This window comes from Cellulophaga sp. L1A9, from assembly GCF_009797025.1.
In the GTDB taxonomy this organism is placed as follows: Bacteria; Bacteroidota; Bacteroidia; order Flavobacteriales; family Flavobacteriaceae; genus Cellulophaga.
Genome location: NZ_CP047027.1, coordinates 3,979,329 through 4,036,999, shown reverse-complemented (window position 1 = coordinate 4,036,999; position 57,671 = coordinate 3,979,329). Strand labels below are relative to the sequence as shown.

General features: G+C 33.4%; 49 protein-coding genes and 2 pseudogenes (2 of these 51 cut by a window edge). 19 read left to right on the top strand and 32 right to left on the bottom strand.

Going from position 1 to position 57,671, the window contains the following annotated elements; genetic code table 11:
• Positions 1-524: the 3' portion of a hypothetical protein gene (locus GQR94_RS17755; RefSeq protein WP_158977705.1), read on the top strand. 736 nt of this gene lie to the left of the window's left edge; the window shows 524 of its 1,260 coding nt (coding positions 737-1,260); the start codon falls outside the window, past its left edge; the stop codon is at positions 522-524.
• 57 nt (positions 525-581) lie between these two features.
• Here GQR94_RS17755 and GQR94_RS17750 read toward each other — a convergent pair whose 3' ends face one another.
• The 4 genes from GQR94_RS17750 to GQR94_RS17735 all read right to left on the bottom strand — a co-directional run bounded on the left by GQR94_RS17750 (position 582) and on the right by GQR94_RS17735 (position 6,109).
• The gene (locus GQR94_RS17750; RefSeq protein ID WP_158977702.1) at positions 582-2,039 is read right to left on the bottom strand and encodes an oligosaccharide flippase family protein; all 1,458 of its coding nucleotides are present in this window, start codon (positions 2,037-2,039) and stop codon (positions 582-584) included.
• A complete protein-coding gene (locus tag GQR94_RS17745; RefSeq protein WP_158977699.1) occupies positions 2,039-3,310 on the bottom strand; it encodes a glycosyltransferase family 4 protein in 1,272 nt (423 codons plus the stop codon). Before GQR94_RS17745 ends, GQR94_RS17750 begins: the two co-directional genes overlap by 1 nt.
• A complete protein-coding gene (locus GQR94_RS17740; protein ID WP_158977696.1) occupies positions 3,310-5,742 on the bottom strand; it encodes a YfhO family protein in 2,433 nt (810 codons plus the stop codon). Before GQR94_RS17740 ends, GQR94_RS17745 begins: the two co-directional genes overlap by 1 nt.
• 100 nt (positions 5,743-5,842) lie before the next feature.
• A complete protein-coding gene (locus GQR94_RS17735) occupies positions 5,843-6,109 on the bottom strand; it encodes a DUF4834 family protein (RefSeq protein ID WP_158977693.1) in 267 nt (88 codons plus the stop codon).
• Between the two features lie 112 nt (positions 6,110-6,221).
• Here GQR94_RS17735 and GQR94_RS17730 point away from each other — a divergent pair, with 112 nt between their 5' ends.
• On the top strand, positions 6,222-7,283 hold the full coding sequence (locus GQR94_RS17730; protein ID WP_158977691.1) for a transporter: 1,062 nt from the start codon (positions 6,222-6,224) through the stop codon (positions 7,281-7,283).
• 101 nt (positions 7,284-7,384) lie between these two features.
• Positions 7,385-8,503, top strand: a complete 1,119-nt coding sequence (locus GQR94_RS17725) for a GTP cyclohydrolase (RefSeq protein ID WP_158977688.1) — start codon at positions 7,385-7,387, stop codon at positions 8,501-8,503.
• Positions 8,504-8,585: 82 nt separating this feature from the next.
• Here GQR94_RS17725 and GQR94_RS17720 read toward each other — a convergent pair whose 3' ends face one another.
• The 3 genes from GQR94_RS17720 to GQR94_RS17710 all read right to left on the bottom strand — a co-directional run bounded on the left by GQR94_RS17720 (position 8,586) and on the right by GQR94_RS17710 (position 13,237).
• A complete protein-coding gene (locus GQR94_RS17720; protein WP_158977685.1) occupies positions 8,586-9,845 on the bottom strand; it encodes an aminotransferase class I/II-fold pyridoxal phosphate-dependent enzyme in 1,260 nt (419 codons plus the stop codon).
• A gap of 123 nt (positions 9,846-9,968) precedes the next feature.
• A complete protein-coding gene (locus tag GQR94_RS17715; protein ID WP_158977682.1) occupies positions 9,969-11,009 on the bottom strand; it encodes a PLP-dependent cysteine synthase family protein in 1,041 nt (346 codons plus the stop codon).
• Between the two features lie 89 nt (positions 11,010-11,098).
• On the bottom strand, positions 11,099-13,237 hold the full coding sequence (locus GQR94_RS17710) for a S9 family peptidase (protein WP_158977679.1): 2,139 nt from the start codon (positions 13,235-13,237) through the stop codon (positions 11,099-11,101).
• A 63-nt stretch (positions 13,238-13,300) separates the two neighbouring features.
• Between GQR94_RS17710 and GQR94_RS17705 the strand changes: the two genes are divergently transcribed.
• The gene (locus GQR94_RS17705; RefSeq protein ID WP_158977676.1) at positions 13,301-13,627 is read left to right on the top strand and encodes a YbaB/EbfC family nucleoid-associated protein; all 327 of its coding nucleotides are present in this window, start codon (positions 13,301-13,303) and stop codon (positions 13,625-13,627) included.
• Positions 13,628-13,641: 14 nt separating this feature from the next.
• On the top strand, positions 13,642-14,094 hold the full coding sequence (locus tag GQR94_RS17700) for a thioredoxin family protein (RefSeq protein ID WP_158977673.1): 453 nt from the start codon (positions 13,642-13,644) through the stop codon (positions 14,092-14,094).
• A gap of 426 nt (positions 14,095-14,520) precedes the next feature.
• On the opposite strand, the pseudogene GQR94_RS17695 reads toward GQR94_RS17700, so the two are convergent.
• Positions 14,521-15,619: pseudogene (locus tag GQR94_RS17695) on the bottom strand (OmpA family protein).
• Positions 15,620-15,836: 217 nt separating this feature from the next.
• On the opposite strand from GQR94_RS17695, the gene GQR94_RS17690 reads away from it, so the two are divergent.
• Positions 15,837-16,151: a YegP family protein gene (locus GQR94_RS17690; RefSeq protein ID WP_158977670.1), complete on the top strand. Its 315-nt coding sequence runs from the start codon at positions 15,837-15,839 to the stop codon at positions 16,149-16,151.
• Between the two features lie 7 nt (positions 16,152-16,158).
• On the opposite strand, the gene GQR94_RS17685 is transcribed toward GQR94_RS17690, so the two are convergent.
• A complete protein-coding gene (locus tag GQR94_RS17685) occupies positions 16,159-17,181 on the bottom strand; it encodes a low specificity L-threonine aldolase (protein ID WP_158977667.1) in 1,023 nt (340 codons plus the stop codon).
• An 89-nt stretch (positions 17,182-17,270) separates the two neighbouring features.
• A complete protein-coding gene (locus tag GQR94_RS17680) occupies positions 17,271-19,667 on the bottom strand; it encodes a zinc-dependent metalloprotease (protein WP_158977664.1) in 2,397 nt (798 codons plus the stop codon).
• A gap of 196 nt (positions 19,668-19,863) precedes the next feature.
• Here GQR94_RS17680 and GQR94_RS17675 point away from each other — a divergent pair, with 196 nt between their 5' ends.
• From GQR94_RS17675 to GQR94_RS17645, 7 genes are all read left to right on the top strand, one after another.
• Entirely contained in the window at positions 19,864-21,330 is a 1,467-nt protein-coding gene (locus GQR94_RS17675; RefSeq protein WP_158977662.1) for a circularly permuted type 2 ATP-grasp protein, read from the top strand.
• Positions 21,331-21,333: 3 nt separating this feature from the next.
• Positions 21,334-22,281: an alpha-E domain-containing protein gene (locus tag GQR94_RS17670; protein ID WP_158977659.1), complete on the top strand. Its 948-nt coding sequence runs from the start codon at positions 21,334-21,336 to the stop codon at positions 22,279-22,281.
• Between the two features lie 44 nt (positions 22,282-22,325).
• Positions 22,326-23,180 carry a transglutaminase family protein gene (locus GQR94_RS17665; RefSeq protein ID WP_158977656.1) on the top strand — a complete coding sequence of 285 codons (855 nt, stop codon included), beginning with the start codon at positions 22,326-22,328 and terminating at the stop codon, positions 23,178-23,180.
• Between the two features lie 72 nt (positions 23,181-23,252).
• Positions 23,253-24,351, top strand: a protein-coding gene (gene prfB / locus GQR94_RS17660; RefSeq protein ID WP_158979670.1) for a peptide chain release factor 2 whose coding sequence is annotated in 2 segments (ribosomal slippage) — positions 23,253-23,315 and positions 23,317-24,351 — 1,098 coding nt in all. Because the reading frame shifts where the segments join, the coding sequence is not laid out codon by codon here.
• 30 nt (positions 24,352-24,381) lie between these two features.
• A complete protein-coding gene (gene arsC, locus GQR94_RS17655; RefSeq protein WP_158977653.1) occupies positions 24,382-24,723 on the top strand; it encodes an arsenate reductase (glutaredoxin) in 342 nt (113 codons plus the stop codon).
• Between the two features lie 105 nt (positions 24,724-24,828).
• Complete coding sequence (locus GQR94_RS17650) at positions 24,829-25,299, top strand: hypothetical protein (RefSeq protein WP_158977650.1); 471 nt, start codon at positions 24,829-24,831, stop codon at positions 25,297-25,299.
• Positions 25,300-25,311: 12 nt separating this feature from the next.
• A complete protein-coding gene (locus GQR94_RS17645) occupies positions 25,312-27,789 on the top strand; it encodes a TonB-dependent receptor domain-containing protein (RefSeq protein ID WP_158977647.1) in 2,478 nt (825 codons plus the stop codon).
• 90 nt (positions 27,790-27,879) lie between these two features.
• Here GQR94_RS17645 and GQR94_RS17640 read toward each other — a convergent pair whose 3' ends face one another.
• Positions 27,880-28,062, bottom strand: a complete 183-nt coding sequence (locus GQR94_RS17640; protein ID WP_158977644.1) for a hypothetical protein — start codon at positions 28,060-28,062, stop codon at positions 27,880-27,882.
• A gap of 144 nt (positions 28,063-28,206) precedes the next feature.
• Between GQR94_RS17640 and fumC the strand changes: the two genes are divergently transcribed.
• Positions 28,207-29,604 carry a class II fumarate hydratase gene (gene fumC / locus GQR94_RS17635; RefSeq protein WP_158977641.1) on the top strand — a complete coding sequence of 466 codons (1,398 nt, stop codon included), beginning with the start codon at positions 28,207-28,209 and terminating at the stop codon, positions 29,602-29,604.
• A gap of 489 nt (positions 29,605-30,093) precedes the next feature.
• Here the strand turns inward: fumC and GQR94_RS17630 are convergent, their stop codons facing one another.
• Positions 30,094-30,981 carry a hypothetical protein gene (locus tag GQR94_RS17630; protein WP_158977638.1) on the bottom strand — a complete coding sequence of 296 codons (888 nt, stop codon included), beginning with the start codon at positions 30,979-30,981 and terminating at the stop codon, positions 30,094-30,096.
• A gap of 153 nt (positions 30,982-31,134) precedes the next feature.
• On the opposite strand from GQR94_RS17630, the gene GQR94_RS17625 reads away from it, so the two are divergent.
• Together GQR94_RS17625 and GQR94_RS17620 are read left to right on the top strand one after the other, a co-directional pair.
• Positions 31,135-31,599 carry a GNAT family N-acetyltransferase gene (locus GQR94_RS17625; protein ID WP_158977635.1) on the top strand — a complete coding sequence of 155 codons (465 nt, stop codon included), beginning with the start codon at positions 31,135-31,137 and terminating at the stop codon, positions 31,597-31,599.
• A gap of 9 nt (positions 31,600-31,608) precedes the next feature.
• On the top strand, positions 31,609-32,403 hold the full coding sequence (locus GQR94_RS17620; protein ID WP_199271489.1) for an MBL fold metallo-hydrolase: 795 nt from the start codon (positions 31,609-31,611) through the stop codon (positions 32,401-32,403).
• An 85-nt stretch (positions 32,404-32,488) separates the two neighbouring features.
• On the opposite strand, the gene ettA is transcribed toward GQR94_RS17620, so the two are convergent.
• The 3 genes from ettA to GQR94_RS17605 all read right to left on the bottom strand — a co-directional run bounded on the left by ettA (position 32,489) and on the right by GQR94_RS17605 (position 35,472).
• A complete protein-coding gene (ettA, locus tag GQR94_RS17615) occupies positions 32,489-34,180 on the bottom strand; it encodes an energy-dependent translational throttle protein EttA (protein WP_158977632.1) in 1,692 nt (563 codons plus the stop codon).
• 47 nt (positions 34,181-34,227) lie between these two features.
• Positions 34,228-34,404, bottom strand: a complete 177-nt coding sequence (locus tag GQR94_RS17610) for a CAL67264 family membrane protein (RefSeq protein WP_091624683.1) — start codon at positions 34,402-34,404, stop codon at positions 34,228-34,230.
• Between the two features lie 84 nt (positions 34,405-34,488).
• Positions 34,489-35,472, bottom strand: coding sequence for a Gfo/Idh/MocA family protein (locus GQR94_RS17605; protein ID WP_158977629.1), 984 nt, complete (start codon positions 35,470-35,472; stop codon positions 34,489-34,491).
• A gap of 76 nt (positions 35,473-35,548) precedes the next feature.
• Between GQR94_RS17605 and GQR94_RS17600 the strand changes: the two genes are divergently transcribed.
• The gene (locus GQR94_RS17600; protein ID WP_158977626.1) at positions 35,549-37,177 is read left to right on the top strand and encodes an acyl-CoA carboxylase subunit beta; all 1,629 of its coding nucleotides are present in this window, start codon (positions 35,549-35,551) and stop codon (positions 37,175-37,177) included.
• Here GQR94_RS17600 and GQR94_RS17595 read toward each other — a convergent pair.
• The 5 genes and pseudogenes from GQR94_RS17595 to GQR94_RS17575 all read right to left on the bottom strand — a co-directional run.
• Positions 37,174-37,374 (bottom strand): annotated as a pseudogene (locus GQR94_RS17595) (Xaa-Pro aminopeptidase); the annotation flags it as partial. The gene GQR94_RS17600 and the pseudogene GQR94_RS17595 overlap by 4 nt on opposite strands.
• Entirely contained in the window at positions 37,352-37,501 is a 150-nt protein-coding gene (locus GQR94_RS17590; RefSeq protein WP_158977624.1) for a hypothetical protein, read from the bottom strand. The gene GQR94_RS17590 and the pseudogene GQR94_RS17595, both read right to left, overlap by 23 nt.
• A gap of 281 nt (positions 37,502-37,782) precedes the next feature.
• Positions 37,783-39,888, bottom strand: coding sequence for a TonB-dependent receptor plug domain-containing protein (locus tag GQR94_RS17585; RefSeq protein WP_158977621.1), 2,106 nt, complete (start codon positions 39,886-39,888; stop codon positions 37,783-37,785).
• A 196-nt stretch (positions 39,889-40,084) separates the two neighbouring features.
• Entirely contained in the window at positions 40,085-41,431 is a 1,347-nt protein-coding gene (locus GQR94_RS17580; protein WP_158977618.1) for a M24 family metallopeptidase, read from the bottom strand.
• Between the two features lie 87 nt (positions 41,432-41,518).
• Positions 41,519-43,630, bottom strand: a complete 2,112-nt coding sequence (locus GQR94_RS17575) for a VWA domain-containing protein (protein ID WP_158977615.1) — start codon at positions 43,628-43,630, stop codon at positions 41,519-41,521.
• 325 nt (positions 43,631-43,955) lie between these two features.
• On the opposite strand from GQR94_RS17575, the gene GQR94_RS17570 reads away from it, so the two are divergent.
• Positions 43,956-44,561 (top strand): zinc-ribbon domain-containing protein, encoded by a 606-nt coding sequence (locus tag GQR94_RS17570; protein ID WP_158977611.1) that lies wholly within the window; start codon positions 43,956-43,958, stop codon positions 44,559-44,561.
• 2 nt (positions 44,562-44,563) lie between these two features.
• On the opposite strand, the gene GQR94_RS17565 is transcribed toward GQR94_RS17570, so the two are convergent.
• From GQR94_RS17565 to GQR94_RS17555, 3 genes are read right to left on the bottom strand one after another with little or no spacing between them, the layout of a single operon-like run.
• A complete protein-coding gene (locus tag GQR94_RS17565) occupies positions 44,564-45,637 on the bottom strand; it encodes an AMP-binding protein (RefSeq protein ID WP_158977608.1) in 1,074 nt (357 codons plus the stop codon).
• A complete protein-coding gene (locus tag GQR94_RS17560) occupies positions 45,621-46,580 on the bottom strand; it encodes a CPBP family intramembrane glutamic endopeptidase (protein WP_158977605.1) in 960 nt (319 codons plus the stop codon). Before GQR94_RS17560 ends, GQR94_RS17565 begins: the two co-directional genes overlap by 17 nt.
• Positions 46,571-47,623, bottom strand: coding sequence for an o-succinylbenzoate synthase (locus tag GQR94_RS17555; protein ID WP_158977602.1), 1,053 nt, complete (start codon positions 47,621-47,623; stop codon positions 46,571-46,573). Before GQR94_RS17555 ends, GQR94_RS17560 begins: the two co-directional genes overlap by 10 nt.
• A gap of 48 nt (positions 47,624-47,671) precedes the next feature.
• Between GQR94_RS17555 and GQR94_RS17550 the strand changes: the two genes are divergently transcribed.
• Positions 47,672-48,466 carry an SDR family oxidoreductase gene (locus tag GQR94_RS17550; RefSeq protein WP_158977599.1) on the top strand — a complete coding sequence of 265 codons (795 nt, stop codon included), beginning with the start codon at positions 47,672-47,674 and terminating at the stop codon, positions 48,464-48,466.
• A 2-nt stretch (positions 48,467-48,468) separates the two neighbouring features.
• On the opposite strand, the gene GQR94_RS17545 is transcribed toward GQR94_RS17550, so the two are convergent.
• The 9 genes from GQR94_RS17545 to GQR94_RS17505 form a co-directional block, all read right to left on the bottom strand.
• On the bottom strand, positions 48,469-49,149 hold the full coding sequence (locus GQR94_RS17545) for a metal-dependent hydrolase (protein WP_158977596.1): 681 nt from the start codon (positions 49,147-49,149) through the stop codon (positions 48,469-48,471).
• Positions 49,150-49,176: 27 nt separating this feature from the next.
• Positions 49,177-51,159 carry a sensor histidine kinase gene (locus GQR94_RS17540; protein WP_158977593.1) on the bottom strand — a complete coding sequence of 661 codons (1,983 nt, stop codon included), beginning with the start codon at positions 51,157-51,159 and terminating at the stop codon, positions 49,177-49,179.
• A 439-nt stretch (positions 51,160-51,598) separates the two neighbouring features.
• A complete protein-coding gene (locus GQR94_RS17535) occupies positions 51,599-52,363 on the bottom strand; it encodes a LytTR family DNA-binding domain-containing protein (RefSeq protein ID WP_158977590.1) in 765 nt (254 codons plus the stop codon).
• Between the two features lie 37 nt (positions 52,364-52,400).
• Positions 52,401-53,309, bottom strand: a complete 909-nt coding sequence (gene menA / locus GQR94_RS17530) for a 1,4-dihydroxy-2-naphthoate octaprenyltransferase (protein ID WP_158977587.1) — start codon at positions 53,307-53,309, stop codon at positions 52,401-52,403.
• A gap of 1 nt (position 53,310) precedes the next feature.
• Positions 53,311-53,913 (bottom strand): SPOR domain-containing protein, encoded by a 603-nt coding sequence (locus GQR94_RS17525; RefSeq protein WP_158977584.1) that lies wholly within the window; start codon positions 53,911-53,913, stop codon positions 53,311-53,313.
• Positions 53,914-54,068: 155 nt separating this feature from the next.
• Positions 54,069-54,899 carry a S1 RNA-binding domain-containing protein gene (locus GQR94_RS17520; RefSeq protein ID WP_158977581.1) on the bottom strand — a complete coding sequence of 277 codons (831 nt, stop codon included), beginning with the start codon at positions 54,897-54,899 and terminating at the stop codon, positions 54,069-54,071.
• A gap of 110 nt (positions 54,900-55,009) precedes the next feature.
• On the bottom strand, positions 55,010-55,354 hold the full coding sequence (locus GQR94_RS17515; RefSeq protein WP_158977577.1) for a DUF2853 family protein: 345 nt from the start codon (positions 55,352-55,354) through the stop codon (positions 55,010-55,012).
• 40 nt (positions 55,355-55,394) lie between these two features.
• Positions 55,395-57,149 (bottom strand): 2-succinyl-5-enolpyruvyl-6-hydroxy-3-cyclohexene-1-carboxylate synthase, encoded by a 1,755-nt coding sequence (menD, locus tag GQR94_RS17510; RefSeq protein ID WP_158977574.1) that lies wholly within the window; start codon positions 57,147-57,149, stop codon positions 55,395-55,397.
• Between the two features lie 24 nt (positions 57,150-57,173).
• Positions 57,174-57,671, bottom strand: the 3' end of a protein-coding gene (locus GQR94_RS17505; RefSeq protein WP_158977571.1) for a chorismate-binding protein. The gene runs 609 nt beyond the window's last position; only the last 498 of its 1,107 coding nucleotides appear in the window; its start codon lies beyond the right edge, outside the window; the stop codon is at positions 57,174-57,176.

Below are 57,671 nucleotides of genomic sequence, written 5' to 3'. Positions count from 1 at the left end.
CATCTAAAGGAACGACTAGATCTAATTATAGAACTCCTGCGACAAGAAGTAATACAAGAGGTGTAACGAGCAGAACCAGTACAACTACTAGAAAAGCAAATACAAGAGCTGATTATAGAAGTCCTGCGACAAGAAGTACTAATAGAACTGTAGCATCTAGATCTAATACAAGCACTAGAAAAAGTAATAATACGATCAGAAATGATAGAGGAAATAACACTAAAAGCACTACGAATAGAACGGTAAGTGCAACAAAAAGCCCACGTTCTACAACGGTTAATAGAAGTACTACATATAAAAGACCTTCTAATACCTCTACTAGAACTCAAAAAGCAAATACTTCTTCTAGAAATAGTGGAACAAGTACTAGAAGTTCTTCTTCTTCAAGAGTAACTAAAAGTGCTCCTACAAGACAAAAAACTGTAAGTACAAGAAGTACTTCTACTAGAAAGGCGAGTAGTACGCCTTCTAGAAGTTCAAAATCAACTAGTACTTCTACTAGAAGTACTAGATCAAGAAATTAAAAACAGTTTTTAGGTTGGTTAGTTGTTAACCCCGTAGTGAATTAGTTCACTGCGGGGTTATTTGTTTTTTAAGAACTTATGGAGCACTCCCGAAACGTCTTCCGATAATTTAAAACGATATAAAACCCAAGTATAAAGTACTACGATTAAAATACTTTTTATGATAATACTTAGAATGGGGTGAAAAGGAATTGTTATAAAATAAAAAGCAATTCCTAGCACTATCAATACTAGCAGCACTTTAAACATTGCTATAGAAAAAGGAAGAATTCCGAAGCGAACTTTAACAAAGACTATTTTTAAGGTGTTATAAATAAAAATTGCAGAAAAGGATGCTATTGCCGCCCCTATTAACTCATATTCAGGAATAAGCCACATATTAAATAGTATGGTTATTATCGCCAAGAAGACCCCTAAGATGAGTAGCATTTTATAATAATCAGAGTTGTATAAGATAGCATTATTATTCCCTAAAACTGCATCATACACTTTTGCTAAGCCTATTAAAAGTACAACAGAAAATCCTTTACTATAATCATCCGATAAAAGCGTATAAAGATCTCCTAGATTTAGTATAATCAACAAATAAATTAATCCTGAAATAATGAACAAGGTTAACGCACTTCTATGATAAAGGTTTTTTAAACTATCTGTATCATTTTTAGTCAAAATTTCAGCAGTTAAAGGATATACAATTTGGTGCATTGCTCTTGAAGGCACTGAAATTACTGTAGCAATAAAAATAGCTACACTATAGTAGGCTACATTTTCAATTTTAATATATTGATTAATCATCACCTTGTCAACTTCCAATAATACTACTGCCGCAGAACCTCCTAAAATTATTAAGGCACTATATTGAATAATTGTTTTGGTATTAGCAGGAAATTTGAAACTTATGACTGGCATTTGCAATGAATAGGCATAGAATTTCATGATCAGCATTCTCAAAATGTAAAGAACCACTAAGCTTATTAAAAAAGTATCAATAGAAATCCAATTAAAATAAACCATCACAAGGAGTATAGTAACTCCTAATCGTGTAAACACTTCTTTCAAAAAATTACCAAAAATAGATTTCATATGCACTTTTGCCCAAGCATAGAATATCTCAAAATAAGCCATTGACATTCCTATAATAAAAATGTACCAGACATAGCCTTTTACAATAGGATTTTCTTTTGCTAAAAAGTTACCAATAGCATCATAAGCTACATACGATATTAGTGCAACCGGTAGTATTAAAAATAACGGCAAGACCAACATTAAAGTTAAAAACCCATTTTTATATGTGCTTTCTTTAAAGCCACTAAAGTACTTCACCAAGGTATTTGGGATCCCAAAAGCCAATAGAGGCATTAGTACAGCAGAAGCGGATAGAATAACACCTACTAATCCATAATATTCATCGGTTAGAAAACGGGTATATAAAAACAGTGTATTTACAGCACCTACAGCAAAACCTAAATAGGTTATTATTGTATTATTAAGTGACTGTTTGAGTACGATTCCCATTAGATAATTGCTGCTAATTTTCGGGTAAGTTCCCTCCTGCTATACTTCGCTATATTTGTTGAAGCTATCTTTAAATTTGAAGTTTTATACGCTTCAAACCATTCTAAAAGTAATTCCTTTATCCTAATATCTTCTGTATAATCAAATGTTTTCCCTGCCTTAGTATCTTCTAAAATAGTAGAAACATCCCAGTTTTCAGGTCCAATAGCCAGAATAGGCCTATTTGCAGCTAGGTATTCAAAAAGTTTACCTGGAATAATTCCTTGCGTCTCCTTTGCGTTTATTTCGGTCAACAACAAAATTTGAGATTGTTTTTGCAGTTGTAAAGCAATATCATGAGCAACATAACCTACCAATTCCACATACGGTTTTAAATGATGAGCGTATATCGTATCTAAGACATCTTCACTAACCACACCAATTAATTTAAGTTTAAAAACTTTTTTAAACTCAGCATTTGACGCTATCAATTCAGAAAGAATACGCCATAAATTTTCTGGATTTCTACCAGACAATAAAGATCCTATATGTACTATCGTAAAGGCAGAATCTAACGTATTCCCCTGATTTTCTTGTACATCAAACCCATTGGTAATCACCGTAATCGGTTGCGACGTTAGCGCTTCAAACTCCTTTTTTGTGGTAGGGCTTGTAACAAGTATAGTATCTGCAGTATTCAAAACACGTTTTTCTAAAAATTTATGCCTCTTCTTTGCTGCCGCAGTTAATTTAAGTTTTTTATGATAGCCTATAGAGGTCCATGGATCTCTAAAATCTGCCAACCAAGTAATACCTAGTTTTTCTTTTAAGGCCAAACCAATAAGGTGCACACTATGCGGAGGACCTGTGGTAATGATCGTTTCAATATTTTCTTCTTGAAGTAATTTAGTAATAGCCTTCACGGAAGGTTTTATCCAATATTTACGGGCATCAGGAATAAATAAATTTCCTCTAATCCAAAGTAAAATTTTTTCTAAAGTAGACTGATTTTTAGTTTGAATAATCCCTGAACTTATACGCTTTGTTTTTTTACTCGATAAAAAACTGGCCAATTGATAAGGCTCAAAAATAGTTTGCTTTACTGTTTTTATCCCTTCTGGAATTTCTTTTAAAAAAGCGGTATCTCTAATTGGATAATTTGGATTTTCAGGGATAAATAATACGGGTTCAATATTAAAATCCCTGAGGTATTTTACAAATTTTAACCATCGCTGTACACCTGGGCCTCCTGCTGGTGGCCAGTAGTATGTGATAATTAAAACTTTCTTCATTATTCTTTTTCTTGTTTACGAGTCCTTGAGAAAGTAAACCCAATAGCCGCTAAAATTAATAGTCCTAAAACCCCGGAGCTAAATAACACTATTGTTGACCCTTTTTTAATTACTTCAGGTTCAAACTTAAATACAATAGTATGCTGCCCGGCAGGTACGACCAATCCTCGCAAAGCATAATCAACACACATATGTGGTTTTAACTGTCCGTCGATATAGGCATTCCAACCATTTTCATAATACATTTCTGAAAAAACAGCAAAACCTTTGTTTGCATTATCAGAAACATAAGAGATTTTATTGGGTTGATATGCTGTTAATTGTATTGTAGCCAAGGAATCTTTTTTATACTGAAACTCCGTGATTTTTGGATAGTTCTCGTTATTAATAACGGCTTTATTCTTGGTATCTAAATCTTTCAATGCTAAAATTTCATCGGAGCTTGTACGCTCTTTTTCCAAAGTAGAAATAAACCAAGCATTGCCATTAGCATCTGGGTTTTGAGCAGGAAAGCTCCCCTTTTCATCTTGTTGAATGATATACTTAACGTTAAGCATATTCAACACGTTTAAATTACCGGTATAAATATAAAAATCGAATAAATCCTGAATTTTTGCAGGCTTAGCTGCATGATATCCACCAATAGATTGGTGGTAGTATGATGTACTTGCCCCATTTAAACCTTCTGCTGGATTGTAAACTCTAAACACTCCATCATCTTGTTTTATTAATTTATCTACTTCTGTTTCAGGAAACGGGGTAGTCATTGCACGTTGGCGTACAAAATCATCATCGTTCACATAGCGTTTCGCAACGCCGACTAAATCAAAAAGAATTAATAGCCCAACAAGCAATACAAATACATTCTTGTTTATTTTCTCTTTAATAAAAAACCAAAGTACCGTAGCTGCTAAAAAAACAAATAACAAAGAACGTAACGTATCATTTGTATATACAGCTTCTCTATCTAAACGAATCATGGTCATTAGTTCATTCCCATAATTTTTTTCTAAATACGGATCACTAGCTCCTTCAAAATGGAATAGACTTTTGGTTAACAAGAGTAATATTCCTAAACCAATACTGATACCAAAACTAATTTTTAGTGCCGTAATTTTCCTTGCTTTATCTACTTTACTATCTAAAAGTGAGTTTAATGCTAGTATAGCTAAAATAGGTACACATAATTCAAGGATAACTTGAATAGATGAGACTGCTCTAAACTTATCATATAGCGGAAAGTAATCAATCATAAAATCGGTAAGGAAACTGAAATTCTTTCCCCAAGAAAGGAATAGTGACATAATAACACCGCCCAATAGCCACCATTTTATATTTGATTTCACGAGAAATAAGCCTAAGAAAAACAAAAAGAAAAGTACCGCTCCAATATACGCTGGGGCAGAAGTACCTGGCTGATCACCCCAATATAAAGGCATTCCCTTACTAAACTCTAATGCTTGTGATGGAGAAATATTTCGCTCTACCAAAAAATCATAGGTATTAGATTTTTTCCCTAAATCCTCTGAATTTGAACCACCAAAAAGTCTTGGTACAAAAAGATTTAAAGATTCTGTAATACCGTAACTGTATTGTGTGATATACTCTTTACTTAACCCACCTGTACTTTCTTTTGGTGTGCCATCTGGGTTAATTGTTAAATTACTTTTGCCTCGTGTACTCCAATCAGCATACTCCTTAGTTGCCATTAAACTAGTCGCATTTGTAGCAATACCCAGTAAAACAGCTATCAATAAAACTCCTACTGCCGTAAAAAAGTGTTTTAATTCCTTCTTTAGTATTGCATCTATCAAATAAACAACACCTAATATTAACACTAAGAGCATAAAATAATAGGTCATTTGGTAATGGTTTGCATTTATTTCGAGTGCCATAGCTATGGCCGTTAAAATAAAACCCCAAACATAATTCCTTCGAAAAACCAAAATGATCCCCCCTAGAAGCATGGGCAAGTAAGCAATAGCATGTGCTTTTGCATTATGACCTACTCCTAAAATAATAATTAAATAGGTAGAAAAACCAAAAGCAAGCGCTCCTAAAACGGCCAGTCTATAATCTACTTTTAAGCAACTAAGCAATATATAAAAGCCCAATAAATAAAGAAACAAATAATCTGCAGGACGCGGTAAAAAGCGCAAAGCTAAATCTACTTGTTTTACAAAATTATAAGGATAATGCGCCCCCAGTTGGTAGGTGGGCATTCCGCCAAATGCACTGTTGGTCCAATACGGTTCTTCTCCTGTTTTCTCTTTAAAATCCGTTTGTTCTTTAGCCATACCCGTATACTGGGCAATATCTGACTGAAAAATAACTTTACCCTGTAAGACTGGAGTAAAAAAAGCTACTGCAGCAACAATAAAAATGGCAATAGCAAAAAAGTGAATTAAAAAAGCTCTAAGATTACTTTTCATTTATAATTCTGTTTACAAAGAAATACGCAGCAAATAGTAAAGAATTATAACGCTTTAACTTCTCGTGAGTATCTTGGTTGGTGGTTAAAAAAGAGGGAAATTAATCAATTTCTTCAAAATCTATATATTCTCCGACTTTTTTCGAAGAATTAGATTTTCTAGTAGTGTTTTTATCTATAATCACATCACCTTGTTCTGTGCTTTTTTGTGGTTGCTGTTGGGTGTTAAAACCTTCTAACTTTTCTCTAAAATGTTGTTCCGCTTTTTTACCCGCATAATTCAATATTTTAGGCGCAAATAATTTTATTAATATTTTAAATAAATAATATACTAATAGTATGATTAATATCGTTTTTAAGAAAGCCATATTGTTCAAATAATTAATCTCAAAAATACAATTATCAATCCGCATTATGGCGATGAAAATCTTAAAATATTAATAAAACCGTTGCATTCAGTACGCCACAGAACTATATATCATGAAAAATTTTCTTCTATTAGCTATTTTTCTTTACTCAATAATAGCTTCATCACAATACACCGATGTCATCAATTCTAACCGTCCTGGGCAATCTGTAAGTGCTTATGCGGTAGGTAAAAATGTAATTCAGGCTGAATTTGGGATTGGTTACGAACAACAAGACCATGTATTATTGAATTCAGAATCTAATATTTTAAGCACAGAACTAGCCCTACGGTATGGTCTTTTATTTGAAAAATTAGAGATTACTTATGAAGGTGTTTATCAAAAAGAAAACATTACCTATTCCAATTCTTTTCCGGATCAAACGATAACCGATTTTTCTAGAAATAGATTAGGATTAAAATATTTAATCTACGATCCTTTTAAAAACCCCGAACGCAATAAACCAAATCTTATGAGTTGGAAAGCTAACCATAAGTTTCAATGGCGTAATTTACTTCCTGCAGTATCTCTTTATGCAGGCGCAACATTTAATTTAGGTGATAACCCTTACTATATTGGAGATGGTACCGTTACACCACGTGTAATGCTTGCTACGCAAAGTAAAATTTCTCCAAGAGTTGTTTTTATTACGAACATCGCTTATGATAGAATAGGATCAGAATTCCCTGAATGGAGTTATATTATGTCCTTAACTCACGCTTTTAGAAATCCTAAATGGAGTATTTTCTTAGAACAACAAGGAATTAAGAGCGATCGGTATGCAGATGCATTATACCGAACTGGTATTGCGCATTTATTTACTAAAAATATGCAAGCAGACATTACTTTTGGAGGTAGCTTTAAAGACACGCCTACACGTATGTTTGGTACCCTTGGTCTTTCATATCGCATAGATAAACACCAAGATAAAATTGTTCCAATTGACGAGCAAAAAGGTGGTGAAAATGGACAGATTGGCAAAAAGGACATGAAAAAGAAAGCTAAAAAAGCTAAGAAAGAAGATGGTTCAGGCGCCGAAGATGTAGATTTAGGTCCGACGAAAAAACAATTAAAGAAGCTTAAAAAAGCAGAAAAGAAAAAGAAAAAAGAAGATAACGGTGCTATTGACTTTTAACACCTTAGCTTTTAAAAATTAATTTTACAACACATTAACTTCACAACACGCTTTAAGATGTTGATTAATATTGTTAATATTGATACTATAAAAGAGCACACATGATTACAGTTTCAGAAGTTAAGACAACAGCAGATCTTAAAAAATTTGTAAAATTCCCTTTTACCCTATATAAAGATTCTAAATATTGGGTTCCACCAATCATAGCTGATGAGATGGAAACCTTTAATAAGGATAAAAACCCTGCATTTAAAGATGCAGAAGCTACCTTATTCCTAGCCTATAAGGATAATGAAATCGTAGGGCGTATTGTAGCCATTGTCAATTGGATAGAAATTAAACAACAGAAAGTATCCAAAATGCGTTTTGGATGGTTTGATTTTATTGATGATTTAGCAGTTTCTAAGGCATTAATAGAAAAAGTTCAGGAAATAGGGACTAAAAATAATCTGGAGTACATGGAAGGCCCTGTTGGATTTTCTAACCTAGATAAAGTAGGAGTTCTTACCGAAGGTTTTGACGAAATTGGAACGATGATTACTTGGTACAACCATGCTTATTATGTAAATCATTATGAAAATTTAGGTTTCGCCAAAGAAAAAGAATACATGGAGAACAGGTTTCCTTTCGCCAATGCCGATCCTAAGTTTTATGCGAAAGCAAACGTGTTAATAAAAAAAAGATACAATCTACGCCCTTTAAATTTTACAAAAACTAAAGATGTAATGCCCATGGCTGATAAGATGTTCGATTTATTTAATGAATCTTACGCTTCCCTTTCTTCTTTTGTGCCTATTACCGAAATTCAAAAAGCCTATTTCAAGAAGAAATATATTAGTTTTATTAATCCTGAATATATAAAATTTGTAGTTGACAAAGACGATAAACTTGTAGCGTTTAGCATTGTAATGCCGTCATTTTCTGAGGCTTTACAAAAATCTAAAGGGAAATTATTCCCAACAGGGCTTTTTCATTTATTAAAAGCAAAAAAACAAAGTAAAGAGGTCATCTTTTATTTAATAGGTGTGCATCCTGACTACCAAAACAAAGGAGTTACCGCTATTATATTTAATGAATATTACGAAACTTTTACGGCTAGGGGCATTCTAAGTTGTGTTAGAACTCCTGAATTGGAGGAAAATATAGCCATAAAACAATTATGGAAAAATTTTAATCCTGAAATTTACAAACGAAGAAGAACGTATCGAAAAAATCTATAATCGTTTCAATATAACATAAAAAAAATCCCGAGATGTAAGTTAATTACTCTCGGGATTTTTAATTCTATATGTTTCTTACTTCTTACTCACCCATAGCGGCAGCTACGGCAGCAGAAAGTCTTTTATAAGTTCCATTTTCCAAACGTTCTCTAATCTCTGAGAATGCTTCTAAAGTAACACTAACATCTTCTAAGGTATGTGTTGCTGTTGGAATCATACGAAGTAATATTAATCCTTTTGGTATTACTGGGTATACTACAATAGAACAAAAGATCCCGTGGTTCTCACGTAAATCTTTCACTAAAGCCATTGCCTCAGGGATACTACCATTTAAATATACAGGAGTTACGCAACTTGTTGTCGTTCCAATATCAAAACCACGTTCTTTAAGACCGCCTTGTAATGCATTCACGTTTTCCCACAACTTATTTTTAAGTTCTGGCATTGTACGTAACATATCTAGACGTTTTAATGCTCCTTTTACGTAAATCATAGGTAATGACTTCGCAAACATTTGAGAACGTAAATTGTATTTCAAATAATCTATAATTCCTTTATCCGCAGCTAAAAAAGCACCGATACCGGCCATAGATTTTGCAAAAGTTGCAAAATAAACATCAATTCCGTCTTGAACACCTTGCTCCTCACCTGCTCCAGCACCAGTTTTACCTAAGGTACCAAATCCATGTGCATCATCTACAAGAAGTCTAAAATTGTATTTCTCTTTTAAAGCTACAATTTCTTTTAATCTACCTTGCTCACCACGCATACCAAAAACACCTTCAGTAATTACGAGGATCCCACCACCTGTTTGATCGGCCATTTTAACAGCACGTTCAAGGTTTTTTTCAAGGCTCTCAATATCATTATGTTTAAAAGTAAAACGCTTACCCATGTGTAAACGCACACCATCTATAATACAAGCGTGAGAATCTACATCATAAACAATAATATCATCTTTACCCACCAACGCGTCTATAGCAGACATGATACCTTGGTATCCGAAGTTTAAAAGATAAGCAGTTTCTTTACTTACGAAAGTAGCTAGTTCTTGCTCTAATTGTTCATGAAAATCGGTATGACCACTCATCATACGCGCACCCATAGGGTATGCAGCTCCATATTCTGCTGCTGTTTCTCCGTCAACTTTCTTAATTTCCGGTAAATTAGCAAGACCTAAATAATCATTAATACTCCACGTTAGAACTTCCTTTCCTTGGAATTTCATACGATTAGAAATAGGTCCTTCAAGTTTTGGGAATACAAAATAACCTTCAGCTTGCGATGCCCATTTCCCTAATGGTCCTTTATTCTCGATTATTCTTTCAAATAAATCTCTCATTCTAAATTAAATTGAATTTACCGCAAAAGTAAAGATTTTTAGTATGTTTTCATAAAATATAGATACAAAAAAAAGCAATGATTCAAATGAACCATTGCTTTAAATTAATATTATTAAATTATGTTATTTTATATACTGCACTTCTGGTATCTCTTCCGTAGATTTTGCACTTGTAAAACCTTGATCAGACATCCATTTATCACTGTATACTTTACTCATATATCGAGATCCGTGATCTGGAAAAATAACCACTACATTGCTATTTTCAGTAAACTCACCTTCAGCATCTAATTGCTTGATTGCCTGAAGGGCTGCACCACTAGTATACCCCACAAACATACCTTCTTTTCTAGATATTTCACGAGCAGTATGCGCACTTTCTTCATCCGTAACTTTTATAAACTTATCTATTACATCAAAATCAATAGAGTCCGGAATTAAATTTTTACCTAAGCCTTCAATCCGGTATGGGTAAATTTCTTTACTATCAAATTCTCTAGTTTCGTGGTATTTTTTTAAAACAGAACCATAGGCATCCACTGCTATAATTTTAACATTTGGATTTTGTTCTTTTAAGTATGCTGCTGTTCCAGAAATTGTTCCTCCAGTACCACTACAAGCTACCAAATGAGTAATTTGCCCATTTGTTTGCTTCCAAATTTCGGGGCCGGTAGATCTATAATGTGCTTCTGTATTTAATTTATTAAAATACTGATTGATGTAAATACTATCTTTAGTTTCTTCGTGTAAACGTTTTGCTACTTGATAATAGGATCTGGGATCTTCAGGAGCTACATGTGCAGGACAAACATAAACCTCAGCACCCATAGAGCGCAACATGTCTATTTTATCTAGTGAAGATTTTGAACTAACGGCTAAAATACACTTATACCCTTTAATAATACTAACCATTGCAATACTAAAACCAGTATTACCTGAGGTTGTCTCTATGATTGTACTACCAGGCTTAAGTAAACCTTTATGTTCTGCTTCTTCTATAATGAAGTTTGCAATTCTGTCTTTTGATGAGTGGCCTGGATTGAATGCTTCTACTTTAGCGTAAAAATTACCAGTTAATGATTCTGCTACTCTATTTAATTTAACTAATGGCGTGTTGCCTATTAGTTCCAAAACGTTATTATGAGCGTTTATCTTATTTTCCATTTGTTGGATCTAAGTTATACAACTATTGTCAGGTTGTTTTTTATGATATATACATAACAATAAGATGCAAATTTATTGATTTTTTTTCATTAATCGATTTTCTTTTCCAAATCAATTAAAAAAGCATACTCTTTTGCTACTTCTTTTAAGGCTTCAAACCGTCCAGAAGCACCTCCATGGCCCGCGTCCATATTGATGTCAAATAACAATAAATTCGAATCTTTTTTCAAATCTCTTAATTTGGCTACCCATTTTGCTGGTTCCCAATATTGCACCTGAGAATCGTGTAATCCTGTTGTGATTAATAGGTTTGGATATGCTATTGCTTTTACATTGTCATACGGAGAATATGATTTCATGTAGTCATAGTACTCCTTTTCATTTGGATTCCCCCATTCATCATACTCCCCAGTAGTTAACGGTATAGTATCATCTAACATTGTGGTCACAACATCTACAAAAGGCACGGCTGCAATAACACCATGGTACAAACTAGGTTCCATATTAACAATACCCCCCATAAGTAAGCCTCCAGCAGACCCACCTTCCGCATATAAATGTTCTGGACTTGTATATTTATTTGCAATCAAATATTTAGAACAGTCTATAAAGTCTGTAAAAGAATGCTGTTTTTTCAAGAGTTTACCATCTTCATACCATTGTCTCCCTAAATATTCACTTCCACGTACATGAGCAATGACATATATAAAACCACGATCTAATAAGCTTAAACGAACCGTAGAAAAATTAGGATCTAACGTATAGCCGTAAGATCCATAGCCATATTGTAACAAGGGGCTAGAGCCATCTAGCTTAGTGTCTTTATGGTAAACAACTGACATTGGTATTTTTACGCCGTCTCTCGCTGTTGCCCAAATTCTTTCGGAGGTATAATTCTCTTTATGAAATTTTCCGCCCAATACTTCTTGTTCTTTTTTAATATCCTTTTCCTTAGTACGCATATTAAAATCGATAACCGAACTAGGCGTTGTAAGCGAATTATAGCCGTAACGCATTACTTCTGTATCAAAATCGGGATTAGTACTCACATATGCCGTATAGGTTTCATCATGAAAAGGCAGAAAATAGCTTTCATTAGAATCCCAACGCACAATCTTAATTTTCGCGAGTCCGTTTTCACGTTCAGATATCACATAAAATTCTTTGAAAATCTCAATATCTTCCAGAAGTACGTCACTCCTATGTGCTATAAAATCTTCCCAATATTTTGAGTTGGTTTTATGTTCAGATGTCTTCATTAATTTGAAGTTCGTGGCATCATCTTTATTTGTCAGAATATAAAAATCGTCCTTATAATGGGCCAAAGAATATTCAACGCCACGTTCTCTTTCCGAAAAAATAGTGAAATTACTATCTGGGGCATCAGAATTTATAAATCTATATTCAGTCGTAAGCGTACTTGTTGACCCAATAATAATATATTTTTTCGATTTTGTCTTATATACGAAACAATCGTAAGTTTCATCTTCCTCATGGTACACCATGGTATCATCGGCTGCTGCTGTACCTAAAACGTGCTTATATATTTTATCAGAACGTAAGGTTATTGGATCTTTCTTAGAATAGAAAAATGTTTTGTTATCACCGGCCCAAACTGCTCCTCCGGTAGTTTGCTCAATGATATCATCATAAACTTCTCCGGTAGTTAAGTTTTTAATCTTTAAAGTGTATTCTCTTCTTGAGACATTATCTACCCCAAAAACTGCCAATTCATTATTAGGACTCACAGCAATACCGCCAAGCTTAAAATAATCAAAACCTTCGGCCATTGTATTACAATCGAATAATTCTTTTGATATCGCATTATCCATATCTGCTTTTCTAGAATAAATAGGATATTCTTTTCCTAATTCATAGCGTGTAGAATACCAATAACCATTCTGCCTATAAGGCACCGAAGAATCATCTTCTTTTATTCGAGATTTCATTTCGTCAAACAATGTATTCTGAAATGAAACAGTATGTTGCATCATTTTTTCATAGTATGACTTTTCTTCATTTAAGTAGGCAAGTACCTCCTCATCTTCTCTATCATTTAGCCAATAATAATCATCAATTCGTGTATCTCCGTGAATCTCTAATGATTTCGGCATCTTTTTTGCAACAGGTACTATATTTTGAGACATAATTTTTTTATCACTTTTACAAGAAGCAACAAAACTAAGACTTAAAAGAAAAATAAAAGCTTTTTTTACCGTACATATCATAGTATAGGAAAATTTAACACCACAATTTATTACTTTTGAAGATTAAATACTAATACAAAAACTATGTTTGGAGATATAATGGGCATGATGGGAAAATTAAAAGAAACCCAAGAAAAGATAAAGCTTACTAAAGAAAGAATGAATACTATCCTAATAGATGAGCAATCTTCTGACGGGAAACTAAAAGTTACTTTAAACGCCAATAGAGTTATAAAGGAAATTTCTATTAACGAAGAATTACTAGCCGATAAAGAGCAATTAGAAGATTATCTACTATTAGTACTAAATAAAGCAATTGAAAAAGCTTCTTCTGTAAATGAAGCTGAACTTTCTGCTGTTGCGAAAGACGGAATGCCCAATATTCCTGAAATGGATTCGTTATTTAAATAATTAAACACAAACCAATGAAGAAATTACTAATTGCAATTTTATTTCCTATACTCCTATCTGCACAAGGGGATTTAAAAGAAAAAAAAACAAATTGGCTTACGGATTATAAAACAGCAGTAAAAAAAGCAGAAAAAGAAGATAAGAATATTCTCGTTTTTTTTACCGGCAGTGATTGGTGTCCTCCCTGTATCGCTTTAAAGAAAGATTTTTTTGAAACTCCTTCTTTTGATGAGTATTCTAAAGAATACGTCTTATTATACGTTGATATTCCAAGAAACAGAGATTTATTAAGTGCCAATCAATTAGCACAAAATAAAGAACTAGCCTCTAAATATAATAAGAGAGGAAGTGTTCCCATGTTGAAGGTTATCAATGAAAAGGGAAAAGAATTAGGCGCTTTATCTGGATACAGTATGAATGGAGAAACACAATATCACGCTAAATTTTTAGACAGATACCAAAATTAAAGAATTTATTCTTGTAATTACACTACCTATAAAAGCCGCATTTTAGATTCCTAAAATGCGGCTTTTATGCTTTGTATACTGCCTCATAAATAACTTTTAAGCGCTGCTTTATCTAAAAGAAGATCATGGATCCCATAAAAAACCTAGGACACCTAGTCTAATTCTTATGTAACTTAAAAGTTAGCCTCTACTACACCCAATAAGCTATAGCCCGCTATAAACTTAAATACAAGGCTTCGTTGCCCTATATATCGTGTGTTACATTATACTATCAAAAAAGAAAACACTAAGAGAGAAGCACTTTTTTTTATAGTTAATAGCATTAGCTTACTGCCCTAAAAGAAGAGCGCAATGCTAATAAACTAAAAAAAGCCCTCTGAGAACAGAGGGCTTTTTCGTGACTAACTTACTACTTTACTTATAAACTTAGTTATTGATTAATCTAAACTGAGTTCTTCTATTTGCAGCGTGCTCTCTTGCAGTACAAGAAACACCATCTTTACATCTATTTAATAATTTAGTTTCACCATATCCATTTGCAACTAAAAGACTTGAATTTACTCCTTTAGAGATAAGGTAATCAGCAACAGCTTTTGCTCTTCTTTCAGAAAGATCTTGATTAGAAGAAGAAGCTCCTTGAGAATCTGTATGAGAAGCTAATTCAACTTTTACACCAGGATTTTGAGCTAATACAGGCATCAATCTGTTATCAATAATACTTTTAGCTTCAGAAGTTAACGTAGCACTACCTGAATTCCAGTTTATTGGTAAAGCTTGGTATTCTACTAGAGAACATTCAACTTCTTTCCAGCTAGTTAAACCACCTTTTTGTTTTAATACTTCCTTAGATACTGTTTTTGTTACTGCAGGAATAGTTTCTTCAACAGTATACCGCATCTTTATCTAAGACAGTTTTTGTAATGTTGTATTCAGCAGGAATAATTTCTTCAATTACTTTAGCTTGTTCTATTAAAACTCTTTTAGTATACGTAGCATCTCTAGATCCTATTGGAGTTTTACTAATACTTGCCGCATTAGATAATAATGTAGTAGAAACCGTTGTAAATTCTGCAGGATATCCCTTATAACACCAATATCTACAATCATCTGGATTACCAGAAGAACAATCAGGAGCAGGTGCACCTAGTTCCCACTGTGCATAAGCTGGTTTGATTTCAATTGTTTCAGATCCTGTTGTAAAAGATGCAGGAGAAATACTTAATGTATTACCACCTTGCTTAGAAGTATAACTAATTGTTTCTGTACCCCATTTTTCAGGAACAACTGTTAATTTTTTTCCAGCCGCTTTAATTTCTACGTTTTCAGTTATTGTTTTGAAAGTTGCAGGAACAGTTTTTAAAACTGAATAAGCTGGCTTTAATGTAATTGTTACCGTTTCGTTTACGTAAACATCTGGTGTTGTACAACGTACGTAACATTTACCTGGTTCAGGATTAGATGGCAAATCTTGTGCCATCGAAAAAGATGCAGTAAAAACTGACAATAAAAATAAAATTTTTCTCATTTTAAAATGTGTTTTGTTATGTTAATATTTAGTACTGCAAATGTATTCTCTTTCTTAACTAATCTATTTGTTAAAGAAAACAAAAAGAAATTTATCGTCTAAATACGTTTTTTACCGACGAACAACCTATAAATTATCATACTACCGTAATTTCTTACAAAAATACACTTAGATTTTTCTGTTTTTTTTCGTATTTTGAACAAAAAAAACATGAATCATGGTAAAATATTTCACACATAACACTGGAAATCATGCTTTTAAATTGGAAAATGAGCGCGGAAATACCCTTTTAGAAAGCATACCCTACACAGATAAATTAGAATTAGAAAAGGTTGTTGCTAATTTGAGCACCTTTATAGAAAGGCCATTATTATTTGAACGTAAAACAAATTATAAGGGAGAGTTTTTATTTATGCTTAAGAATAATGAAGGAAAGGTTATAGGAAATTCTAAGCTTTATAATTCTGAAGCAGGGATGGAAAATGGTATTAAGAACCTCAAGAAGATTGTAGTCCCTAATACCAATATTTAATACTAATTTATAATTTCTTTAAAATTGATAAAAATGCCTCATGCATTTCATCCGTATAGTCCAAGTGCGTTACAATTCGTAATTTTCCTTGCCCCATACCTATTATATGTACATCATTAGCAGCTAATTTTTTTAAGAAGTTTTCTGCACTTACTAAAGTTTCATCAATTTCAAATATGATGATGTTCGTTTCTATAGGTTCTACCTTTTTAATAAAGGATAGTTTTTGCAGTACCTCCCCTATTTCTTTTGCTTTCTTATGATCTTCTGCTAATCTTTCTACATGATGCTCTAAAGCATAGGATGCTGCAGCAGCCAAATATCCTGCCTGACGCATACCACCTCCCAAGAGTTTACGAATTCTAATGGCTTTTTGCATTATTTCTTTGTTCCCTACTAAAACAGATCCAACAGGGCAGCCCAAACCTTTACTAAAACAAATGCTTATAGTATCAAAGAGCTGACCATACTGTTGTGGAGTCTCCTTTTTAGCAACCATAGCATTCCATAAACGCGCACCATCCAAATGGTATCCTAAATGATGCGTTTTACACACCGACTGTATCCTTTTCAATTCTTCAAAATCCCAACAAGCGCCCCCTCCTTTATTGGTGGTATTTTCAATACAGACCAAGGTTGTCAAAGGACTGTGATAAAAATCTGGCGGATTTATAGCTTCTTCAACCTGTTTGGCTGTCATCATTCCTCTTTCTCCATCTACTAATTTACAGGACACACCGCTATTAAAACTGATTCCACCACCTTCGTAGTTATATACATGAGCATATTTATCACAAATTAACTGATCTGCTGGTTGTGTATGTAATTTTATAGCTGCTTGGTTTGCCATGGTACCACTAGGAAAAAACAACGCAACATCCTTATTAAATAACTGAGCCACTTTCGCCTCTAAAGCGTTTACAGAGGGATCTTCTTTAAAAACATCATCTCCTACTTCTGCTTCAAACATGGCTTTTAGCATTCCAGACGTTGGCTTTGTTACCGTATCACTAATTAAATTTATTTTCATTGATTATGTTATTGCAGATTGGAGCATTAAACTTATTGCATTCCTATCAATTTCTCGAATTTAAACACTACTTTCTTTGTGTTGCCTCATTAATAACAATCCATCCCAATGGGTGAGCCATCTGGAATTTTTTCTACTGGTATTATTTTAAATGTTTCTGGATGCTCCTGAAACTGTGCTATTCTAGTTGCTATTTCAAAAGAGAAAGCATCCGTATTTTGTAGATATTTACGTTTTAAATCATTCAATTTTAAACGTGCAATAGCATTTACTTGACCGTGAACTTCATCATTAGCCGCTAAGTTCATTAAATAATACAAGACACGATAATTGATTGCTTTTTGAACTTCGGTAAGATATGCATCGTTGAAGGTTTTATTAAAAGTAGCATCAATCACTTGATCTAACACGTCTTCTAACCCTAAGTTTTTATCGTCTAAACTTTTTTGCGCTATTAATTTAGAGGCTCTTTCTGGATGCAAAAGAAATACTAAAGGAACATCGGCAGCAGTTTCCGCAGCAGAAATAGGATCAAAAGCAATACCTGTTTTACTTTTGAAAGATTCTCTTGATCTCGGATTCCCAAAAGCTCTGGGAGGAAATAATCTTAGCTTTTCTTTAGGAATAGCCACTACCTTAGCATCTAAAGTTTTCAGCACACTTTTTAATGCTTCTTTCTGAAGCTTGCTATCTAGGTTCTCTACGACCATTTGCTGATCTCCCTTAATGGCATAATTAAAATCTATCCCTCCAACTAGCTTGGCTGCTGCTTCTACCTGATACCTGTGAAATAAATACAATGGAACGAAAACGTCTTCTAAAGTGGAATATGTTTCTCCTGTTTTTATATTATCCACAGAGAAATTATCAATAGCCAGCGCTCTAACCTTTAAAACGTTTTCTAATTCTTCACTCGCATTAGCACCATTATCCCATAAGTGACTTAATCCATTTGTAATGCCTTTGGGTCTAGAGTCTTGATCCGTAATATACCTAAGACCTTTATCTTGAGCATCTTTAAGGATTTTATTTAATTCTTTATGCTCCTCTTTCTCTTTCGTAAAATCTGAATACGAATAGGCAACTATTACTTTATCCCATGCTCCTATTCCCGTAGCATAAGCTTCTGAAAAATCAATTTTACCACGTTTGATGTTAAATTGAGGATGCGGATAATCCATCACTGAAGCTCTATCATTTGTGCTCGCTGCAAAATTATGGGAGAACCCCAATGTATGGCCAATTTCATGTGCAGACAATTGGCGTATTCTCGCCAAAGCCATTTCAAGCATAGGTTCATAATTATCATCACGTTCTTCAAAAGGCTTATCCATTAATGCTTGGGCAATTAAAAAATCTTGTCGAATACGTAAACTACCTAAACTCACATGGCCTTTAATGATCTCGCCAGTTCTAGGATCCGTTATACTACTGCCATAACTCCACCCTCTTGTAGAGCGATGTACCCATTGGATCACATTATACCGAGAATCTAATGGATCTGCATCTGCAGGTAACATTTTTAATTGAAAAGCATCTTTATAGCCAATTGCTTCAAAAGCCTGATTCCACCATGCACCACCCTCTAACAACGCACTTCTTACCGGCTCAGGAGTGCCGTTATCTAAATAATATACAATAGGCTCAACCGCTTCACTAATGGCTGCATTTGGATCTTTCTTTTCTAAACGATGTCTTCTTATGAATTGTTTTAAGATAGCCTCTTGTACTGGGGTAGCGTAATCATAATAAGAAAAAGGATAAGAACCACTTCTTGGATCATACCCTCGCTTTTTGAAATTAGCATCAGGTAGTTCTATAAAAGAATGATGCTGCGCTACGGTAATTAAATCTGCATTAGGAGCAACGCTTCTTAATTCAGAACCCTTAGCATCTCCTTTAAAGGTTAGGATAACATCTAATTCTATATTCTTAGGGAAGGCCTTGGTGCGCTCTAAATCAATAGCGCTTTTGGATTTATCTAAACTAAAGGATCCTTGTTGCGCACGTTTTAACCTATTTACCACACCATGCGTATCTTGCATGAGGAAGTCAGTTATATCAATAATATATTTTCCATCCTTTTCTTCTTCAATTTTAAATCCAAATAATACAGATTTGGCAAAAGCTTGTGCCACCGATTTTTTCTCTAAAACATTATCCGTTAAAGCTCTATATTTTAAGTTGGGCTGAATTAATAATAATTTATTACCCGCCTTTTTAAAATAAACAACCTGTTCATTTCCTAATTGGCCGCGGTCTAAACCTATGTCATTGCTACCAATACCATTACTTAAGGCATAAACATATAGAAACTCCTTATTTAAGTCTTCTACTTCTAGATATACCTTATCATTTTGGTCATCATAGAAAACATCAAAAAATCCGTTAAATTTCTGAAAGCCCTTACTTTTTTCAGAAAATTGTGCTGTAGTGGTTAGTGCTACAAATAATAGCAAAAGGAAAGGCATCTTTTTTGGTCTCATTTTCAGTGGTTTTAGATTTTAAAATTATAAAAAAACAATGACCTTTTTTAGAAATACACCCCAATAGCTATAAAAAATGAGATTATTAATAATCATTGAGAATTATTATTTAAATATTAAATTATAGTCCGATTATTATTGAATTAATGCCAATAAAGTCTACAAAAAACAGTAAATTAACTCAAACACTATTTATATGACAAATATTGAGAATAAAATCTTTTCATCTTACGAAAAAGATTCTGAGTTGTATGATGAAATTTTTGATGCTGATGGAAAAATCAAAGAAATTTACCAAAAACTCTTTAGCTTATATGGGGAGCAATCAATTGCCGACTATGTAAAACTAAATTCAAAAGCAAAAGCTTCATTTTTTAATCAAGGTATTACCTTTCAAGTCTACGGAGATAAAGAGACAAAAGAGAAAATTTTTCCTTTTGATCTTTTTCCTAGAATTATTGACCCTTCTGAATGGGAGATTATTGAAAAAGGATCCATACAAAGAAGTAAAGCTCTAAACCTTTTTCTTTGGGATATATACCACGATAAAAATATAATTCGTGATGGTATAGTCCCCATGGATTTAATAAGTTCTTCTGTCAATTATTTAGATCAAATGAATGGTATAGATCCTCCTGGTGGTATCTACAATCACATTTCAGGTATTGATGTTATAAAACACAATGATGGCAAATACTATGTATTAGAAGATAATATCCGTTGCCCTTCTGGTGTTAGCTATGTTATATGTAATAGAACTGCTTTAAAACGCGCACTCTTTGGTGTTTTTAATCATTACCAGACCTATTCTGTGACCAATTACGCTGAAAATCTTTTAGATCTCTTAGAAAGCGTTAAACCTCACGGTGTAGACATCCCTAATTGTGTGGTTATTACTCCTGGCATGTATAATTCTGCGTTTTATGAACACTCTTATCTAGCAAAGACCATGGGTGTTGAGCTTGTTGAAGGTCGAGATTTATTTGTTGAGAACGATTTTGTATACATGAAAACGATAAAAGGTCCTGTAAAAGTAGATATCATTTATAGGAGAATAGATGATCAATTTTTAGATCCATTAGAATTTAGGGCGGACTCAGCAATAGGCGTTCCTGGATTATTTGCTGCCTATAAGAAAGGAAATGTTACGCTCGCAAATGCTCCTGGTACCGGAGTTGCAGATGATAAAGCCGTTTATACTTATATGCCTCAGATTATTAAATATTACTTAGACGAGGAACCTATATTAAATAATGTACATACCTATCATTGTTCAAGACCTGAAGAATTAAAGTATGTTTTAGAAAATATAGGGAATTTGGTGATTAAACCTGTCGATGAAGCAGGTGGTTATGGCATATCTATAGGGAATAGACTTAGCAAAGAAGAAATAGAAAGAGTTAAAGCTGAAATCTTAGCGAGTCCCCGAAAGTATGTAGCCCAACCTATAATGTCCTTATCGGTGCATCCTACCTATATTGATGATACCGAAGAATTTGAACAACGCCATGTAGATTTAAGAACCTTTACCGTATTAGGTAAAGACAAAGAATTTGTTCTAAAAGGCGGTTTAACGCGAGTAGCACTTCAAAAAGGAAATTTAATTGTTAATTCATCTCAAGGCGGTGGTTCTAAAGACACTTGGGTACTAAAATCTATTTAATATATGCTAGCAAGAGTCGCAAATAATTTATTCTGGATGGGTCGTTATATTGAACGTTCAGAACATATTGCTCGTTACTTAAATGTAAATTATTTTTCATCTTTAGATGCACCTAATCAACTTTCACAATCAAGACAATTTGTATTGCGGTCCATGCTTTTTATGGTTGGAGACCCTGAAGAAGATGAAAGCAAAATTCTCAATGAACAAAATGTTTTATTTAAAATAGGTTTAGATTATCAAACCCATTACTCCATTATCAATAATATTAAGTCTGCACGTGAAAATGCCAATAGTGCTCGAGATTTAATCTCTACAGAATTGTATGAAGCAATTAATAAATTCTATCATTTTATAGTGAATTACAACTCAGATGTATTCGTAAAGAATGGACTTCATGATTTTACGCTTCACGTTACTGAAATGACTGATATCTTAAGAGGTAAAATTAGAGGCACCCTACTCCATGATCCTGTATATGCAATTATAATGTTGGGAATAAATATGGAACGTGCCACACAAGTAATTAGAATGATAAATTCTAAAAACAGGGATGCTCTAAGTTCTCAAGGGAGTTATGGCGATGCTTTTAGTAAAAGTTTTGAATGGACTACTTTATTAAAATGTGCCGAATCCTATGATATGATGAGAAGGCATTACAAGAAAGCACCCACAAGTGTTTCTACTTTAGAGTTTTTAATTTTAAATCCCAATTGTCCGCGTTCTATAATGAATAGTCTTAATCAAGTTTATCATCATATTAAAGTATTGGACACCACTACTAATTACAACAAAAATTCAACAGCTTTTTTAATAGGAAAAGTAAGGTCAGAAATTCAATACAAACACATTGAAGAAATAGAGTGCAACATTCAAGAGTTTATAGAGAATATTCTAGTTAATTTAACGGAGATAAGTTTAAAAATGGAAAAAGAATTTTTTAACTATTAGACGATTTCTAATACGCTAACTTAGTCACAATTTTTTTTTAAATTATGTCATTAGAATATAGCATTACCTATAACACCAAAAACACCTATGAAAACCTAGTGCATAGTGCCTATTGGCAATTTTTAATTATCCCTGCAACCAATGATAATCAAGAATTAGTTGAAATTAAATTTGAAAACTCATTAGGAACTAATAATGAGTTTTCAATAAATGGCTACGGTTTTGAAACAATACGTATTAGCCCAAAAAAGGAATTTAATGAGATTGAATTTAAAGCACATTTCCAACTACTTAAAAAAGATGTAAACCCGTTTGATTTTGAAATCACTTCCACTATGGAAGCTGATTATAATAAATTAAATTCTCTAGAATTTAAAGTTGATCATCATCAGTTTTTAAAGGATACCCATTTCACTACGTTACCCCAAAGCAATCAAGCTATTTTTTCTTTTGATGCTACTAAATCTATCTTTGAAAATTTGCAAGATTTAAATAAATTTACTCATGAACACCTCTATTTCAAAATAGATGTAACGGATGTTAAGACCACTTTAAAAGATATTATTACAAACAAGCATGGCGTTTGTCAAGATTTCTCACATTTATTTTGTGCTATAGCCAGAGCCAATAAGATCCCTGCACGCTATGTCTCAGGATATCTAGATCAGGGAAATGGTTATTTTGGAGATTCTCAAATGCACGCTTGGACAGAAGCTTATATTCCTACTACCGGCTGGGTAGGCTTTGACCCTACCAACAATTTATTAGTGGGTAACAACCATATCAAGGTATGTCATGGTAAAGATTACCAAGACTGCTCCCCTTTAAAAGGGGTCGTATATACCGAGGGTCAAAATAGAACACAATATTCGGTAGCAGTTAACAGCCAGCAACAGTAAATTATCTTTTTTGTGATTAGAAGAGATTTCAAGTAAAAAGAAACTTATTTTTGCTTCAAATTGAATAGCATGATAATTACTACAGACCTTTATAAAGGTCTTTTAGATCGCCTTGGTGCGTTGAGGAGGTATCTTTGACGTTGATGCCAAACTTATAGAAGTAGAAAATGAACAAGAAAAAACATTAGCACCAGATTTTTGGGACAATCCCCAAAAAGCTCAGGAGCATATGAAGTTCATTCAATCTAAAAAAAAATGGGTAGACGATTATGAAGCATCCGAAACATTAGCAAACGACCTGGAAGTTCTTATCGAATTTCAAAAGGAAGGAGCTATAAGTGAAGAAGAAGTAGAAAAGCATTATACTAAAACATTAGATAGCATAGAGAATCTAGAGTTCAAAAATATGCTTTCTGAAGAAGGTGATGAGCTTCCTGCCATTATACAAATTACAGCTGGAGCCGGTGGTACTGAGAGTTGTGACTGGGCTGCTATGCTCATGCGAATGTATATGATGTGGAGCGAAAAAAAAGGCTTCAAAATAAAAGAACTCAATTATCAAGAAGGTGATGTTACAGGTATAAAAACCGTAACCTTAGAAATTGATGGTGAGTTTTCCTTTGGATGGTTGAAAGGTGAAAATGGAGTCCACCGATTGGTGCGTATTTCTCCTTTTGATAGCAATGCGAAACGTCATACCTCATTTGCATCTGTTTATGTGTATCCATTAGTAGATGATAGCATAGAGATTGCTATTAATCCTGCAGATATAGATATTACAACCGCAAGGTCTTCTGGTGCTGGTGGACAAAATGTGAATAAGGTTGAAACTAAAGTTCAGCTTACCCATAAACCAAGTGGAATTCAAATTTCTTGTTCAGATTCACGCTCTCAGCACGAAAATAGAGCTACGGCATTAAAAATGCTTAAATCACAACTCTATGAGATTGAATTGCGCAAAAAAATGGAAGCCCGTCAAGAAATAGAGTCCTCTAAAATGAAAATTGAATGGGGGTCCCAAATACGGAATTACGTGATGCATCCTTACAAACTAGTAAAAGACGTACGTACAGGTACCGAAACGGGAAATGTTGATGCGGTCATGGATGGTGACATCGATAAGTTCTTAAAAGCTTTTCTTATGATGATGGGTCAGAGAGATGAGGAATAAATTGATCTATAACTTTTAAAATAAATTATTATGATTACAATATATCACAACCCAAGATGCTCAAAATCTAGAGAAGGTTTAGCGGTACTTGAAAAATCAGGTAAGGAGTTTAAAGTCGTTAAATATTTAGAAGAGCTATTCACTGAAAAGCAACTCATTGATATCCTACATCTATTAGGTATATCTGCCATTGATTTAGTCCGGAAAAATGAAAAAATTTGGAAAGATGAATTCAAAGGCAAAGAATTATCAGAAGGAGACATCATAAAAGCAATGGTTGCAAACCCAAAGTTAATTGAACGCCCTATTATAGTAAACGGTAAAAAAGCAGTCATCGGACGCCCGTCTTCCAATATTCTGTCCATTATTTAATATTCTATTCTTTGGCACAAAACTTGGTTAAATCATTTTAACAAACTTTTAACCAAGTTCCTTTAAACCTTATTTTAGTTTTATAATCTTATAATATTATTAACCATGAAAATATTTTTAAAATCATTAATTGCAATTTTAACCTTAGCCCTATCCTCTGTAGAGATACAAGCTCAATATGGTAATGGCTATGGAGGAAGTGGAAATGGTTACGGAAGACAAAGAAGTTCTATTCCACAAGCACAAACCCCGCAAGAAGAGCCAAAAGCACTTACTGCAGAGCAAATTGTAGATAATGAAATGCCCAACATAACAGAAGCAGTAGGCTTAAACCCCTTTGAAGAGGCAATTGTTAGAAGTATTTTAACCAAGAGTGTTCAAAAACGTATTGAATTGCAAATTTTAAAATTGGAGCCTGAGAAAACCAGAGAGGCCATGGAGAAAATTGTCAAGGAGCAAGAAGAAGAATTAAGAGCAGGCTTACCTGAAGATAAGTATGAAGCTTTTGAAAAATTGCAAAAAGACAGATTCAAATCAAAAAAGAAGAAAAAGAAAAAAAAGAAAAACAAAGATTAATTTAAAAACTACATGAAACTACTACTTCCAATTACCCTACTACTAACATTATTTAGCTTAACAGCTCAAAGGCCACAAGAGCAAAACCCCATAAAAATTACAGGAATAGTAGTAGAGCAAGATACTGGGCAACCTTTAGAATATGCAACACTTGTTTTACAAAGTGTAGATGATCCTAGTAAAGTTACAGGTGGCATTACTGATGGATCAGGTAAATACGAAGTAGAAACGCTACCAGGAAAGTACAATATAAGCTTAGAATATATTGGCTATAAAACCTATAGACTACCAAATCAAACACTTACTAAATCTATAAATTTAGGTACCATACAACTTAATCCAGATGTATCCCAACTAGAAGGCATAGAAGTGGTTGGAGAAAAAACGACTGTAGAAGTCCGTTTAGACAAAAAAGTATATAATATTGGAAAAGATCTTACCACGAGTGGAGCCAATATTAGCGATGCATTAAATAATGTACCCTCTGTAACTGTAGATGTTGATGGTGCTATTAGTTTAAGAGGAAATGAGAATGTTAGAATACTAATTAATGGTAAACCTTCTGCCATGGCAGGTTTTGGCTCTACAGATGCCTTACGCCAACTACCCGCAGATGCTATAGAAAAAGTGGAAGTAATTACAAGTCCTTCTGCAAGATATGATGCTGAAGGTACTGCAGGGATCTTAAATATCGTCTTAAAAAAAGAGAAAACCCTTGGTTTTAATGGATCTCTAAATACTACTCTAGGGTATCCTACATCAAGTTCAGTGAACACTAATTTAAATTTACGTACAGATAAGTTTAATATATTCAATACGTTGGGATATTCTTATCGTAGATCTCCGGGAAACGCATTTTTTGACAATAATTATGTATCGAGTAGTTTTGATAGAGTTTTTGAAGATCGAGATATTAACAGAGAAGACAAGTCTTTCAATGCCAACCTAGGTTTAGAATACTTCTTAACTGAAAAATCATCGATTACAGCTAGTGTTTTTGGTCGATTTTCAGATGAATCAGATGTTACCGATACCGAAAGTGATCTTTACAATAGTGGAACAATAACAAAAGAAACACTTCGTGAAGAAAAAGAAGAAGAAGACGATAATAGTTACCAAGTATCTGTAAATTATACCAATGATTTTAATGACAAAGGACACAAATTAACTAGTGATTTTCAATATTCTTATGATATTAAAGATGCATTTACTGATATTACAGAAGTAAATACCTTTCCTGACGATGAGTTAAATGACAGAGAAAATATTTACGAAAAAGAAACACAGAATGAATTTTTATTTCAAGCAGATTATGTGTTACCCATGGGTGATGCGCAGTTTGAAGCAGGATATCGAGGTAATTTTAAACAATCTATAACAGACTATCAATTAGACACTTTAAATTTTGATAATGGATTGTTTGTAACTGATTTGGAGTTAAAAAATAAATTTACCTACGACGAAAATATTAATGCGTTCTACACACAATATGGGAATAAGCATGGTCAATTTTCTTATTTATTAGGCCTTAGATTAGAAAACACTCAATTGAAAGGAGATGTTGAATCTGAGATTGATGCCGCAGCCTTACAAGAATTATTAGGATCTGACGTAGATTTAAATTTTGATAAAAACTATTTAGGCCTTTTCCCTACATTAAACTTAATTTTAGAATTAAGTGATATGGAAAGTATCTCTTTAGGGTATAACAGAAGAATTAACAGACCTAGAGGACGTTACATTAACCCCTTCCCTTCCAGAACAAGTACAACAAATGTTTTTCAAGGAAACCCTGATTTAGACCCCGCGTATGCAAATGCGTATGATGTAGGTTATTTAAAGAGATGGAAAAAAGCAACCTTTACCTCTTCAATCTATTATCAAAAAGAAACAAATTCTTTTGAACGTATACAAGAAGAAACTGGAACCTTTACTTCGGATGGAGTAAATATCATTAGAACTTTACCTATCAATTTATCTTCTAATCAAAGAATAGGAGCTGAAGTAGGACTTTTATATAACCCAACTAAATGGTTGCGTTTAAATGGTAGCTTCAACTTTTTCCAGTTTGAGTCAGAAGGTGTTTTTAATGAAGTAGATTATGGTGCTAAAAACACAAGTTGGTTTTCTAGGTTTAGTACAAAGATTTCATTGCCTGCAAAAATTGATTGGCAAACCAACATTTTTTACAGAGGTCCTTCTGAAAATTCACAAACAGAAAGTAAAAGTATGACCTTTGCTAGTATTGCATTTAGTAAAGATGTTTTTGGGGATAAAGGAACATTATCATTTAATGTAAATGATGTATTTAACTCCGCAAAAAGAAGATCTTTTACAGATACAGATACATTTACATCTGAAAGCGAATTTCAATGGAGGCAAAGACAATTTACACTTGGTTTTATGTATCGATTTAATCAGCCAAAAGGAAAATCTTCAAAACAAAAAGGACAACAAAGAAATGATGATGACGGTGGTGATGAATTCTAGTATTCATTCACATATAGAAACAAAAAAGAAGCCAATTGGCTTCTTTTTTTATATTTAATAGATAACAATTTAGAGAAAAAATAGAATCTCTTATTGCTCTTCTTCTTTTAGCTTTGCTCTTTTAGCATCACGCTTTTCTTTATAAAGCTCTATAAGGTTTCCTCCTAACCAGTAAGGTATTACAAAAGTTAATAGGAAAATCATTATCCAAAAACCTATTGTTAAAATAGTTAAGAACGCTAAAAACCCTAAATATTGGTCAAATTCAAACATGCTATTAATTTTTATTACTACAAAGATACTTTGAAATTGATGAATAGTACAAATGAATTTTAAAAAAAAATAGAATTATTTTAAAGAGACGCCAAAAAAAAATCACAATACAATATCTTTGTAGTGTACATTAATAAATTTCTTATGAGTTATAGAATAGAAAAAGATACGATGGGCAATGTAGAAGTTCCTTCGGATAAATACTGGGGCGCCCAAACAGAACGCTCAAGAAACAATTTTAAAATAGGCCCTAAAGGCTCTATGCCTTTAGATATTGTATACGGATTTGCTTATTTAAAGAAAGCTGCTGCTTATGCAAATCATAAGTTAGGAGTTCTTTCTGAAGAGAAAAGAGATTTAATCACCCAAGTATGTGATGAAATTTTAGCAAAAAAACATGATGATCAATTTCCTTTGGTTATTTGGCAAACTGGTTCTGGTACTCAGAGCAATATGAACGTTAATGAAGTTATTGCTAATAGAGCACAGGAACTTGCTGGAAATATTATTGGAGAAGGCGAAAAAGTAATTCAGCCTAATGACGACGTAAATAAATCTCAATCTTCTAACGATACCTTTCCAACAGGAATGCATATTGCTGCATATAAGAAGATTGTTGAGGTTACTATTCCAGGAGTAACGAAACTGCGTGACACATTACACAAAAAAACAATTGAATTTAAAAATGTCGTAAAAATTGGACGTACCCATTTAATGGATGCCACTCCCCTAACTTTAGGACAAGAATTCTCGGGATATGTATCTCAATTAGATCATGGCTTAAAAGCATTAAACAATACACTCCCTCATTTAGCAGAACTTGCTCTTGGAGGAACTGCAGTAGGTACTGGTTTAAACACTCCAGATGGTTATGACGTAGTTGTAGCAGATTTTATTGCGGAGTTTACAGGACTACCCTTTATCACTGCCGAAAACAAATTTGAAGCTTTAGCTGCTCACGATGCTATCGTAGAGAGCCATGGAGCATTAAAGCAACTAGCTGTATCCTTAAATAAAATTGCCAATGATATTAGAATGATGGCTTCCGGACCACGTTCAGGAATTGGAGAAATTATTATTCCTGCTAACGAACCTGGTAGTTCAATAATGCCTGGAAAAGTTAATCCTACGCAATGTGAGGCATTAACTATGGTGTGTGCACAGGTTATGGGTAATGATGTAGCAATTAGCGTTGGAGGCACTCAGGGGCATTATGAATTGAATGTATTTAAACCTATGATGGCCGCCAACATTTTACAATCTGCAGAACTCCTTGGAGATGCTTGTGTAAGTTTTGAAGAAAATTGTGCTGTTGGTATTGAGCCTAACCATGAAGTTATTAAGCAATTACTTAATAACTCATTAATGTTGGTTACAGCATTAAACACTAAAATTGGATATTATAAAGCTGCCGAAATTGCAAACACTGCTCATAAGAACGGAACTACGTTAAAAGAAGAAGCTGTTAATCTTGGATATGTAAGCGCAGAAGACTATGATGATTGGGTAAAACCAGAAGAAATGGTTGGAACTTTAAAATAAATCATAAAAGGCTCTTACTAGAAAATTTTCTAGAAAGAGCCTTTATTATACTACAAACAATTTTCAATCTCCTTCAAATTCAGAGCTTCCAATCGAAAATCGATGGTTTATATCTGAGATAAATAATTGAATATCAGCTACTTATTTATCTGTATTTTCTTCAGAAATTTCATTTACATCCTCTTTTTTATATTACGTTAGGAACATTTGTTTCTCATCCATTTCCACAATAAAAGCAATAAAGCTCCTTTTCTATACAGCCCGTAATTTCCTCCTCGTATTGAATTTCAAAGTTTATATAACCTTTTTTTAAAGGATGTATACTTTTAAGAGCGCTGCAAGAGCACCATATTCGAGTGGTTTTTCACTACACTATAGTTCTATTAGGCGCTAACGCTAAGCCAATCATTATCAAAAGTTACTTATTAAAAAAAGAAAGGGGTAATCTAATTAAAGATTACCCCTTTTTTGTTAATGGTTAGCCTAAGACTATTTTAACGTGAACTTACTAGTTCCTAATAATTTAAGCTTATTATCATATACATTAACCATATAGTTTCCTTTTTGGAAGTCTCCTGATGGCTTATTGATATAATCACAAACATCTAAAGCTTTATTTTCATAGTAGAATGAAGTAGCCTTACTATACGTTACAGAAGCACCTTCATCGGTAGTTTTAGTAAAACTCTCTCCTAAAACATTTCCTTGAGGATCTAAAACTTCAATATAAAAAGCTTTATCACCAGCTTGAGCTATTGTATTATTTGTTAAAGTAAAACATACTTTAAATTTATCTGTTGCACCAGCTCTAGACGTAGAAACTAATTTTCCACTGTTACGCTCTTTTACGGCATCTACAGCCAATTTAGAAATGTTTAAGGCAGAACCTCTTTCAACAACATTTGCTAATTGTGTATTTTGAACTACTAAAGAATCGTTGAAAACAGTTTGTTTTTCTAATTCCGTAAACGTACTATCTCTTTCCATTACCAATCTACCATTAGAACGAGTTAACGAATCAACTTTTCTAATTAATTGCTGTCTTTCCTTGGTAAGAATACTTACTTGTCTTCTGTATTTCCCTAAAGCAGAAATATCAAGCTTCATTGTTTTTACAGAATCAATGTATTTTGCGATATTATCTCTTGCGCTTACTAATTCTTCATTTGTTGCATTACTCTCTAAAATTGCTTTGTCATATTCAGAACGTAAACTAGTCAAATCTTCTACAACTAATTCTTTTTCTTTGCTAAGCTTGTCTGTGTTGTCTTGTTTTTCTTTGTAAAGACTCACGGTATAAATTACCAATCCAACCAACAATACTAGTAATAGACCAGCTATTACTTTTAATCCATTGTTACTTTTTGTTTCTGCCATAATTTAAAAAATTAAAAGTTCTTTTTAGTTTTCCTCTTGCGAGGGAGTTTGTTTGTTTCAGGAATATATACGTTTTAATTTTATTTTTAGATTTTTTAGGGAAAAAATAGTTTGTAAAAACCGTAATTTTATATTGTTTTGAAACAATATAAAATGGAAATCAGTATAATCCCCTATGAACCAATACATTCTAAAGCCTTTCATAATTTAAACGTGGAGTGGCTAGAAAAATATTTTTATGTAGAAGAAAAGGATAAAGAACTCCTTAATGATTGTGAAAATACAATTCTGAAAAAAAATGGTCATATTTTCTTAGCTAAATATGAAGAAAAAATAGTGGGATGTTTTTCATTTATTCCGATAAATGATACCCATTTCGAATTAGGAAAAATGGCTGTTAGTGAAAAGTACCAAGGATTAAAGATTGGACAAGCGTTGTTAAAATTTGCAATACGTTTTGGTGAGCAAAGCGATTGGGATAAAATTATTTTGTATTCAAGCACCAAACTTCCGCACGCTTTATACCTTTATAAAAAATATAATTTTGTAGAGGTGCCTATAGAGAAGGATCTTCCGTATGCACGAAGCGACATCAAAATGGAATTGCAATTAAAATAAAGTATAATTATGAAAAAGTTACTTACCCTCAGTTTATTCGGAATTTTTGTAATAGGCTGTAAAGAAAATAAGAAGGAAGAAGCTGTTACCGAAAATCAACCCGCTGAAACCGAAACCATAGTAAAAACGAAAGAAGTCATCAATATAGCACCTATTGAGCATGCTTCTGCTGTATTACAATGGGGCGAAACCACAATTTATATTGATCCTGTTGGGGGAGCGAATGAATATACCGAACAGAAAAAACCTAATCTTTTGCTAATAACTGATATCCATGGCGATCATTTAGATATGGCAACACTTGATTCTTTAGATCTTTCTGACACTAAAATAATAGCACCACAAGCGGTAGCAGATAAATTACCCGAAAATTTAAAATCACAATTGCAGATTTTAGCAAACGGCGAAAAAACCGATTTTAATGGAATTAGTATTGAAGCGATACCTATGTATAATTTACGTGAAGAGGCTTTAAAATTTCATACCAAAGGGAGAGGAAACGGATACCTATTAAGTAAAGACGACGAGCGTATTTATTTCTCAGGTGATACAGAAGATATTCCTGAAATGCGCGCTTTAAAGAATATTGACAAAGCTTTTATTTGCATGAACTTACCGTATACAATGACGGAAGAAAGCGCGGCTAGTGCCGTATTAGAATTTAAGCCTAAACAAGTATATCCTTATCATTATAGAGGAAATCCTGATGTAAGTGATGTTGCTAAATTTAAAAAACTTGTAAATGAAGGCGACCCAACTATTGAAGTAATCCAATTAGATTGGTACCCGAAAATGGAGTATTAAGCAGCGTTTTAAATATAAAATAAAAGCTCCTAAGAAATTTCTTAGGAGCTTTTATTTTTTGCTGTTATTAGGGTAATATCATTAATTACCTAATTAACTTCTTGTACTTAATACGTTTCGGCATTAAATCGCCACCCAAACGTTTCTTCTTATTCTCTTCATAATCGGAGAATGACCCTTCAAAGAAATAGACTTGAGAATCTCCTTCAAAAGCTAAGATGTGTGTACAAATACGATCTAGGAACCAACGGTCGTGAGAAATAACAACAGCACAGCCTGCAAAATTCTCTAAACCTTCTTCCAAGGCTCGTAATGTGTTTACATCAAGATCATTCGTAGGCTCATCTAAGAGTAAGACGTTACCCTCTTCTTTTAGCGTCATTGCTAAATGTAAACGGTTACGTTCACCACCAGACAACATATTCACTTTTTTATTCTGTTCACTTCCTGAAAAGTTAAATCGACTTAAATACGCACGAGAATTTACTTGACGCCCTCCCATCATGATCATTTCTTGCTCATCACTAAAATTCTGCCAAATTGTTTTCTCTGGATCTATGTTAGAGTGACTTTGATCTACATAAGCGATTTTGGCTGTATCACCAACTACAAACTCTCCCTTATCAGGTTTCTCTTCTCCCATGACCATTCTAAAAATCGTTGTTTTACCAGCACCGTTTGGCCCGATAACTCCAACGATACCCGCTTGTGGTAATTTAAAGTTTAGATCCTCGTACAACAATTTATCTCCGAATGCTTTACTAACTCCAACGGCTTCAATAACATTGGTACCTAAGCGTGGTCCATTAGGGATATATATTTCAAGTTTTTCATCAAGTACCTTTTGGTCTTGACTCATTAACTTATCGTAATTATTTAAACGTGCTTTTTGTTTGGTCTGACGGCCTTTTGCGCCTTGACGTACCCATTCTAACTCACGTTCTAATGTTTTTTGACGTTTGGAAGCTACCTTACTTTCATCTGCCATACGCTTAGACTTCTGATCTAACCAGCTAGAATAGTTTCCTTTCCAAGGAATACCTTCTCCCCTATCTAATTCTAAAATCCAACCCGCCACATTGTCTAAAAAGTACCTATCATGCGTTACCGCAATAACAGTTCCTTTGTATGCTGCTAAATGATGTTCTAGCCAATGTACAGATTCTGCATCTAAGTGGTTGGTAGGTTCATCTAATAATAATATTTCTGGCTCTTGTAATAATAAACGACATAAGGCTACACGTCTACGCTCTCCTCCAGATAAAATACCAATCTTTTTATCAGAATCTGGTGTCCGTAAGGCATCCATAGCAATTTCTAATTTGGTATCTAATTCCCAAGCATTTGAAGCATCTATTTCATCCTGCAATACTGCCTGACGTGCCATAAGCTTATCCATCTTATCTGCGTCAGAATACACTTCCTCTAACCCAAACATATCATTTATCTTGTTGTATTCATCAAGAATTGCAACGGTATCAGCAACACCCTCTTTAACAATTTCAAGAACTGTTTTATCTTCATCTAATTCTGGTTCTTGCTCTAGGTAGCCTACACGGTAACCTGGCGAGAAAACCACATCTCCTTGAAAATTTTTATCTACTCCCGCTATGATCTTTAGGAGTGTGGACTTACCTGATCCGTTAAGACCAAGAATACCTATTTTAGCTCCGTAAAAAAAGCTTAGATATATATTTTTTAAAACTGGTGTGTTTGCCGTTTTATAGGTTTTAGTAACCCCAGACATGGAAAAAATTACTTTCTTATCGTCAGACATGTAAATTAAATATGTTTAATTGTTTGTACTCTAGTTTGTGGTAAAATTTAAACCCTTCCTTTCAATGCATTAAAAACCCAAGCAATTGCTAAAAATCCGATTCCTACCGCTGCAAAACCATATCCTGCAACTTCGTAATACCTAAAAGCCCCTAAGGCTATTAAAGATAACCCTACAAAAATCATTATAAAAGTAGCCCATGCGAGTACCGTGTTTTTGTTCATTCCCATAATATCTTGTAATTTTAGTTCGTTGGTGGGGTCAAATATCGTTATTTTAAGGAGTTTTCTATTTAGAAACACCAAGTTTTATTCTTCAAAAGGAAAAACGATTCCCGTTTTTGACCTAATAGCATCTAATAACCCAATTAGATTCATGCTTTCATCATGATTCCATAACGCACTTTCTAATTCCTTGTGATCTATACATTTTTGAACTTCTAAAATTTCATAATAATATCCCCTCCCTTTCGTTGGTAAATCAAATTTCGTAATTTCTTCGTTAACTTCCAACTCAAAACCTTGTGCTTCATGCCACCTTGGATTAATATAAATAGTGCCTTTCGTTCCTGAGATTTCTGCTTTCATTTCCGACTTAGAATTTAACCCACTATACAAAACAGCTTGTGCATCTGGATAATCAAAAATCATAGCCGTTTGCATTTCTACTCCTGTTTTGTAAAACTTAGAAGACGCCATAATCTCATCAGGTTTTCCCAATAATAAATACGATAAAAAAACAGGATAAATACCAATATCTAAAAGCGAACCTCCGGCTAAATTTGGATTCAACAATCTATTTTCATCATCTCTATGTAATGCTGGAAAAGCAAAATCAGCATGAACATATTTTATAGCACCAATGACTCCCTCTGCAATCAATTCCGTTATTTTCTGAATACTTGGATTAAAACGACTCCATAAAGCTTCCATTAAAAACACGTTATTTTCTTTAGCCGCTTCAAACATTTTAACCACTTCAGCAGAATTAACTCCTAACGGTTTTTCACATAAAATATGCTTTCCATAATACATAGCATCTATGGCCAATTTTGCATGAAATGAATGGGGTGTTGCTATATAGATAACATCTACCTCATTACATTTAAATAATTCTTCATAACTCCCAAATGCATATTTAGAGGCATAGGTTTTAGCAAATTCTTCAGCTTTATCAATACTTCTAGAAGCTACCGCTACCAATTCAGATGCTTCAACTAAAGCTAAATCTTTTACAAAATGATTTGCGATACTCCCTAAACCAACTATTCCCCAACGTAGTTTCTGTTTCATTTTCTCTTTATATATTATCAAAGTTAATCAATAATTACTCCTTATATTTATACCCATTAAAGAAATTTTAGCTCCTATGGATATTAACTTCAATAAAAACGAAGATCATAATAAATTACTTTTATCAGCATTAAAAAAAAGATTAGCCACTGTTAAATTAGGTGGTGGAAAAAGTAGAATTGAAAAGCAACATGCTCAAGGTAAAATGACGGCTAGAGAACGTGTTGATTATTTATTAGATGACAAAGCCGACGCCATAGAGGTCGGTGCTTTTGTTGGCGAAGGTATGTATAAAGAACACGGGGGATGCCCATCTGGAGGCGTAGTCGTAAAAATAGGATATATAAAAGGAAAGCAATGTATTGTTGTTGCTAATGATGCCACTGTAAAAGCAGGCGCATGGTTCCCTATCACCGCAAAAAAGAATTTAAGAGCGCAAGAAATTGCTATTGAGAATAAACTTCCCATAATTTATTTAGTAGATAGTGCTGGGGTCTATTTGCCCTTACAAGATGAAATTTTTCCAGACAAAGAACATTTTGGACGTATTTTTAGAAACAATGCGGTTATGAGCAGTATGGGAATTACACAAATATCTGCCGTTATGGGCAGCTGTGTTGCTGGTGGTGCGTATTTACCTATCATGAGTGATGAAGCCTTAATTGTAGATAAAACTGGGAGTATCTTTTTAGCGGGGAGTTATTTAGTAAAAGCTGCTATTGGCGAAAGTATTGATAACGAAACATTAGGCGGTGCTACAACTCATTGTGAGATTAGCGGGGTAACAGATTATAAATCTAAAGATGATGCTGATGCTTTGGATACGATTAAAAACATCATGAGTAAAATTGGTGATTTTGACAAAGCGGGCTATAATAGAATTAAGTCCGAAAAACCTAAAGAAGATCCTCAGGATATTTACGGAATCTTACCTAAATCAAGATCTGATCAATATGACATGGTTGAAATCATCAAACGTTTGGTAGATGATTCTGATTTTGAACAATATAAAGAAGGATACGGAAAAACAATACTAACTGGGTATGCACGTATTGATGGCTGGGCTGTTGGTATTGTAGCCAACCAACGCAAAGTGGTAAAAACCACAACAGGTGAAATGCAATTTGGCGGAGTTATCTATTCTGATTCTGCGGATAAAGCTACCCGATTTATTGCCAATTGTAACCAAAAGAAAATTCCGTTAGTCTTTTTACAAGATGTTACTGGTTTCATGGTGGGGAGTAAAAGTGAACATGGCGGTATTATAAAAGATGGGGCAAAAATGGTGAATGCCGTTAGTAATTCTGTCGTTCCAAAATTTACGATTATTATTGGTAATAGTTATGGCGCTGGTAATTATGCCATGTGTGGTAAGGCTTACGACCCTCGCTTAATTGTAGCATGGCCTAGTGCTGAGTTAGCGGTTATGAGTGGTAATTCTGCTGCCAAAGTATTGTTGCAAATCGAGAAAGCTTCTTTAAAGAAAAAAGGAGAAGAAATTACACCTGAAAAAGAAGCAGAACTATTTAATAAAATTAAAAATAGGTATGATAATCAGGTTTCTCCATATTACGCGGCATCGCGTTTATGGACCGATGGTATCATCGATCCTTTAGATACCCGAAAATGGATTTCCATGGGCATTGATGCTGCTAATCATGCTCCCATAGAAAAACCATTTAATTTAGGTGTTATTCAGGTTTAATTGCCTTGATGATTCTTAATGCGTGGAATTAATAGTAATTCCGTTTGTCGCCCATTTACATATCTAAATCCGTTTTCGCCATAGAAACCTGCTTCTTCGAGCATAATACGAATGTCTCTGTTCCATTCTGGAATAGTAATCGTTGTATTTAATTCTATAGCGTAAACGGTATTTTTATTTAAAGGGTAATTCTCTCCATAATTGTTCTTGGCTTTTTATCATTGTTTTTTCGACCGTGACCCCATCTAATAAATTTACATCAGATAATAGTTCAATATTTAAAATACGTGTTACATCTTCCTCCATTAGCTCAGTAGTTTTCAAGCTTGGATAACTTTATGTAATGGTTTGACCAGGAAGTGCATGAATCTAATACATCCCATTCAAATCAGTTCTCACAGTAGTATCAGTATGCGCAACTCTAATTTCTGCTTTGACCAGCGGCATTTCTAAATATGTTATTTTACCTTTTGCAATATTTTTCTTTACTTGACCGAAAGAAAATGTGCATGTTAAAATGAGGAGTGAAAATAATTTTTTATAAGAATAAGTATTAGTTATGAGTAAGAATACAACAACAACTACGCCGAAAACTATTATAACAGTCATATTTTAAGCGAAGTAACTTTCTTAGTTGTAGTTTCACCATTAAAATATAATATTATTTTCTCTTCTGTCTGTGAAGGGTATCCAAAATTTTCATAAACGGTAAATAAAAGCACTAGCGGAAGTGTATTATCTGAGTCAAGATTTCCCAAATATCTCACATTTATGGTCCATTCACCTTTTAAATCGTCATAAATTTCAAATTCTTCCATACTATATCCCGATTCCATTTCACCTTGTATTCTTTCATCGCCCGTAGCAGAAGCATGTTCCCAGTTAAAATAGCGATTTTGTGGATTAACAAATTGAATTAGAAATTCAAATTTTGAATCACTCCATTCTGCCATAATCCTAGCGTTCATTCTGATATTAGTGAAATTTTTCTGCTTTACCCCTGCAACGTCTAAATTCAGTTTATCCCTAAATATTAAATTCTTTAGCTCTCGTTCTATCGATTTTTGAATTGGTTTAATATCTAAATTATTATAAGTTTCACCGTTTTCTAAATTAGAAAACATAGTTAAAGCTTCTTGCTTTTTACCTTGAACAAGTTTTAACTTTGCTTCAGTAAATAAAGGTTGTAAATCAAATGGGTTTAATTCTTTCAACCTATAATTCAAAGTTTCAGCCACTTCCTCCATGTCTAAGTAATGAAGAGCCATTTCCACTATTTTCAAATATGACTCACTAAATGGCTCCATTTCACATAAATTTGAAATAATCTGTGCTGCTCGAACTTTATCTTTGTCTTTAAAAAAAGAAAATGCATCCAAATAAAAAGTAGTATCACTTTCATTGTAGTTTCTAAGTATTAAATATTTATCGTATGCTTCTTTTAAAGTTTTTGTACCCTCTAGCGCCTTTGTATATGACGATTTATCATCGGTTAACATAAGCTTAGAATCATATACATTATTTTTAATTAATGCCCTATTCTCTTTTTTAATATTTCCTTTTCCGTAAATAGCATTTTTTGTTGTAATCAATAGCACTCCACCATTACCTAATGCCCCATATCTATTAGTGGCTGCTAAACCTTTAAGTACTGTAACTTTTGCGATATTTTCAGGGTCAATAAATGAGGCATCAGCTTTATACCCCTTAAACGTTTCATCTGAGGGATTAGACCTTCCACTCGAGGAATCAGAAGTCTCTATTGGTATTCCATCTATTACAACTAAACCATACTTATTCCCCAAAAGAGTATTATTTGGTCTTGTAGAAAACTGGGTCAACTCTCTATCACTTTTAATATGCACATTAGAAAACTTTCCTTGAATGGATTGTGAAATATCCGTATGAATCGAACTAATTTCCTCATCTCCTATGGACTGCACGGCATAACCAACGCTTTCTTTACTTTGTAGTCCAATAGCTGTATCTACCATTCTATTAGAAGCTAAATCAACCCTTTTTTCTGTTACAATTACTTCATCTAGAGAGGTAACATTAGAATTTAAAAATATGTCCATATGGGAATTGAAGTAGTTAATTGGCGCTATTTTCATTGTTTTTTCAATTCTACTACTTATAAGAATAGAATCTCCCGGATATGCCATAATTTTAAATCTTCCATCATCATCTGTTTGAAATGTTTCTTCGGATCCTTTTATTTTAATTCTTACTCCACTAAACGGAATATTATCAACATAAACAGTTCCTTTTATTTCCTTCCCAGAAGTTGACTTTTCACCTCCTTCTCTTCTAATTCTTTCAGGCAAAATAGCCCCTAAATCAACCAACCTTCCTTTTCCAATTAATACTGAGTTAGTTAAAACTTTTTCATTGCGATTTGGAACGGAGTTTATTAATAAATTTCCTTTCTTAATAGGTATTAATGGACTTTGTTCGACACTATTTCCATCGGTAAAAAAATAAACTGTCGTATTTTTTATTCTTGCCTCTAAACCTTTATAAATCGTAGCCCCATCTGGCTTTACACGTAAAATTTTTTGTTTTAAATTTTGCCAATCACTATTGGTTACTATAAATTCATTTTCAGTTATTTCGATATTAAATAATAATAATTGTACCGTCAAATTTGGCGTTCGTCGAAAAATACTTTCAAGAATTTCAAACTCTTTATCCAAATCTCTTTCGTTCATTGAAAATGAAGTATCCCAACAAATAGTAATATTATCTGAATTACTTTGCGAAAAACTATTTAAACTAAATAATAGTAATAATATGCTGAAGATATGTATTTTCATGAGTTGCATTTCTTTTAAAAATACAAATAGTTTAAATTTATATCAAATTTAAAAATTGGCTTAATCTCTTATAACATTAGTAATCAAAGTGTTAATTACCTTGATGATTCTTAATGCGTGGAATTAATAGTAATTCCATTTGTCGCCCATTTACATATCTAAATCCGTTTTCGCCATAGAAACCTGCTTCTTCGAGCATAATACGAATGTCTCTGTTCCATTCTGGAATAGTAATCGTTGTATTTAATTCTATAGCGTAAACGGTATTTTTATTTAAAGGGTAATTCTCTCCATCATCTTTCATGACACCACCTTGCGAATCCCACATTCCGATAGTAGTCCCCGCTGAATGTCCGTAAGTTCCTAATGGGTGTGTATAGATTGATGGTTTTAATCCGGCTGCTTTTGCTTCTTTTAATGCTTTTGCTAAAATTTCGTTCCCTGTTCTTCCCTGGATCATATTTTTAGTCAAATAGTCTTGAACTTTATTACCTTCTTTTAATCCTTCTACTAAAAATTTAGGAGCTGCTTTCTCTTCTGGTTTTAGGACATAGGCTAACTCCTGACAATCGGTATTTAACCTTAGATACGTAATTCCAAAATCGCAATGCAAAAGATCTCCTGGAAGAATAGTTAAATCATCAGGTCTTCCTGAAAATGAATATAAATGACCTACTAATTTCTCGCTACTGCGTTGCACATCTACTGTAGGATGAAACCATGTTTCCAATCCTAAATCGGTCACTTTTTGGCGCATCCACCACTCCACTTCTGTGGTTGTAGTAACACCTGGTGTAATTATTTTTTCTGAAAAAGCTTCTGCTATTATATCATGCGTAATGTCTACCAATTGATTGTAGATTACCATTTCACGAGGTGTACGGGTTTCTATCCACCGCACTGCCAATTGTTCTGCTGACACTACCTTAGCGTGCATTTTTTTAGGCAGATAACTCATGAACTCGTCATAATCGGTCTTGTCTAAGCCATCTGCAATATTATGATCTTTAGAAAAATTTAGTCCAATCTTATTTGGATTCCGTTCTTGAATTAATTCCATAAGTCTCTTCCATTGATCTGGTTGCTTTTCTTTATCCCAAGCAGAACCAATGCTTTTACCAACATCATAGCGTGCCACCGCCAATTTCTCTATAGTATTCGTTACTTTATTCCTATAAAATAAAAGTAGTGTTCTTCTTCGGGCATTTAACCACGTGGCAGGCAACATGGTTTTGATCACTGGGTCTTCATTATATTCCCGAGACATCACGATCCACATATCAATAGCTGCTGCATCCATCAAAGTAGGTAACAGTACATCAAAACGTTCTTCTAGAATTTCATCGATTACTCGGGCTCTTTCATTCTCTGGCAAAATCTGCTGTGCAAAACTAATTAAGGAATAAAATAGCGCTAAGGTTACGGTTAATTTTTTCATAGGTTGGAGCTTATCAATATGTAATTAAAAATTCAACCCTGAAAATACAAATTATTAAAGAAGAAAAAAGTGCCTTTCGGCACTTTTTTAAAGACTACTATCTACAGTTTTTACCAATCGAATAAATTCTGATCGATATCCTTTCTTATCTATTCCCTTTCCAGAAGTTGCTAATCCCAACACATCCTTCATCTTAGAGTCATTTAAATACGGAGAATTTCTTAAATGCATTCCAAAAAGTGCTACTGCAGCAGAAAATTTAAAATCTGCAGACATTTCTGTAAATTGATTTTTATAGACTTCTACCATTTCTATACTTTTATCTTCATTGGGTTTTTTATATCTAAATTTCACCGTAAAAAGATCGTCCGAATCCTCGTTTATTAAATGTGCTTGGGTATATTTTAAGTCTGGAATTTCTTTTATAAAATCACTTTGTACACCAATAGGAATTATTTCATAAAGTGCCGTTACGGCATGACCACTACCCAATTCTCCTGCATCTTTTTTGTCATCTATAAAATCTTCATCGGCTAACAATCTATTTTCGTATCCAATCAATCTATAGGCTTGCACTTTTGCAGGATTAAATTCTACTTGAATTTTTACATCCTTAGCAATGGTATATAATGTGCCACCAAACTCTTCTCCAAATACTTTTTGCGCCTCTTGCATCGTATCTATATAGGCATGATTTCCATTTCCTTTATCTGCTAATTTTTCCAATTTAGAGTCTTTATAATTTCCCATGCCAAATCCTAAGACCGATAAGAAAATTCCCGATTTACGTTTTTCTTCGATCAGAGTTTCCATATCCTTATCAGATGAAGCCCCCACGTTAAAATCGCCATCAGTTGCCATAATAACTCTATTATTTTTATTCGGTTTAAAGTTCTTCTCAGCTAAGGCATAAGCCAATTCTATACCCTGACCTCCTGCTGTAGAACCACCTGCACTTAAATTGTCTAATGCCTCTATTATTTTTACTTTTTCATCACCACGAGTTGGCTCCAAAACAACACCGGCTGCTCCGGCATAAACAACTATTGAAACGCTATCTTTTTCTCGCAGTTGATTTACCAATAGTTTGAAAGCCGACTTTAAAAGTGGTAATTTATTTTGATTGCTCATAGATCCCGAAACATCAATAAGAAACGTAAGATTAGATGCAGGTAAATTTTCATTTAAGTATTTTTTACCTTGAATACCGATACGCACTAATTTAGTAGCATCATTCCAAGGCGTTTTAGCAGCTTCCAGATTGATAGAAAAAGGATGCTCTCCCACAGGTTGTGGATACTCATAATTAAAATAATTAATCATTTCTTCGATCTTCACTGCATCAACAGGAATTTGACTTCCTGCATTAATGAGTCTACGAATATTACTATAGCCTGCTTTATCTACATCTATAGAAAATGTGGAAAGTGGATTTAAAGTCAATCTCTTAAATGGATTCTCTGTTATTTGAGCATATTTTTCATCTTCCGTAATTCTATAGTTTCCACTTTTAGTAGTAATCACTATACACCCATTTTTAGCAGAAGCACCATATAAAGCGCTTGCTTTTTCCCCCTTATAAACATTAATTTCATCAATACTATTAGGATCTAAATTTGCAACGATATTATTATTTTTAGCCTGTATAAGAACCCCATCTACAACATAGAGCGGTTGATTATTTTCTGAAACAGTACTGTTTCCTTGACTGTGTATTGCTATCGGACTATATGAAATGCTCGACATTTGCAATTCTGCAACATGATCATATACGGGTTGAGCGCTATTATTTTTATAGCTTTTAGGTTTCCTCCCACGTTGTATACTTTGCGAGCTTACGCGTGTAGCTGCACTGGTAACACGTCGTTTTTTTTGAGTTCCATACCCAACAATCACAACTTCCTCTAGTTGATTTGAAGCTACTTCAAGTGTCATGTTTATCAGCAAAGAATCTGCAACGGTAAACTCTTTTGTTTCATAGCCAATATACGTAAACACAAGCGTATCTCCCTCTGATGCACTTATAGTATACTTGCCATCAAAATCTGTTTGAGTTCCAGTACTAGCGTTTTTGATTGAAACATTTACGCCTGGCAATGGACCTGTATTATCCGTCACTGTTCCATGTATGGTTTTTACTTGTGCATTGATTGTATTGCTTAAGATTGCAATAAAAAATAGTAGTAGCGTCTTTTTCATCTTTATCGTTTTTTAGAATGATATAAACCTACAAGACTAAAAAGCAAATTAAAATAAGGAATTAGGGAAGTGCACTTTTGAGTGAGTAAATGATGTTTTATGGTAAGAATAATTTAATTTTCTAGCTATAAAATTACCTTAAAGCCAATATAAACTGATTAATTTTCTTCAAATTTTTACTTCTAAATTACCCTAGATAAGCGTACCATTTTCTGATAAAAATTAATCAAAACGCAGACATTAAAATATATGATCTATAGGCTAAGCAAAGATCTTAACCTTCATTATTTATTTTTTTTGTATATATTTAGATAAAATATAATCTATGATTTTTTACGGAACTAAAGGAACACATCTACACAGCGAACGAAAAAGCGGTATAAAATGTGATAATTGCAATGAGAATACAGTTCATAACCTATCAGTTTATGGGAAATATGCATATCTCTATTGGATACCTGTTTTTCCTATGGGAAGAAAATCGTTTTCTGAATGCACAAATTGCAAGGTTACTTTAGAGCAAAATGGCATGAATGAAAAGCTTAAAAACGCTTCTAAAGAGGTAAGTAAAAATACTAAAACACCAATTTGGTATTGGTCTGGATTGGGAATAATACTTGCTATAATTGGTTTGATAATTTTCACTAACCTAAAACACTCGGGTGATTTACAGGACTATATAAATGATCCTGCCGTAGGTGATGTTATTAAATATAAAAATTCTGAATCTGGATATTTTACTACACTAAAAATAACTTCTATTACAGCAGATTCAGTCTTTGTAATACAAAATGATTATGAAACGAATAAAAAAAGTGATGTAAATGAAATTAATAAATTAGTCAATTATACAGAACCCTCATATTCTATGGGAAAAGATGAAATTCGAAATCTTTTTGATGAAAAAGTTTTTTATGATATTAAGAGATAGTCCTATAGGAGATTTAGCGTTTTTTTACGTTGAATTTTACCGTTAGCTGTCTTAACAAAAGACGCTACACTATGAATCTCTTTAGGAATCTCAAATTTATCTAAGCCAGCAAGACTTTGTAATTTTTTCAAAAGGATTCCTTTATCAACCTCACCTTCCACTAATAGTATTAATTTTTGACCTAATTTTTCATCTGGTAATCCCGCTACAAAAAAATTGACATCAATCACTTTCGAAAGCTTAGACTCTATCTTTTCTGGAATTAACTTAACGCCTCCAGAATTAATAATAGAATCATAACGGCCCAACCACTCAAATTCAGTAGGAGAAATAAGCTGTACCAAATCATTGGTTACTATTTCTTGATCCGAAATATTAGAAGCATTAATTACCAAGCAACCCCGTTCATCAACTTTAAAAACAACTTCCGGTAACGCCTTAAAATTATCATGCGTACTGTTTTCAATGTAATTCACCGCTTTTAATGCAATATGAGTAATCGTTTCTGTCATTCCATAGGTTTCATACACGATAGATTGTTTGTCTTGAACGGCAACTTTTAGGGTGTCGGACATTTTTGCTCCGCCAACAATCAATATTTTTATTTGGTTTAGTTTGTTAAGCGAATTTTCTAGTTGCAATGGAATCATCGCACTAAAATCATAAATTTTAAAAATACCCTCTAAAGGATTAGAATTTGGAGTTACATAGTCCAGCGACAAACCTAAAATCATGGCCCGGACCAACATCATTTTTCCAGCAATATAATCTGCGGGCAAACAAAGCAAAGCAGTGTTCCTTCCGTGTAGGTTAAAAAAGGATCCTGTAGCAATGGCAGAATTCACCATATACTGCTTCTGTAACCGTATTTTTTTAGGGATTCCTGTAGACCCAGATGTTGAAACCTCAAGATCATCTTCATCGTTGCTCCAGTCTAAAAGAAAATTTCCTATCGGCTCTTCATATGAAAGTCCTTCTTTAATAAGACAATAGCCTACTTCTTTCAGCTCCTCAAATGAAAATGAAATTCCGTTTAACTTAAAATCAGGATGAATATATTTATAATTGAGATTCATTGTTTTCGTGTGCTAAAAATGCTTCTTCCGTAAGTACTTTCCCTGTTAACTTTTCTTTCCAATTGGTCCATTTATACACTTTAGAAAAAATAAATAAAAGAATAGGATAAATTACAACCACAGGAATAAAAACATCCCAACCTAATTCTGGTTCAGATACATCTCTATAAATAGAATCTGTATGAAAAGCCGTCCAATCAGCAGTGACCAATAAGGCCGTTACTAAATTATTTGCCGCATGGAAACCTAAAGAAAGTTCTAAGCCTTCATCCATCAGTGCTAAAATACCTAAAAAGAACCCTGTACCGATGTAATACACCATTATACCATACCCTAATTGTGCTACTTCTGGATTAAACATATGCATCAAACCAAAAACAGTAGATGTAAGCATCAAGGGAATCCATCTATTCTTGGTAAGAATCCCTAGACTTTGCATAAGATACCCTCTAAACAAGTATTCTTCAAAACTTGTTTGCAAGGGTACTAAACAAATAGCAATTATTGCGAGTACTATAAACTTATTAAAATCGAAATTTAAAACATAATTCTCTGGAGACATATATATATCTACTCCGGTCATTAAGATGGTAATAAGAGCCCAAAACGTAAATGCGAAAAATATACGTCTCCAATCTACTTTTGCTCTAGAAGTTGTGAAGGCGGTAATTGATTGTTGATGCAAAAAGCGCACAACAAAAAATAAGACTAGCAATCCGATAGCAAATGAAATAAGCATCAGAAAAACAAACAAGTTATTCCCTAAAGCTTTTGCCATTTCAGGAAAAGTTGAGGTTACCCCACCACCATTTGCTGCATGAGCACCCAATCCTATTAGAAGCGGTATCAGTCCTAAAACCTGCCAGCCTATTATAACAATCACAAACCCTAAAATATACCTCCAAGAATCTATTAATCCCTTGTATGCTTGCTCTATATACATAAATCACTTATCAAATTAGCATTCCAACTTTTGTTCTTCTTATAATATAATTTGCCATTTTCAACCGCTAATGGACTTTCAAAATTATTCGTGTATAAACCACCGGTTCCTAAACCTTGTGGCAAACTATTATTCAACGTAAATGTCCATTGCGCTATAGCATTTAACCCCACATTACTCTCTAAAGCACTGGTGACCCACCATTTAATTCCGTTTTTTTCGGCGATAGAAATCCACTCCTCACACCCTTTAAAGCCTCCAACCAAACTTGGTTTCAAAATAATATACTGTGGCTGTATCCTTTGAAGCAGTTCTTGTTTTTTTGTGACCTTAAAAACCCCGATTAATTCTTCATCTAACGCAATAGGCAATGGTGTTTTCTTACATAAAAGTTCCATTTCTTGAACATTACCTTGTTGAATAGGCTGTTCTATAGAATGCAGATTAAATGTAGCTAAGCGTTCTAATTTAGCTAATGCTTCCTCTGGTTTAAACGCTCCGTTAGCATCTACTCTCAATTCTATTTCTTCAGGAGTATATTTTTTGCGAATAGACGCTAATAATTTTAATTCCGTTTCAAAATCAATAGCACCAATTTTCATTTTAATACACCTGAAACCATCTTCTATTTTTTGCTGAATTTGTTCGTGCATAAATGCTTCATCGCCCATCCAAATTAACCCATTGATTGCTATTGGCGCTCCTCCAGTTATAAAATCAGAAGGGAACAACTCAAATTCATTTGAAGAAATGAGCGATAGAAAAGCTTGCTCTACGCCAAATTGAATACTAGGAAAGGCCATCAATGCATTCCATAGTGCTTCTTTTCCTAAATGAATATTCTCACAGGTCCATTTTAGCGTTTCTTCATACTCGGGAACATCATCAATACTTAAACTACGTAGAATTCCACATTCGCCTATCCCAAATTTTTCATCAGACTTGAGTATGATAAACCAGGTTTCTTTCTGTTTCAGTACGCCTCGAGAAGTGCCACTAGGGCGCTTAAAATCTAAAATATATTTTTTGTAGGTTGCTTCCATAATTTAGAGTTCAAATTTAACTATATTTTAGGTCTAAATAGAAGGGAAATGGGATTGGGTCAAGAAAAAATTGTTTGGATTACTGGAGCATCATCAGGAATTGGAGAAGCACTAACCTATGCCTATGCAAATTCTGGCGCAAAAGTAATTATTTCCGCTAGAAATACTGAAGGATTAAAAGCCGTACAACAAAAGTGTATTCATCCTGAAAACATCTATGTATTACCTCTTGATCTCCTTAAAACCGAAGAATTTGAGCTTAAAACTGAGGAAGCTTGGCATGCTTTTGGTGCTATTGACATTCTTATAAACAATGCAGGGGTGAGCCAGCGTTCCTTAATCATAGAAACAGATCTTGATGTTTACAAACAACTAATGGATATTAATTATTTGGGTACTGTAGCACTATCTAAAGCTATATTGCCCTTATTTATACAACAACAAAAAGGACAGTTTGCAACCGTTAGCAGCTTAATGGGTAAATTTTCCTCTCCTTATCGTTCAGGATATTGCGGTGTTAAACATGCGTTACATGGCTTTTTTGATGCCTTACGTATGGAGCATGAAAAAGACGGAATAAAGGTGACCCTTATCTGCCCTGGCTTTATACAAACAGACGTTGCTAAAAACGCACTTATTGGTGACGGCTCAAGAAATAATACTGAAGATAAAGCCACCAAAAATGGTTTACCCGTTTCAGTTTTTGCTGCTCGAATGAAGAAAGCTATTGAAAAAGAAAAATTTGAAAGCTATATCGGTAAAAAAGAAATTTTGGGAATTTACGTAAAACGATTTTTCCCAAAACTTCTCCATAAGATTGTTCTTAAAAGTGAGGTACGCTAATCTTAAATTAGAATAGATTTCCCTATTTCTAAAAGAAGTAATTTTTTATCTGCTGCCAAAAATTGTTTTTTTGCTGCTTCATGATCTATTTTAATAAATCCGAAGGTATCATAATGATATCCTAAAACGGTATCACATTCTACAAAATCAGAAGCGAAAATAGCATCTTCAATACCCATTGTAAAATTATCTCCAATAGGTAGAATGGCCAAGTCCAGTTCATAAGTATAGGGTATAAGCTTCATATCCATGTGCAAAGCAGTATCTCCTGCAATATAGATATGCTTTTCATCGGCAGAAAGAATAAAACCTCCTGGTTGTCCGCCATACGTACCATCAGCAAAAGAAGAGGTATGAATAGCATTTACATATTTTAATTTTCCGAAGTCGAAATTCCAGCTTCCTCCATGATTCATAGGATGCGTTGTAAAGCCTTTGTTTTCATAATACGTAGCAATTTCATAATTACTAACTATAGTGGCGCCAGAATTCTTTGCAATCACCTCTACATCTAAAACATGATCTTGATGTGCATGTGTCAGTAAAATATAATCAGGCTTTAAATCATTAAGATCAATTTTCCCTGTTGCCAACTCATTTCCTGAAATAAATGGATCTATTAAAATAGTTGACGTGGTTGTCTTTATCAATAATGACGCATGGCCCAGAAATGTAATTTTCATATTTTTAAGCTATTTTTTTAATTTGATTTATTTAAAATTAAACCAAAATTTAACTCCCTCTTCAACTTTATCAATATTTAATGTTGACTGAAGCTGATTCACCAAACGATTCATTAATCTAATTCCCATAGATTCTCCTGCACGTTCTTCCATATCTGATGGCATGCCTACTCCGTTGTCAGAATATTCAAAATAACCACCACCTTCTTCTGTTGTTTTTCTCAAATGAATATAGATTTTTCCGTTTCCATCATCTTCAGGAAAACCATATTTAAAAGAGTTAGACACCAATTCATTTAATATCAACCCAAATGGAATTGCTCTATCAATATCTAGTTCAATTCCTTCAGCATCAATATTTATATTTATTTTATGTCCGCCTTTTTTGTAAACAGATTGTATACTATTTACCAAGCTTTCAATATATCCTTGCATTTCAATTACAGAAAGATCATCATTTTGATATAATTTCTGGTGAATTAATGCCATCGCTTTCACCCTACTTTTTCCTTCTTCTAAGGCTTCAATCGCTGCTTTACTCTTTGTGTTTTTAGTTTGTAAACTCAATAAACTTGAAACCATCTGAAGGTTATTTTTAACCCGGTGATGAATTTCCTTTAACAACGAATCTTTTTCTACCAGTGAAGCTTCTATAATATGTTTTTGCTGCACAATAATTCGCTGTACTTTAATACTTCGTAAATAAGCATAGACTAAGCCTGCAAAACCTAAAAGTGTAAATATTAAAGAAATATAGATGTAGCTTATTTTGTTATCTAACGCATCTAATTCTTTACTCTTTAGCTCTAAACTTTCTTTAGACTCTCGGTACATGGCTTTAGAATTTTCTAAATCTGATTGTACTAAGGCTTCTAATTGTTGTCCGGTAATTATTCTTTCATTGGAGGCTACAGAATCTAACAGTCTAATATTCTTTTTGTAATAGAATGATGCTGTTGAAAAATCGGCCACTTTATCATAATACGCCGCCAACAACCTATTCCTTTTTACTTGATGTTCTGATTCTACATATTTAAAATCTTTATCTAATAATTTTTTAGCACTCTTAAGTTCATTTGTTTGAAGTTCGCAATCTGCTAGGTATAAGGTATTCTCTATAAGACTAGAAGAATAAGATCCCATTTTAAACTCATTAATAGCATCGATACTTTTATTGAGATAAAAAATAGCATCCTTAAAATTTTTCAAATCTGCATAACACTTACCTATATTCCCCGCGATAATACCTTTCAACAGATTACCTTTAATTACATCGTCCTCTGTTTTAGCAAGCATGACGTCATTGAGGTAAAGGTTAACGAAGGATTCTGCACTTTTAAACTTAGTGATTGCAGTTGGTGGAGATTTGTCTAGCCATAAATAATGGCCTACATTATTATTATAAACAGCATTTGCATAATAATCTTTTGGATCAATAGTTTTACTTACTTCCTGAATATAGTCTGTCATTGCCTTATTAGGCAATCCTAAATTAGAATAGATATCATAAAAAATAATATTTTCTGAAATCCCTAATTCCTTTCTTTCTTTACGTACTTCTGATTGTTTTATATAAAGCTTAAGTTTCTCGTAGCTTTTATCTAGAAGTTCTAATAATATTTTTTTCTCGGGGACAGACATATTTTCATTGGTCTGATAGAGATTGTTTGCCAATTCTACACTTTTAGAATATTCTCCTAAATCAAAAAATACTTGACTTTGCATGGCTTTGTACTGAAAGATCTCAATGGAGTCTTTTGAGTCTTCGGCTTCCGTCAGATATTCTTCTAGTGTTTTTTTCCAATCAAAAGGAGACGTTTGATTGTATCTATTGTGAGAGTTAAAAAAAACAGTATAGCGCTCCGATGCATTACTAGCATTCTGAAAGGCTTTGTATGAATTTACATCATCATTTCTATTTTCTTGGCCGAAGACAGCGGCACATAGAAAAAGAAATAAAAACTGTAAGAGTGTCTTCTTACAAAGCAGTTTTATATGGTTAAAGTGCATGCGCGTCTTAATATTATTAGTTTATGGTATGATGTGTCTTTCAAACATACTGTAATTACTGATAATTACAGTTATTATGTTGTCAATTTAAAGCTTTATGTTGTGTATAAAATGAATTTAATTAACAAAAAATCAAAATTAGTCCTTATTCCCTTAAACTGGAAATAGATTAGCCATAAATTAAAAAGACCGAACAACTGATTGTTCGGTCTTAATATTTGATTATGAAAATGATAAGATTTGGGATCTTTTATTTAATCATGTCCCAAAGGTATAGCTATCCTTCAAAGTGGCATTCATTTTGTTGTGTACCCTTAAATTTATGTGGTAAACAATCCTTTTTTGTTTTTCACTTGTATTTCATCGTTCTTTTTTAAACAAAAAAAAGCTGATTAATATATTAATCAGCTTTAAATAATCATTTAATAAATTCTTACTACTAAGAATTCATCGCCGAAATAATAAACTCCTTAAACTCTTTAGAGATCGGTATTAAATTATTATTGATTAAAATATCTTTAGAGTTAATGGCTTCAATATGATCTACATTAACAATATAGGATTTATGAGCTCTATAAAACTTGTTTGACGGTAACTTCTCTAAGTAATCTTTTAGAGGAGAACGCACTAAGAACTTCTTATCTACTGTATTTACTTCAAGGTATACGTTGTCCGCTTTTATAAACTGTATATCACCAAACTGAATTCTATAATAAAGATGTTGCTTTTTAACAAAAATAGAATCTTTAAGAACGCTGTTCGATACTAGTTTATCATCAGGAACCTCTTCTGTAGGTGCATTATTATTTTCTGATGCTTTCTCATTATAATTAAAACTTGATAATGCAATTTCTATAGACGTATACAAATCTTGCTGCTCAAAAGGCTTTACAAGATACCCGTTTGGTTTTACGGTTTTTGCATTTTCTACAGTTGCTCTATCTGAGTTTGATGTTACGAAGATGAAAGGAATATTATATTTTTCTCTAATGTGTTTTCCTAAATCTATTCCTGTTTTATCAGAAGCAAGAATAATATCAATCAAAACAAGATCTACTTGCTTTGTTTTTAGTACTTCTATCGCTTGTTCATAAACGATAACATTATCAACAATCTCATAACCAATCTCCTCTAACATTGATTGCATATCATCAGCAATGATCACGTTATCTTCTACTATAAGAATTTTAATGGGCTGCTCCAAATTTGGTTTTAGTTTATTAAAGTTATGTAAGCCAAAGCTACGAAAAAATATTAAAACTTAAATAAAAGATAACGGCAAGAAAAAATGTATTTAAGGCCACTTTCTTTAGTTCAGGATCTAATAAATAAGGTTCTGTTGTTTTAGAAACACGTTTTGCATGTAAAACAATCGGAATAAACAGGATTAGAGGAATAAGATTATACCAAGCTGTGTAGTTTACGACTATAAAACCCATCATGCTTAAAAATGAAAAAATCAAAAGCGCATAATGATAAATCTTACCATTGGCATACCCCATTTTAACAACTAAAGTATTTTTACCCGCATTTTTATCTGAAATAGCATCTCTAAGATTATTTAAGTTTAACACGGCTGTACTCAATAAACCAATGGCTATTGCAGGCAATATAGATGAAAAAGTTAAGAATTTAGTAAATAAAAATAGTGAACCTAATACGGCTAGCAAACCAAAAAAGATAAAAACAAAAAGATCTCCTAAACCTCTATAGCCATATGCTGAAGTCCCTACTGTATATTTTATGGCTGCCCAAACACTAGCAAGCGCCATACCAAAAAACAATAAAATTAACAGGTAATTTTCTAACCCAAAAGCTACAATTAACAAGGTGATGGAAAGAAATAAATCGATAATAATAGAAACGATAATTCCTTTTTTTAATTCTTCTCTAGTTAAAATACCACTTTGCAATGCTCTTTTAGGACCTACTCTTTCTTCGTTGTCTGTTCCTTTTACACCGTCACCATAATCATTTGCGAAGTTAGAAGTAACTTGAAACCCTATTGTAGTAAAGAGTGCCAGAACAAAAATGGTCCAGTTTTGGTATCCGTAGAAATCGCCTAATGCGGCACCCACAATAATTCCAGAGATAGATAATGGTAAAGTACGCAGTCTTGCTGCGTTTAACCATGCTTTAAATTTTGTCAATCTAGTAAGGGTCTTCTATTTGTATGCGTTTCCCATTTTGGTAGGATGCCACAAAGGCATCATCAAAGCCCATTTTCACCAGTTGATACCGGAATGATCTTGCTTCTTCAATAGTTTCAAAATTACCTAAGGAATACGAGTAAAACGGATTTGTTTTTACAAACAAGGTGTTTGTTAATGATTCTGAAGCTAAGGTCACGTTATTATCTACAAACGATTTGATTTGAACAGAATATATTTTTTCTTTATCTAAAAATTCTTTAGCAAGGTAAAACTCCTTCACATTACTAAGTTCCTCATTTTTCAATTTTAAATTATCCATTCTAGACTTAATAGCATCTAAACTATCTAAATCATAAACAACCAGTTTATTATTAGTGCTATCAGGGGCACTACTTCTTCTGCCTGCATTAAATACATACAATGCAAAAATTCCTAATAAAAATACACTTGTAACCCCTGCAAGAATATTTCTTTGTATTTTATTTCTTTTAAGTTCTTTATTCTTAAACTTAATCTGATCTAAAAGGCGCTCATTAAGAATTTGAGCTTTATCGATGTCCTTATGTAAGTCAAGTAAATCGCTTTCTTCAATAAATGGCATATTAAACTTGTTATTAGGGGAATTATTTCTATTTCAAATAAAAACTGTTCGTTTAATTGTAAATGTATATATTTCTGAAAAAGAATGGAAACATTTTACGGTATTATTTCACTGAAAATCATGTTATTGCAGATAAGATAATATAACCCCCTATTTTAAAGCAAATAAATACCATCTGGCTTTATAGCAATCTTACGATCTTTATACAAAGTACCAATACTCTTCTTAAAAACTTTTTTACTCATCTGCAATTTGGCACTAATTTCATCTGGAGAAGATTTATCGTGCAAGTTTAGAAAACCACCTTCTTTTTCCAATCTATTGTAAATAACATTGGCTGCTGGTTCTATACTTTCATACCCAATTGGCTTTAGATTTACATCTATTTTATGATCAGGTCTAATATGCTTTATATACCCCTTAAGCGTATCACCGACCGCTATCTTCTTAAAAACTTGATCGGTATAAACAAGTCCTTTATGTTTATCATTGATGATAACATCCCATCCTAAGTCGTTCTGTCTCGTAACCACCAAATCTACTTCTTCATTCACTTCTACCGTTAATTCTTCATTGTCTAAGAATTTATCGATTTTATTTGACCCTACTAATCGGAATGATTTTTCATCAAGGTAACAGTAAATAACATACCATTGTCCTTCTTGCATACGTTCGCGTTGTTCTCTAAACGGAACCAAAAGATGCTTTTCTAGACCCCAATCTAAAAATGCACCAATATTATTTACTTCTACAACCTTTAAAAGTCTAAAAGTATCTCTAAATATATAAGGCGTTAAAGAGGTCACTACTGGGCGTTCATCAAAATCTAAATAGCAGAAAACAGTAAGCTTATCCCCTATTTCGTAAATTTCTGGAACGTATTTATTTGGCAACAAAACATCATTACCTTCTTCGTCACCTAAAAAAAGTCCAACACTGGTATCTCTTAAAATTTCTAATGTGTTGTAATTACCTAATTCTATCATGTTGCAAAAGTACGTTTTATAAGATAAATTTTATAAAAAAATTCGTTGATTCGTAGAAACAAAAAAGCCGTTTCATTTTTATGAAACGGCTCTTAATAGTATCGCTTGGTTTATTTGTTATAAACAGCTTGTTTTTTAAAATGTTTTGCTAGCATATAATAAACAACAGCTCTGTGCTTGTTACGGTTAGAAGAACCATACTTTTCTAAAACACTTTCAATTGCTGGCATCATATCAGCATTTTCTGTCATTCCTAATTTTTTAATTAAGAAGTTATTCTTAACCGTATCTTTTTCTTTTTGGTCACCTCCAGAAACTTTAGAAGCATCTGCATTGTATATTGCTGGACCTAATCCTATAGCAACTTTTGTTAATAAATCCATGTCAGGCGCTTCACCAAATTTATCTTTAATGTCCGCTGCATACTTTACGATTAATTCGTCTCTTTTACTCATAATTGTTAGTGTTCTTTTATTTAAGAATATTAATGTTTGCCTAAGATATAAAATCAAAATAACTAAGCAAAATTTTATTATTAATAAATCTGGGAGTTTTTATCTCTAACAATTTAGGTATTTTACTGCTTTTATAAAAATTAATCAGGGCTTTTTCTAAGTTTTTCTCATTTTCTACCGCTTCATGTGAAATATCATAACTACTGCACAATTTTGCTAAATCTATTGCATGAGTGGTCTCAAAAAAGGTTTCAAAATTCTCAGTTTCTTCTTGACCAGGTAAAATCCTAAAGATTCCGCCACCGTCATTATTAAGAACAATAATTCTAAAATCTGAACGTATATTTTTATTCCACAAACCATTACTATCGTATAAAAAACTAAGATCCCCTGTAATTAACAAAGTCGGTTTTTGATTATAAACTGCAGCTCCTACAGCTGTAGACGTAGACCCATCTATACCACTAGTACCACGATTGCAAAAAACAGTGATACTTGGAGCTATGGTAAATAATTGTGCATAACGCACCGTAGAACTATTTGCTAAATGTAACTGGTAGTTTTCTGGAATCGAATTTGCAACTTTTGAGAAAGCTAACATATCTGAAAATGGAATTTCCTTTAGATATTGATTTCGTTTGGCCTCATACTTTTTTTTCACTGCAGCCCAATAGGAATAATAGTCACTGTCAATAGGTTTTACTTTCGGCAGAAAAGACTTAAAAAAAGTATTTTCTGATGTTTCAAAATGATGTGTAATAGAAAAAAAAGTGTCGTATGCTTTCTTCGCATCAATATGCCAATGCTGTGCTGCTTTATACTTGCGCAAGAAACTCTTTATTTTCTTAGATACTATGAGTCCGCCGAAGGTAAGAATTAGATCGGGTTGTAATTTTTTGAATAGCTCATCACTATTGGCCGATTTTTCTATAGGAGCAATAAGACTATCGATACTCTTAAAAAAATTAGGATGATGTAAGTTTGATGTTGTTTCTGTCAGTACAATAACCGATGCATCATTCGCTAAAACATCAAGGTATTCTTGAGCTACCGCATTAGGATACTCTACTCCTACCAAAACTAATTTACGTTTTGCGTTGTTCCAAGTGGCTGCAAAAGCAGACAAATCTTCTACCGCCTCAAGTACAGGCTTCTGATACACTAAAGCGGGCTGGTGATTAGGTGTCGTAGTGGTATTGTATAAAGGCTCTTCAAATGGCACATTTATATGTACCGGAGACATGGTCTCAATGGCTAATTGAAATGCCTGTCCTAACTCTTTATCGTTATACGCTTCTATTTGCGCTTGTTGCTTTTCTACTGACATACTTAAACTAAGCAAGCCTTTCCCCTGTTTTTTTATCGTTTCTGTAGCGTGACTTACATCTAACTTTAAGTTCGCCGAATACCCAATGTGACGATCAAACACGTGATCTTGACGTATAGTTTGTCCGTCTCCAATATCTATCTTATAAGACGGTCTATCAGCTGATATTACCACTAGTGGAATATCGCTATAGAAAGCTTCTGAAATAGCCGGATAATAATTTAAAAGCGCGCTCCCCGAAGTACACAGCACCGCAACAGGTTTCTGTTGTTGCTGCGCCATACCCAATGCGAAAAAAGCAGCGCAACGTTCATCTACAACACTGAAACAATTGAAGTATTCATCTTCTGTAAAAGTTATGGTTAATGGCGCATTTCGCGAACCTGGAGAGATAACAATATCTTTTATGCCATATATTTTGCAATAATGAGCGACCGTTTGTGCAGAGGGTATTGTAGAGTATTTCAATGTAATTGTTTTATTGGAACAAAATTACAACACAACTTTAAGCATTGTATTACTTTTTGCTACCGTTTCTTCCCATTCTTTTTCGGGATCCGATTCCTGTGTAATTCCGCCTCCTACATATACCAATGCCTTTTTATCTTTTAATTGCATGCATCTAAGGTTTACGTAAAGCGATGTGGTATTTTTAACCGTTCTATAAGCCTGATTTTCTCTATTACGCCTATTGCCAGATCGAAAATTCTCTTCTTTAAAATTAAGCTCGCCTAAAAAACCGGTGTAGTATTCTCTATCATAATTTTCATGTGCTAAAATAAAAGCTTTCGCTTGTATTTTCGGTAATCCACACACCGCTGGCGTAGGGTGTAACGCGGTAATAATTTCTTTTAAATTATAGGCAGATAATCTTCCTGAAACTGATGTTCTTAAATGCCATAAACTCCCAGCTTTTAAAGATTCCGTTTCCGAAATAGTTAAATTAGCTACACTAAATTCTAAGGCTGATGCGATATAATCCGTAACTAA

Bases quoted from the DNA above. Each gene is read 5' to 3' on its own strand.
- GQR94_RS17750 (WP_158977702.1), bottom strand. From the start codon at position 2,039: ATGGGAATCGTACTCAAACAGTCACTTAATAATACAATAATAACCTAT.
- GQR94_RS17745 (WP_158977699.1), bottom strand. From the start codon at position 3,310: ATGAAGAAAGTTTTAATTATCACATACTACTGGCCACCAGCAGGAGGC.
- GQR94_RS17740 (WP_158977696.1), bottom strand. From the start codon at position 5,742: ATGAAAAGTAATCTTAGAGCTTTTTTAATTCACTTTTTTGCTATTGCC.
- GQR94_RS17735 (WP_158977693.1), bottom strand. From the start codon at position 6,109: ATGGCTTTCTTAAAAACGATATTAATCATACTATTAGTATATTATTTA.
- GQR94_RS17730 (WP_158977691.1), top strand. From the start codon at position 6,222: ATGAAAAATTTTCTTCTATTAGCTATTTTTCTTTACTCAATAATAGCT.
- GQR94_RS17725 (WP_158977688.1), top strand. From the start codon at position 7,385: ATGATTACAGTTTCAGAAGTTAAGACAACAGCAGATCTTAAAAAATTT.
- GQR94_RS17720 (WP_158977685.1), bottom strand. From the start codon at position 9,845: ATGAGAGATTTATTTGAAAGAATAATCGAGAATAAAGGACCATTAGGG.
- GQR94_RS17715 (WP_158977682.1), bottom strand. From the start codon at position 11,009: ATGGAAAATAAGATAAACGCTCATAATAACGTTTTGGAACTAATAGGC.
- GQR94_RS17710 (WP_158977679.1), bottom strand. From the start codon at position 13,237: ATGATATGTACGGTAAAAAAAGCTTTTATTTTTCTTTTAAGTCTTAGT.
- GQR94_RS17705 (WP_158977676.1), top strand. From the start codon at position 13,301: ATGTTTGGAGATATAATGGGCATGATGGGAAAATTAAAAGAAACCCAA.
- GQR94_RS17700 (WP_158977673.1), top strand. From the start codon at position 13,642: ATGAAGAAATTACTAATTGCAATTTTATTTCCTATACTCCTATCTGCA.
- GQR94_RS17690 (WP_158977670.1), top strand. From the start codon at position 15,837: ATGGTAAAATATTTCACACATAACACTGGAAATCATGCTTTTAAATTG.
- GQR94_RS17685 (WP_158977667.1), bottom strand. From the start codon at position 17,181: ATGAAAATAAATTTAATTAGTGATACGGTAACAAAGCCAACGTCTGGA.
- GQR94_RS17680 (WP_158977664.1), bottom strand. From the start codon at position 19,667: ATGAGACCAAAAAAGATGCCTTTCCTTTTGCTATTATTTGTAGCACTA.
- GQR94_RS17675 (WP_158977662.1), top strand. From the start codon at position 19,864: ATGACAAATATTGAGAATAAAATCTTTTCATCTTACGAAAAAGATTCT.
- GQR94_RS17670 (WP_158977659.1), top strand. From the start codon at position 21,334: ATGCTAGCAAGAGTCGCAAATAATTTATTCTGGATGGGTCGTTATATT.
- GQR94_RS17665 (WP_158977656.1), top strand. From the start codon at position 22,326: ATGTCATTAGAATATAGCATTACCTATAACACCAAAAACACCTATGAA.
- arsC (WP_158977653.1), top strand. From the start codon at position 24,382: ATGATTACAATATATCACAACCCAAGATGCTCAAAATCTAGAGAAGGT.
- GQR94_RS17650 (WP_158977650.1), top strand. From the start codon at position 24,829: ATGAAAATATTTTTAAAATCATTAATTGCAATTTTAACCTTAGCCCTA.
- GQR94_RS17645 (WP_158977647.1), top strand. From the start codon at position 25,312: ATGAAACTACTACTTCCAATTACCCTACTACTAACATTATTTAGCTTA.
- GQR94_RS17640 (WP_158977644.1), bottom strand. From the start codon at position 28,062: ATGTTTGAATTTGACCAATATTTAGGGTTTTTAGCGTTCTTAACTATT.
- fumC (WP_158977641.1), top strand. From the start codon at position 28,207: ATGAGTTATAGAATAGAAAAAGATACGATGGGCAATGTAGAAGTTCCT.
- GQR94_RS17630 (WP_158977638.1), bottom strand. From the start codon at position 30,981: ATGGCAGAAACAAAAAGTAACAATGGATTAAAAGTAATAGCTGGTCTA.
- GQR94_RS17625 (WP_158977635.1), top strand. From the start codon at position 31,135: ATGGAAATCAGTATAATCCCCTATGAACCAATACATTCTAAAGCCTTT.
- GQR94_RS17620 (WP_199271489.1), top strand. From the start codon at position 31,609: ATGAAAAAGTTACTTACCCTCAGTTTATTCGGAATTTTTGTAATAGGC.
- ettA (WP_158977632.1), bottom strand. From the start codon at position 34,180: ATGTCTGACGATAAGAAAGTAATTTTTTCCATGTCTGGGGTTACTAAA.
- GQR94_RS17610 (WP_091624683.1), bottom strand. From the start codon at position 34,404: ATGAACAAAAACACGGTACTCGCATGGGCTACTTTTATAATGATTTTT.
- GQR94_RS17605 (WP_158977629.1), bottom strand. From the start codon at position 35,472: ATGAAACAGAAACTACGTTGGGGAATAGTTGGTTTAGGGAGTATCGCA.
- GQR94_RS17600 (WP_158977626.1), top strand. From the start codon at position 35,549: ATGGATATTAACTTCAATAAAAACGAAGATCATAATAAATTACTTTTA.
- GQR94_RS17585 (WP_158977621.1), bottom strand. From the start codon at position 39,888: ATGAACGAAAGAGATTTGGATAAAGAGTTTGAAATTCTTGAAAGTATT.
- GQR94_RS17580 (WP_158977618.1), bottom strand. From the start codon at position 41,431: ATGAAAAAATTAACCGTAACCTTAGCGCTATTTTATTCCTTAATTAGT.
- GQR94_RS17575 (WP_158977615.1), bottom strand. From the start codon at position 43,630: ATGAAAAAGACGCTACTACTATTTTTTATTGCAATCTTAAGCAATACA.
- GQR94_RS17570 (WP_158977611.1), top strand. From the start codon at position 43,956: ATGATTTTTTACGGAACTAAAGGAACACATCTACACAGCGAACGAAAA.
- GQR94_RS17565 (WP_158977608.1), bottom strand. From the start codon at position 45,637: ATGAATCTCAATTATAAATATATTCATCCTGATTTTAAGTTAAACGGA.
- GQR94_RS17560 (WP_158977605.1), bottom strand. From the start codon at position 46,580: ATGTATATAGAGCAAGCATACAAGGGATTAATAGATTCTTGGAGGTAT.
- GQR94_RS17555 (WP_158977602.1), bottom strand. From the start codon at position 47,623: ATGGAAGCAACCTACAAAAAATATATTTTAGATTTTAAGCGCCCTAGT.
- GQR94_RS17550 (WP_158977599.1), top strand. From the start codon at position 47,672: ATGGGATTGGGTCAAGAAAAAATTGTTTGGATTACTGGAGCATCATCA.
- GQR94_RS17545 (WP_158977596.1), bottom strand. From the start codon at position 49,149: ATGAAAATTACATTTCTGGGCCATGCGTCATTATTGATAAAGACAACC.
- GQR94_RS17540 (WP_158977593.1), bottom strand. From the start codon at position 51,159: ATGCACTTTAACCATATAAAACTGCTTTGTAAGAAGACACTCTTACAG.
- GQR94_RS17525 (WP_158977584.1), bottom strand. From the start codon at position 53,913: ATGCCATTTATTGAAGAAAGCGATTTACTTGACTTACATAAGGACATC.
- GQR94_RS17520 (WP_158977581.1), bottom strand. From the start codon at position 54,899: ATGATAGAATTAGGTAATTACAACACATTAGAAATTTTAAGAGATACC.
- GQR94_RS17515 (WP_158977577.1), bottom strand. From the start codon at position 55,354: ATGAGTAAAAGAGACGAATTAATCGTAAAGTATGCAGCGGACATTAAA.